This window comes from Odoribacter sp. Z80, assembly GCF_009935865.1.
In the GTDB taxonomy this organism is placed as follows: Bacteria; Bacteroidota; Bacteroidia; order Bacteroidales; family Marinifilaceae; genus Odoribacter.
Genome location: NZ_QWEL01000017.1, coordinates 1 through 53,185, shown reverse-complemented (window position 1 = coordinate 53,185; position 53,185 = coordinate 1). Strand labels below are relative to the sequence as shown.

Below are 53,185 nucleotides of genomic sequence, written 5' to 3'. Positions count from 1 at the left end.
ACGTAAGTGGAATGTATTTGTGTTGGCGTACCGTTAGTACGGATGCATGGAGGGGGCAGTGGAGGGGGATATTGCCGCAGGGCTGGATTCAAGAGTGAGGGAATAGATTGATATATGTTTATAAAAAAGCTATCTGTTTTCAGATAGCTTTTTATTGAAGATTTTATAAGATAAACTTTTTGAGGTAATTGCAAAAGATTATCTGTTGGCCATGATCTGAGATTCAACCTGATCAATATTAGCCTGGTCAAAAACCATTGTCTTATTATTAGGCAAATAGGTAAAAACTTTATCTTTTTTCAAGTCAACTACTTTGATTTTAGTCTCTCCATTCATTTGATACCAAGCTTTTTCTTTGGGAAAATATTGGAAATCTACCTGTACGTCCTGGTAGGCAACAGACATATTGTTTTTACTTTTGGTGATTTTGTATATCTGTCCTTCGTGCAGGATGGTGGATTCTTCTACTTCTCCCGATTTCATAGCAATGGGATTTTTTTCTCCCCAAAACTCGATTGAATTAAAAATTAATCCGTCACCCAATACTGTTAATTCATAGGCGGGTAAAATGCATAAACCTAAAAATACCAGTTCGTTTACAAACTTTTTTTGAGATACCTGACCGTTCCAGTCATGTAATTTACTGGTTAAGGCAAATGAACCATAGCATCCTGTCATGGAAACAGCTGTAGCTCCCAATAATACTGCAACAGTAGTTTTTGTAATAAACTTTCTCATAATCAATTCTTTTTATTATATAAAAAATATAAATATATTATAAGTATGTTGTAAAAATATAATTTTTGATGGAAATATGCAACTTCTATTTTTTCTTTTACGTAGGGAAATTTTTTAATAAAGTGTAGAATGTTTTTTTAGAAAGAAGAGATAAATTATAAATAATTGTAAATTTGCGTGGAAAATACAACAATTCAAATGAATATTGTTGTATTTGAAACATTTTTTTGTTTTGAATTCAGGATAATTCTTTTTAAATATAGTGATATGTCAGTTTATTTTAGTTTTAAGGAAATCATTAGTGCTTTTATGGTTCTTTTTGCTGTCATTGATATTTTAGGTGCGATACCTATTATTGTCAGTTTACGGGAGAATAATCAGAAAATAGAAGCAGGAAAAGCTGCTATTATATCTTTTGTAATTTTAGTATCTTTTTTGTTTCTGGGACAAGCTTTATTGGGATTGTTTAATGTAGACATATCTTCTTTTGCGGTAGCAGGAGCTTTGGTATTATTGGTGCTTGCGGTGGAGATGATTTTTGGTATTGAAATATTTAAGAATGATAGTCCCTGCGGTTCGGCAACGATAGTTCCTTTGGTATTTCCTTTGATAGCAGGTGCAGCTTCCTTTACTACTTTACTTTCTTTGCGGGCAGAGTACAATATTTTGAATATTATTATTGCTGTTGCTTTGAATATGCTGGTGGTTTGGATTGTGCTTCGGTATGTTTATTACGTGGAACGTTTATTTGGGAAAAGTGGTATTTATGTTATGCGTAAATTTTTTGGTATCATTTTGTTGGCTATTGCAGTCCGTTTGTTGACCGGAAATCTGACTTCTCTGATCGGAAGTTTTTAGATTTTATCTATAAATTTTATCAGGCGGTTGGCATAAATCAGATACAAAATTGTCCAGAACAGAAAACGGAACATACGTCCGATAAACATATAAATAAAGGTACGGGTACGGTTGGTGTGGTAAAATCCAAGGGCAACGTTAGAAATGTCACCCAATACCGGAACCCATACAAACAAGGCCAGAAAGCTGCCATATTTTACAATCCATTTTTTTTGTTTTACTAATTGTTCCTCTTTAATGTGGAAGAATTTTTTTATTCGGTTGGTATTGCCGGCATGGCCTATTTCATAAATAACTAATCCACCCAACCATCCTGCGATAGAGGCAATGGTTAGGCAAGTCCAGGGATTAAATCCTTTGGAGAGCAGGAGTACGTATAAAACATCGGCTCCCAGGGGAATGAAAAGGGCGGAAAAGAAACAGCCGGCAAATAGGCCTAAATATCCGTAGCTTGTCCAGTTAGGAGGAGTGAGTAGAATAAAAATTGAATCGTAATCCATCATATAATCTTTCATACAGGTGTACGAATGAACAAGCTGAAGGTTTGTTTTGAAAATAAATTCTGAAAATATCGGAAAACATTTCAGGATATGTGGGGAAAGAAGCGTTCTGCAAAGTGAAGATATAGAAAAATCCAGACCAAGAAACGGCCTAAACGACCGATTAGCATATAAATGGCAGAAAGCCATGGATTAACTTTATAAAATCCGAGGGCAATAGCAAATAGGTCACCAGCAATGGGTAACCAGGTAAATAAAGCCAGCCATATTCCGTACCGGTCTATGTTTTTTTTCTGCTGGAGAAGTTTTTCTTCTTTTACTTTCAGCCACCGTTCTATCCATTCCCATTTTCCAATCCGTCCAAGCCAATAGGATGTGAGTCCTCCTAACCAATTGCCCATAGTGGCTATAAGCAGACAGATCCAGGGGTTTCCGCCTAAAGCGAGTGTACCTATCAAGAGCACGTCTGCACTCATGGGAATGAGGGTTGATGCTAAAAAAGATCCCAGGAATAAGCCCCAATACCCTAATTCTATGAATGAATTCATGACGTTGGGATTATACGATTTCTATCCGTATATTCCCTTGAGCTTCAGGAGTGAAAACCAGACATTTACGATGAAGAGACTGATTCTCAAAATTAATCAAAAGGGTAGGGTCGATGGGTTTACCGTTTACCCGAATTTCAAAGTGTACATGGTCTGTGGTGGCTCGTCCGGTTTCTCCGGTAAGACAAATGGGAGTGCCGGCTGTGATATGGTCTCCGGAGTGGACCAGGTGTTTCGAATTATGGGCATAAACGGTTTCTAAACCGTTGTAATGACGGATAACGATGACGTTACCGTATCCACGACTCCAGTTTGCCATACGTACCACTCCGTCAAAAGCAGCTACTACGGTGTCCTGACAATTGATTTTTAAATCCATGCCGGTATGCATCCGACCGTTGCGGCGTCCGAAAGGGGATAATAAACGGGCTCCGGGAAGGGGAAAAACAAAAGCTTCTTCCGGAATATTTTTCAGGTCAAGTACCAATTCCTGCCTGCGTGCGAATAGTTCTTCATGGGAAAGGCCGACGATGTGTTTTTCTACCGAGGAAAATGAATCCCGGAGTTCCAGTATGGGTTCGTAAAATTTTGCCGGCTGGGTCTGATAAAAAGCAAAATCAATTTCTAAGTCTGAAAGCAGGCTGTCTGGAAGATTAAAAACAGGTGGAGGGGTATAGGATAATTGAGTAGGGATAGTAGTGCGGCGTGAGCAGGAGCAGAAAATGACTACTATTATACAAATGATGGTTCGTGTTCGTTGAATAAATCCCATGTAATCTGTTTAGGTGAATGAATATGCAACATTATTTATAGTAATGTTTTTGCTACGCAAATATAATATATTAAGTTGCTTTCATTAGTGAAACTCCTTGTTTTACAACTAATTTTAACATGGTAACGTTTCCGGAGAAATTTATATTTGCTCCTTATTTTACCTTCTTTCTTGCTTATCTTTTAGTTTTATTTGTACTACCTTTGCCTGGCTTTTGAAAGAAGTAACAAGAGAGGATATTAAGTGTTCAGAAATGGAATGGTTAAATAGTATTTTGGTTGAGCATACTGTTATTCAAGCTGTTGTTGTGATTGCCCTGATTTCAGCAATAGGTTTGTTATTAGGTAAAATTAGTGTTTGCGGAGTTTCCTTAGGAGTGACTTTTGTTTTTTTTGCCGGCATTGCTGCCGGGCATTTGGGTTTCTCTATAGACTCTCAGATGTTAAACTATGCTGAAAGTTTTGGTTTGATTTTGTTTGTCTATGCCTTGGGGTTACAGGTTGGGCCTGGATTTTTTGGATCTTTCCGGAAGGGAGGAATGACTTTGAACTTTTTGGCTATGGCAGTTATCTTGGTGGGTACCGTTATGACTTTAGTTTTTCATGTCCTGACTGGTGTATCTTTGCCGGATATGGTAGGCATATTAAGTGGTGCTGTTACCAATACTCCTGCTCTGGGGGCTGCCCAGCAGACATTGAAGCAGATGCATATAGATGCTGCTGACCCTGCATTAGGGTGTGCTGTTACTTATCCATTGGGAGTTGTAGGAGTTATTTTAGCAGTGATTGTTTTAAGAAAAATGTTTCCTAAGAAGACAAAAGAAGTTATTGTTGCAGATGACAAAAGCAAGCAGACTTTCATTGCCGGTTTTGAGGTTTGTAATCCCGGTATTTTTGGGAAAAGTGTTAAAGAAGTGGCCCGTTTGGCTACTCATTCTTTTGTCATTTCTCGTTTGTGGAGGGAAGGGAAAGTAACTATTCCAACTTCAGATACTGTTTTGCACCAGGGAGACCGTTTATTGGTGATTACTACTGAAGCTGACGAAGAAGCGATGAAAATCCTTTTTGGAGAAGAGGAGAATGTAGATTGGAACAAAAAAGATATTGATTGGAATGCTATTGATAGCCAGCTGATATCTCAGCAGATTGTAGTGACGCGTGCGGAAATTAATGGAAAAAAATTGGGAACATTAAGGTTACGGAATAATTATGGTATAAATATTACTCGTATTTACCGGGCTGGAGTTCAACTGTTAGCTACCCCTGAGCTGATACTGCAATTGGGTGATAAATTAATAGTGGTGGGGGAAGCTGCAGCCATAAGCAATGTAGAGAGGGTTTTGGGCAATCGGTTGATTAGTTTGAAAGAACCCAATTTGATTGCGGTTTTTATCGGTATTGTGTTGGGGCTTGCAGTCGGAGCAATTCCTTTCTCAATTCCCGGAGTAGAGTTCCCGGTACAGTTGGGCTTGGCTGGCGGACCTATTGTTGTGGGAATTTTAATGGGGGCTTTCGGACCGCGTTTCCATATGGTTACTTATACGACCCGTAGTGCAAACCTGATGCTCAGAGGGTTGGGATTGTCTATCTATCTGGCTTGTCTCGGATTGGATGCCGGAGTACATTTTTTTGAGACGGTTTTTCGGCCTGAAGGTCTGTTGTGGATTGTTTTAGGATTTGCTATTACCATTCTACCTGTTATGTTAGTTGCCATTTTTGCTTTAAAAGCCATGAAAATTGATTTCGGTTCCTTGGCAGGCATGTTGTGTGGAAGTATGGCTAATCCGATGGCATTGAATTATGTAAATGCAACAGTGGAAGGAGATAATCCTGCTGTTTCTTATGCGACTGTTTATCCTTTGTGTATGTTTGTCAGGGTGATTATAGCCCAACTATTGCTTATGTTGTTTTTATAAGCCTGTTCCCTGGGGTAGTTTGAGGGGAACAGACTTAAGTGTGAAAGTATTAATATCCCATAGGGTAGCCCTGGTAAAACCAGTGCATAATATGTGAACCGAACAACAACCCTAAAACAATCCATACGGCCAGTAAGATTAAGGTTGCTTTGGCCCAGTTGGCTTTGGTGATATTGGTGTTCCGGTTAAAGGCCCAAACGAATAACATAATGATATTCACTAAGGGAATAGCGAGTATAATAAGGGTGATAACCCAGTTTCCGATGGATACCTCCGGATAGATGCGGGGAATAGGTCTTTCTTTTTCCATGATATTTTTTGTTTTATAGTTAATTTCCGGTAAACCGATTTTACTGAAAACGGATTTCCGGTTTTTCCTGAAACAGGAAAAGGGGAAATTTAATGCCTAATGTTGTAAGGCAGCAGGTTTGGGTAAAATCTGTTGTTCGGGAAGTTATACGCAGGAGTACTGTGAAAAGGTTTGTGGAAACAAGGATTTTAATCTAACATTAGATTCATATAGGGTTGTTGGGCAGGAGCTAAATGATTCAGAGGAAAAGGAAGCTGTTCCGGATGGTATCCCAGGAGGGCTTGGGTTAGTGTGGGAATATCCGTTTCGGCATCTGTAGTTGTACCAGTCGGTTTTATCTTTTGGCATTCTCCTTGGGAGAGTTTGTAAATTCCTGTATTGAATGAAAGTTGGGGATCATCTATTTTGATGGTAAGGGTTAGGCCTGGGTTTTGTTTGGAAACTTGCTTTAGCATTTGTTGGGCGTTAATAATGCGGGCCATTCCGTAACTGTGGTGATGGAGACCGTAGGGTGGGAGTTTACAAATGATAGGTTTGTCCGGCCATATGTTAAAAACTTGTTTCAGCAGTGCCTTTTTGCATGATTCGTTTTCCCAGAGGATTTCTTTGATGAAGGTGTGATTTGCTTCGGGGATTGCTAAGGCCCATCCTTTTATTTCCTGGTTTCGGGAAATGGTTAGCAAACGTCCTCCGCATAAGTAAGCTTCTTCGATAATAGCCATATAATCTTCATAGGAATGTTGTATACAACAAATTCTGTGCTCCATCGCTTGGCTGAAAAAACGATAGGTTGCAGTAGTGAATTCAGGATGAAAAGTTGTTGGACTGGTGACTTGAAAAGAAAAATCGTGAGGAATACTGTCAGGCACATATATTTCGGTTGAGTAGTCAAAGACGCTGGCATATCCCAACTTGTTGTAATATTCAAATAAACAGTCTTCTGCGGGAATAAGAGTGCTGAGAATCACTCCTGCTTTGTTCATCTTGGTGAGTGCTTCTTTGAGCAAAAGAGTCATATAGCCTTGGTTGCGGGCCTCCTGACAGGTGCATGCTCCTGAGATGTAAGAGGTAAGGATAACTGTTTTGAGCCAGGACATAGGGTATGGTAGCAGGAGGAGGGAAGAGACAGGCTTGTGGTTTTCTTCATATACCAAAGCATTTTCGTTGCTGTATTTCTTCTTGAAATAGAATTGGATGAAATCTTCCGGATCTTGAAAATTTTGCTTCCATAATTCCATGATTTGCTGTTTTTTCCCCATAACTTACTTTTTTATAGCCCTTGCTTTTTCCAGCAGAATTGTAGGATGGTATGATAATTTGGCCTGTCTTAATCCCGGTATTCCCAGGTCCTCTTCACGATTCAAGTAGATATATTGTTCTGGCAGGTTAGCTGCAAACAGTTGGTTGATTGCACTGTAAATACCGTCAATGTGAATATCTGCTTTTTCATAGTGTACTCCGAACGTTTCTTGAGAAATAGGAGCTCCAAAAGTAAAGGCGGCTAATTTGTCTTCTGTACGGATAATAGCTCCGGTTAACCCTAAGGTTTCGAAATGGTGTAAAGCAAAAGTCAGTGCACGCCGTTCGTTCCGGATATTTTCATTTTCGATATATCCGTGTTTCATACACCATTCCGCTTCGAATTGTAAACATTCAGGTACGGATTCAGCAGTTAAAGGCACATAGTTAAATTCATAGGCTTTTCTGAATTTATTGACATGATTACGTTTGGGCTGATAATTTTTCCCCTTGAGTTCGGCCAGGTCTTGTCTTTTATAAATGTAATCAAAATAATTGCGGTCACTCTTATATTCAAATGCATGTGGATAAAAAGCTTCCAATTTATCCTTTAGCTCGGGAAGGATTCCCCGGAAAACGAGCGGGGCATTTTCTGCTGCCGCCTGTTTTTCTAATTCCTTGATAGCGGGGAGCGGATTTTCCTGACCTATGGGCAGGAAGTATTCATGAAACCCTTCAGGATGAAGAAAGCGAATGACTAATTGGTGGTTTATAATCGCAAAACTGGATTCTGTCATGAAATGCCAACTGCACAGGTTTGCAAAAGAGAGTTCACAATCTTTTGATTCTGAATGGTATATATAGGAAGTGATTAGGTCTTTATCTTGTATTGTGATAGGGCTGAATGTTGTCATATACATTCTGGTTTCTGGTTGCGAATGTATTTTATTTTTTGTTGCTTCCATATTTTTTTGATGTGGATTTTTTATATAATTGTGAAATAAGTTTATTTTCTTGATTCAGATTAGGTGTTTTAGGAGAGAAAACGGAATTGATTTGAAAATGTTTATAAAATAAAGACATAAAAAATCCCGGAATTATTCCGGGAAAATAATAGAATATCGGAGACGATTATTAATCGTCGATTTCTTTCAATTGGAAAGTGGGCGTGTATTTTAATTCCAGCTTATTGTCCAGTTTAATCTCATAACCTTTGCTGTCTCTTTCTATTTCTACAACTTTATTTTGAGGGAATTGCTCCGTTATGTGTTTTTTTATGGCAGCAGGAATTAACGCGTCCGGTATGGAGGAAAGTTTGCAGTCTATTTCTTTCCACTCTCCTTTGTTGTTAAATTCAATTTTTTCTCCGTTGGTAAATACTACCTCGTATGTTTTATCCCATATTTCATTTTCCATTTTTGCAAAAGAGACTTCATTTTTGGGGAAATACTTTTTGATGAATTCCTGGGATTTTTGTGGTAATTCATTCCAGGAAATCGGTTTGTCATTGTCTGCTTTGGCAAATCCGAGAATAGCGAATAGACAGATACTAAATGTAATGAGCTTTTTCATGGCAATTTATTTAAGGTTTATACTTCAAAATAATTTTCAAATTAATGAAGATTTTTGAATAATGTACGTTTTTCCCTCATAAAAAAGGCATAATTCATGTAAATATTATTTATTTTTATAAATAAATAACTGGCGTTAAATAAGAATAGTATTATATGTATCATGCCACTGCATGTTGGTATTCTTTTATTCGGTTCATGTATTTGAACTGAGGTGCCGGTTGTCTGGACTGCCTTTGTAAGCCGTTCCTTTACTGCTTTCGAGGAACTCGGGCAGCCGTTCTAAGCAGTTAACAGAATCCTCCGGACACCGCTCCCATAGTCCGTCAGCACAGTTTCATTCCCTTTGTGTTGATATATCCTTTCAACGTTGTGTAACGGAAGAAAGAATTATGGGTTATGTGTAAAGATGTATATAAATATTTTTGTTTTCTGTTTACTCTTTGGGTGAGATCAGAGATTCCATGTTAGCCTGGCTCTGGAACTTATTACCGGTAAACCGAAACGGGGCCCTTGGGGCTGAATCAGTATCTTTATTTTTACACGGCTGGAGAGCAAGACCGGAAGGTTAGAAGGAAAATTTATGCAACAAACAAAGAATTTAAAAAAATAAGCTTTATATATTTGGTGTTTTAAGATAAAGTCCTACCTTTGCATCCGGAATCAACCAAAGAGTATGGATTTCGCCTGTTCTTAAAACAGTTTTTGGTGCGGTAGTTCAGCTGGTTAGAATACAGGCCTGTCACGCCTGGGGTCGCGGGTTCGAGTCCCGTCCGCACCGCTGAGAGTCAAGACAATAGGTTGACAAAAGCGGACAAAGCACGTAATATTCAACAGATTACGTGCTTTTTTATTGCCCTTCAGAAAACTACGGAAGTCACAAAAATGCCCCGAAAAGACAAAGTGCAGTTACAAATTCGTTACAGAAAAAGGAGTGAGAAAAATTGTAACGATTTTTGAGTTAAACATCTGATTTTATACTTCTTGTCTCTCAAATGTCTGCCCTGATTTTAGTCGTTAATCCTTCCTTTGTCCCCTCGTTTATCAAAGGAGTTTAAATGAAAAAATTATGAGCAGTACTTTTAAAACGCTTTTCTACATCAGAAAGAATTATCTGAACAAGGAGAAAAAAGCCCCCATCATGATTCGGGTGACTATCAACGGAAAGATGGTGCAGTTCAATTCCAAACTGGATATTGAGCCGGAACTGTGGAATTCAAAGAAGCAGGAAGCTACCGGAAACGGGAATCAGACAAGAAAGTTCAACACGCTGTTAGCTAATATCAAGTATTCTATTCAAAACCATTTTCATGAAATCGCTCTCGAAGAAACACCGACCCCAGAGAAAGTACGCGATTCGTTTTTAGGCGTTACCGATAAACAAACGACTTTAATGGTACTTTTCCAGAGACATTTGGACAATCTGAAAAATATTGTCGGTAAGGGCATGGCAAAAGCTACCTATGATAAGTATGAGATTACTTTTCGCAGAGTGAAGGAGTTTATGAAAAGCAGGTACAATATTCTTGATATCCCCCTCCGGGATATCAAGAATATATTTGTCGTGGATTTTGAAAACTTCCTTATTCAAAAGTATGATTACGGAAAGAATACAAGGGCGAAGTTTTTACAGCGGTTTCATTCGGTCATTCTGATTGCCAAGAGAAATAACTGGATAAAAACAGACCCTTTTGATAATTTCGTCATCGGAAGCCAGAAGGTAGACAGGGGATATTTGACGCAAGCGGAAGTGGATGCTATCTGGAACAAGGAATTAAATGTTGCTAGACTGGAGAAAGTAAGGGATGCTTTCATTTTTGCCTGTTATACTGGGTTGGCCTATATTGATGTCTGCAATCTGAAGCAGCATAATATCGTCACCATCAACGGGGAAAAATGGATACAGACACGACGGCAGAAAACCGATACGCTGGTGGAAGTGCCTTTGTTGAAAATTCCGGAAGTTATCATTGAGAAATACAAGGGGCGTGTTCCCGGGGATTCCCTTATCCCCATTTCCACCAATCAAAAGGTTAATGCGTATCTCAAGGAGATTGCAGATTTGTGCGGGATTCAGAAGAATCTAAGCTATCACCTTGCCCGCCATACGTTTGCGACGACTATCACGTTGAGTAAGGGGGTAAGTATGGAAAGCGTGAGTAAAATGCTGGGACATACGAAGATTACCACGACGCAGATTTATGCCCGCATCCTGAATTCTAAAGTGAAAGAGGAAATGAAGTTGGTGGAAACGGCGCTGGAAAATGCGGTATGATGTGTCAGAATGAAGAATCAGAAGGCGGGAAATTTCCTATCCGCCTTCTGATTTTCTACACTTCTGCCTTATAAGGGCTGGTTATTGAGAAACTCCCCCAATTTCCGGTACACCGCCACAAACTCCCCGAATGTCAATTCCTCGGAATGGGTTTCGTTCACATCAATACAATATTCTATCTCCGTTTCCCCGCCCTCTTCCTGAGAAATGCGTTTACTTATCCACGGTATAGTTCTGATAGCGGGCAGCCTGCCGTCTTCCTTTATTTCAAATGTAATATCGGGTTGTGATTCTTGGGGGTAGTCTGCAATGTCCCAACATACCCTTTTATCCCCATTTTCCCCGAACACTTTCAGGAAATCCGATATGATACAGGCCATCCTTTGCATTTGTCCGGCAGGGATACCCTCTGAATCCGCATGTAAGTCGCCAAGGCTGTAATTAACGTGGAAATGGTTTTCATCCCCGTATAAATCAATATTCTTGCTGATACTGATGCCATATCCGTCATAGTCTTTCATCTTACATTGGAATGGTGATTTTTCCCTTTCGATAAACCGTTCCATCGTTTTGTAAAGTTCTTTTATCTGAGGATAAAGCAGCCCGTAGATTTCTCCGTCACCGATGGTCAGGCAATATCCCGTGCCTTCGGCCGCCAAACGCTCCTCCCGTTCCTTGTGTTTCCGCTCCCTTTCCTGCTCGTAATTAAACAGCCGCTTTAATTCCTTTTCCTGGGTCCGGAAAAAGGCCTGCATGTTATGGGTTAGCTCATTCCATTCCGAAAGCAGACAGGCGGATACGGTAAAACCGTGCAATGTTTCAATCAGACGCTTGCTTTCCTCTTCGCCGGGTTTGCCGTTGGCAAGGTACCACGCGCAGGCTTTTTGTATGATGCCACAATCAGTAAGCCACGGGCGCTCAAAAGAGATAAAGAGACGGCCTAAACGACGGAAGCTGTCATGAAGCACTACCAACGGTTTGGGGGCAGTCATGTCGGCAGCATGATTTTTCAGGCTTTTTTCCAATTGGCTGAAAAATACGGATTCCGAGGGTGTCAGGTTAAATTCCTGCTCTTTCTTCGGCTCTTGCTGTATAGCCTCTGGTGAAACCGGACGTTTTTCTGTGTTTTCCATTATATACCTCCTTCCTGATTCGTGGTTTGTGATTCGGGAGAGACTTCGGGAGAAGCCGCATTGAGCAGACTTTCGGTTTCCTGTAGCATACGCCGGTAGTATTTGAGAAAGAAGGAGGCCAAACCCCGGTAGCGGTTAAGGGTAAACTGGAAATCGGACCAGCTTGTCCACGCTTCGATGACTTGCTGCCGCTCTTTGCGGGGTATATTATCCCCGGTAAGATAGGAGAAACAGGCTTTTTGCAGGGCAGGTATATCTTCTGCCCACGAACGCTCCAAAAATGCCAGCATTTCGGCAAACCGTTCGGTCCGGCGTTTGAAATTGATTAACCAGGCGTCGTCGGATAGTTCGGGCGTGGCATCCGGATTGAATAGCAACTGATGGTGAAGATAATGTTTTCTCACCTCGGTTTTTTCCTTGCACCGTGGTTGCTCGGTTACTTGAGGGGCGTTTAATGTGTCATTAACGGACACGGTATTTTCTTCTTGGTTCATGTTTTGTCAATTAAATGGGTTAATTACTGTGGTTTATTTTTTGAGATTTAATACATATTCCAATACCTATACATATTATTTCAACACATATAGGTGTGTAAATTGTTTCCAAAAAAAACCTTTATTTGTAAAAATATAAAGGTTATGAAATCAGCTATTGAATTATTTGTTAGCCAAAAGGTTAAAGAATATAGAGATAAAAGAAATTGGAGCCAGCAGTATTTAGCTGATTGTATAAACCTTTCCGCATCTTTCGTTTCAAATAGGGAAAATCCAAAGACTGACGATGCTTTTAATTTAGACCATATTGATGCATTAGCAAAAATATTTGAATGCAAAATATGGGATTTATTACCTCAATATCCTATTAACGATAAAAAGTCGCTTTAGGGTGAACGTACCAGTGTCATAACATTTCTATGTTTAAGGCAGAAAAAACGGTTCCGCCTGACCCGTTGAACGTCACCTCAGAGAAGCCGGGTGCCTATTACAGGACACCCACGGGAGGGGAACCGTATATGAGGTGACAGGCAAAAAAATGCCTGCCACACGATAGAAGCAGGTTCCTGCCTCTCTGAGTTATGACGTTCGTTGCAAACATAAGAAATGCTCTGAACATACCAAAATATTTTACCAAAAATCTTTTCTTTACAAACCAATAGAGAGGTTATAAAAATGTCTCTTTGCGTCCCCCTCACATCCTCCATCCTCTTTTCTTTTTCTTCCTCTTGCGCCTTTGTTCTTCCATCCATAGCGGCTCCGCATAGTCGGGAACGGGATTCGATGGGAGATTCAACAAACCGCCCAAACCTCCCGTTTCATGTTCCTGCCATCTTTCAATACTTTCCGCTTTTTGGCTGCCATTATATGCCTGCCTGTAATTCCAATCCTTATTTTCATAGATTAGATTTACGCTTCCTGTCTGCTGATTCTCCGTAAATTTTTCCTGAAACGCATTCGCAGCAAACTCTTTCCCCAGCCTTGAACCGTTCAGTACAGTCCGCCTCCCGTGGTCTATGAACGTCACTCCGTAAATCCTCCCGCTTTCATTCTCCCGGAAAACCACGCCGATGCCTTTTGCCTTTAGCTGTTCTGTAAAATCTTCCCTGTTCCTGGCTTGTGGCATCACTTGTTTTAACATAAGGTACAGCTTCTCCCGAATCCGTTCCTCCCGGATAAGCTGTGCCGATTCTTTGAATCTCTCCTCCAAAGCCTCACATCCCACCGATTTTCCGAACAGGGAAGATTTCAAAGGTGTTCCCACCCGTTTCCCGTTGTCATCCGTAGCCACATAGAGTAAACCGTGGTAAGGTCTGCCGTAAACGGCTCCTTTCACTTCCTCCACCGTCACATTAAACAACTCCAGCAAGGTGCGGAACTCCCCGAAGGACTGGAAACGGTAGTGCTCAAACAGGTATTTTACAATGTTACCAATCTGGTGTTTTACGTCTCCCCGCGGATAATCCAGTTTCTTCAATTCGGGCGTGTCTGTCCGTTCTTCCTTGCCCGCCACATGCAGTCCGTATTCCTGTTCCAACCTCCGGCATATCTCCATGGAACGCCTGTTCTCAAAGTCGCTCTTTATCTTCTTTCCGCTTTCGTCCACCCGGACACTTACAACGTGGAGGTGCTGGCGGTCTATATCGGCATGCTTAAAGACGATATACGGCTGGTTGCCGTATCCCATTTCCTCCATATACCTTTGTGCCATTTCCGATAATTCCCGGTCCGTTACCTTGTCTTTCGGGTCGGGATTGAGGGAAATGTGGATAACAGGTTTCTCCGTCCGCCTGTTGGCAAAGAGATAAGGGGCAAAGGAACGCATACATAGTCCCAGGTCAAAACGATTGTCGGGAGATTCAAGCATGTTGTTTTGCAGGAGAATTTCCGCCTTTCCGTCCTCCGCTTTCAACCCGTTGTATTTTAAAACCCCGTAGATGGATTTACAGCCTGTAATCTTCGCAATCATATTGGAGAAGTTGCTGGATTTGTTGTTTCAGTTCGTGATTGGCTTTCACCAATTCAATGATTGCCTGTTCAAGGGGATACAGCAGGCGGAGTGCTTTTTTACGCTCAAAATGTTGAAACAGGTAGTCCATGACCTGATTGTAGTTGTTGCCTATTGCCTTGACTTGTGCAGGAAAGGAACTGAGCTTGACAATGAAATCATGGAGGGTTTTGTCGTAGTGGATTATCTTCATGGGGGTATTGAGCACCTTATCCGCGAGGAATTCCGAGCGGGATTTCTTTCCGGAGCGTTCAAAAAGGGTGAGGAACCGGATGTTTTCTTCTGCGGTAAAACGGACTGCCACGCGGTGGATTTTCTTGTTTTCTTTGCGTGGACGACCGACTTTTCTTTTCCCGGATGCGGGTGTTTGGAGCGTAGTAGTGTGTTTTAAATCGGTCATGGTTTTAGTTTTAATTGTACTTTTAGTCTTCATTTTCATTCTGTTTTTCATTTCTATTTTATTGTCATTTCTATCTTAATTTCATGTGGGGTACGACTTGGGAGTACCCCTTTCCCGAACAAATTGTGAGGGCGAGTTTCGAGGCACTCGAAGAATTTTGAGGCACTCAAAATACAACTCGCTATTAGCTGACGCTAATAAAATCCGCCAAAGGATGGATTACCAATGAACTGATAAGCGGAGGAAGGAAAACCCTTCACTCTGTGTTATCGTTCGGAGACAAAATTAGGGGGCTTATTGCTGTGGGATTTGCTTTCCGGGTGTGCCAACTACGACCAACCTGTGCCAAATGCTGCCAGTTAGAGAGGAAATATAATAATTGGTAACATTCTTCCACTTATTTATTACCATACGAACCAATAAAGGATGGTTGGTTGCAATATACGAGCGTTGAGTGAAACCAACCAACGGAAAAACTGTGAATACTTGCAATATCCCGCCCAACGTTGTAATCACCCAATGGCGGATTATTGGTACGTTGGGCGGTTGGTGCATACAATAAAGAAATCAGTGCCAACCGCTACCACTCTGTGCCAAATGCTGCCAGTTGTCCGGAAAATGATACAAGTCGTTTATTTACCTACTGATTCAAATAACGACAGAAATATGAAACGACAAAAACAGCGAATTATATCATTACAAATTCACCGGACTAATCATCTGTTGCAATGCAACACCGATGTTTTGTGTACCCAATATAGTGAAGACGTAGTGTCGTATAGATTTACTGTCGTATTGTTGTACTGACGTATTGTTGTATTGAATAATCCAACTAACCATACAATTATATGGCTATATATTAAGAAAAGAAAATAAGAAATACTTTCAAGGTGCGAAGGGAGAAATTGTTGTAAAAGCCGGAAATAACCCATTGGGGTTATTCTGACTTTTTCAAGGATTTCGCGAGAGGACGGGAAGTTACGGAGCCCCTCCACCCGGCTCAGGTTAACTTCCCGGACAGGGGAAAAATATAAAGAGAAGAAATGATTCAGAATAAATCAAAAATTTCAGACAAAATATACAATAAGAAAAATACTTCCTTCTTGAAAAAAGAAAACTAATAAATTTTTAGGGTCCCTAAAACATAATCCTTTTATCAGAAAATATTTTTTTGCATATTTTATAATACCGACTATTTTATCTCAATATATCAGATTTTTCATATCTTTATGGCAAATATCGTCCTATCAAGATGTCTGTGCACATGAATGGAATAAAAGAAAAAGGAATTAACAAATCTGGCTGATAAAAAACGGTAAGAGTTTCAGTATTGTCAATGCCTATGTATGCAACCGCCGTCAACCCAGTCTCGAACAGCTGTTCGAGATTGCAAAAGTTCTTCAGGTGGATCCGAAAGATTTGATTGAAAGTAAATAACGAATAAGATATGGAAATCCAAATTCAGGGAAATAAAATATATTGTCCGCTCAAAGATAAATGGTTGATTACTACTCCGGAAGAGCAGGTTCGTCAAATATACATTTGCCGGTTGGCAAACGAATACCTGTATCAAGGAGAACAAATGGGGCAGGAAATAACCGTTGCTAATGGGCATCGTGGGCAGGGAAAGGCGCGTGCTGATATTGTTGTGTGGCGCTCCAAAGAAGATAAACAACACAAAAAAAGTCCGTTGATAGTAGTAGAGTGTAAGGCTGAAACGGTTACTATCCACGAAGAGGATTATTATCAGGGATATAACTATGCAGCATGGGCCGGAGCTGATTTTTTTGTGACCACAAACCAGAAAGAAACACGCGTTTTTCGCGTTGTTAAAGGTCATATGCCCAAACGCCTGGAAGAAATTGTGGATATACCTAAAGCAACGGATAACGGAAAGAAGATAAAAGAGTTATTAACACAAACCAAAGCGTTTACGCGCGACGAATTTTCAAAACTGTTGTTTACCTGTCATAACATTATTCGGAATAACGACAAATTGTCTCCGGAGGCAGCGTTTGATGAAATCAGTAAAATTTTGTTTATCAAGATTCGCTACGAACGGAAAAATACCGGTGCACAAATTTTCTCCTTGGATGAGTTCAAGAAATTAAAAGGGGCATATGAGGCGGTTCAATCTCGTGACAGTCGTCCGTTTTATCAACAGTTGTTCGAAAATACCAAAGAGGATTTTGCCAAAGACGATCTGTTTGAACCCAATGATACGATAAAGATTAAAGAGGCAAGTTTTGAGGCTATTGTTGAGAAATTACAGGTTTATAATCTCTCCAGTACTGCGGATGATGTGAAGGGCATAGCCTTTGAAAAGTTTCTCGGTCGTACATTCCGGGGAGAACTCGGTCAATTCTTCACGCCTCGTACCATTGTTAATTTTATTATCGATATTCTCGACCCACAAGAAGGCGAAATTATTTGTGATCCGTGTTGCGGTAGCGGTGGTTTTCTTATCCGGGCATTCGAGTATGTCCGTGAAAAAATTGAGCATGATATTCAGTTGGCGAAGAATTGTTTGAAAGAGCAACTTTTAGGCGATAATTTCGAATCGATGTCCGATAAGCGAAAAGAGAAAATCTCTGAACAGTTGGCAGTTTATTTTCATCAACTGAATACGGAACTCGATACACAAAATCCGGGCAGTCGTGTCTATGCACTTTCTCATAACTGTATTTTCGGAACGGATGCGAATCCTCGTATGGCACGTACAGCTAAGATGAATATGATCATGCATGGGGATGGCCATGGGGGCGTACATCATCACGATGGATTACTCAATGTGAACGGCGTTTTCGAAAATCGTTTTGATGTCATCCTGACTAATCCTCCCTTTGGGGCTCGTGTAGAAAAATCGCTGTTGGTTACAGATGCCGATCGGTTTAGGAATCAGGAAAAGATAAAATATTATATCGGTCTTTATGGCGATGACTATATCAACGCTATGAAACAGATAACGGATCATATCGGAACGCCCGTTATCGATTTGTTCCGTGCAGGACAATTGAGTGGCTTGACGGAGGTATTGTTTATCGAGCGTTGTATTCGACTACTCAAACCAGGAGGCCGTCTGGGAATTGTTCTGCCCGAAGGTGTACTCAACAATACCAATTTGCAAACCGTCCGGGAACTTTTTGAGGGAATGGCGAAAATTGTGCTGATTACGTCGATTCCGCAGGATGTATTTATGGCATCGGGGGCAACTGTGAAACCCAGCCTGTTGTTTTTCAAGAAATTCACTATGGAAGAACGCTTACAATTCGATGAAATAAAACAGATGGCGACCGAAAAGATTAAGGCTAAATACCAAAAACAGCTCGAAGCACTTGAAACATTTTTATCAAGCCGGAATCCGGCCAGCGAGAAAAATGTGAAACGAACAGAAAAACGAACTTTGGATGCGAAAATTGCCTCTGAAATATGGGAAATCGTCAAAGAAAAATTCGATTATACAATTCCTATTGCCCAAGTGCAGAAAGCAGGGATTACGACGACCGGAGCAGCTTGTGAAAATGAATTGGTTGATCTCGTACAAGAGTACACCCCCTATCGAAAGGCTAATCACCTGTGGACGACTAAGGAATTAAAATACAAGTACGACATCAAAGAAAAGAAAATCATCCGTATTGATCAGGACGGAAATACGAAAGAGTTATGACCACCGCAACCACATATAAGTTTTTAGATTTTGTAAGTTTTTCCGGGCTTTACAATTGGAGTGTACAATACTTGAACGAGTCGAAAATTCAGTTTAATGAAAAATATCCACTGGTTAGAATCGGAGATTTTCTTACTCGCAATAAAACTGCCATTGTTATACAAAACGACAAGGAATATAAGCGTGCTACGATTAAAATTCGTAATGGAGGAATATTTTTGCGAAATATTCAATCGGGAGATAAGATTGGAACTAAAAAACAATTTCTTCTTACAAAAGGACAATTTTTACTCTCCAAAATAGATGCCCGTAATGGTGCATTCGGAGTAGTTCCAGAAGAATTGGATGGAGGTATTATTACTGGTAATTTTTGGACATTTGACGTAGATTACAACCAAATCAATCCTCATTATCTTGCCCTACTAACCACAACCAACTCTTTTATCGAATTTTGTGCACAGGCAAGTAATGGTACTACCAATCGTCATTATTTACAAGAACCTTTATTTTTAAATATAAAAATTCCTTTGCCTCCATTAGACAAACAAAATGAGTTGGTAAAGCAATATAATGATTTGATTTTTTTTGTCAAGATGGAGAAAATGAAAATTATTGATCTCGACGTCAAATCATCCAACGCAGTGATAGAAGCTCTTGGACTTCAACCTTATCCGGGATTACGAACGAAAAAGCTTCTACAGTTTTCTCAATTTAAGAATTTAGATGTTTGGAGTGTTGAACAAACTTTATATCCAAGTATTTCTCCATATGGACAAAGCAAATATAATTGTAAAAGATTATCTCAATTAGCATTGATAAATCCGAAAACCGACCTATCTATCCTGCAAGACGATGACGAATTATCATTCATCCCAATGGAAGATGTTTCTAATGATTATGGTGAGTGGAATAGAAAAAAGGTTGGAACAAAATCCCAAACCAAGGGTTATACGAAATTTCAGAATGGAGATATTATTTGGGCCCGAATTACTCCTTGTATGCAGAACGGAAAATCAGCATTAGTTGATAATTTAGTTAATGGAAAAGGATATGGTTCAACAGAATTTCATGTTATTCGGTTGGTTAGCAACAAGGTTATGCCACAATATATACATACTTTGTTGCGTCATCATTTCGTTTTATATGATGCTATGAAATATTTTACAGGTTCTGCCGGTCAACAACGTGTCCCTGCGTCATATTTATCCAATTTGCTTATTCCTTTGCCGCCTTTGAATATACAGCAAAAGATAGTAGACAATTATAATGAAGCCATCCAGATTGTTAAACGTGGATATGCAAAAATCAATGAATATACATATAATATCAAAACAAATTTCGAAACCCAAATTTTTGAATAAATATGAATTTAGCTCTAATATTAGGTTCACTCATAGAGAAACAGAAAACACGATATCCCAGTTAGAATATCAACCAACCTTTTCCCGAAGTTGGGGGATATTATGATGATAAAGATTTATATGAAACGTGCTAATTTAATTACTATCCGGACTGTTGGGAGGGGCATTTAAATTTATATCCTTGATTAAAGAATAGAGTTATGGCAAAATCATTTTCTGAAATAATGCAGGAACAAATAAGAAACATTAATGCATTTGCATTAACAGCCGATAAAATTCAATCGGTATTACCCCAAATACCTATCTTGCCATTGAAAGAAGCTCCTCAATGGGTGCCGATGCTTCCTGGAATAGCGAAAATAGCCGATACGACACCAGCTTTTTTGTTTGGTGGTGGAAGGAAACAAATGCCAACCAAAACTACTATATCCAAGACAAAACAAATTGAATCTGAGCCCCTTAATCCATATGCCGGACAATATTTTAAGTTGCAGGAATTTGAGATTATTACCCGCTATAAGAACCTGGAGAAATTGTACATTGATTTCCGGAGTACATCATCTTATTGTACATTCATCGGATTGAACGGTTCAGGAAAAAGCAATATAATCGAAGCTATAAGTGCCGTTTTTTACAGCCTCTATCGGTTAACGGTGTTAAGAAGCCCCAGAAAAACCGACCAATGTCCGTTTGACTATAGAATATCGTATATATACAAAGAGCATTTGATTGAGATTAAGAACGGGAAAACAAAAGACGGGAAGAAAGTCACGGAAGATATTCTCCCCAAAAATGTTATTGTCAATTATAGTGGAGAAGAGGACCGCCTATGGAGACAATATTATGAACCCATTTATTTGAAGTTCTGTAGCAAACTGACGGATGAATCGCAGCGGTTTGAGACGCCGCAGATGCTTTACGTCGATAGATATTGCTGGGAAATAGCACTATTAATATTATTATGTTCTGAAAGTGAAGATATTAAAATATTTGTAAGCTCTCTTTTCGGTTCAGTGCGGAATATATCGTTTGAATATAATTCGGAAGCATTCAAACATTGGGAACAGAATTTTGCGAAAGTATTTATCGATGAATTAAAAAAGCGTGAGTCATATACTATTGAAGAGTTGCGGGCACTCATTCAAAGCATTGGTTTTATAGATAACGAAAGAACATTATTTCTGTTACTTTATCAAGCAACCGGACCTGAGGATGATTGTTTAATTTCCGGCATAGACATTGAGTTCGAGAATGGATGCAATGTAGAAGGTTTGAGTGAAGGTGAAAAGAAATTGATTTTAGCTTATACCATACTGCATGTTTTGGCAACAGAAACCAGCTTAACGATGTTCGACGAACCGGATTCACACGTTCATATCGCACGTAAATCCGAATTGGTTGAATTACTGAATACAGAAAATCGTTATAGTATAGTATCCACACATTCGCCAATCTTCATAGAAAAAATGCCCGATATGAATATTCGTTTTTTGAAAAACGGGCATCTCGAAAATGTTGAAAAGTTAAAGTATATAGTAGAACTCAGCGGAGGTAAGGTAAATTATTTGGACGGGGCTTTTATACTCTCTTCAAAATATGTTTTGATTGTAGAAGGAGGGACAGATATTAATTATATCAAACGGGCAATAGAGGTTTTTAGCACCCGGGATAATAAATATAATTGTCTGAAAAAACTATCCTACTTACCCCAGGGAAGTGCAGATCATACGGAAAATTTCTATCGGGAAGTTATTGTAAAGGCATTAGAGCCTATTGAACGGGTTCTGTTTATTTACGATCATGATAAAAATGGGAAAAACGGATATAGTGTAATCCATAAATACAAAGCTGATCAGCCTAAAATTGATGCCATTTATTATCAGCCAGACTATTCATTTCCTCTGGAGGAAAAGGCTCTTTTTTATGTTGAGGATTTGTTTCCACCGGCAGCTTATCAATGTATTTTGGATGAATTAAAAAGTATTTCTCATTACAATGATTTCAAGAAACGTACACAGAGTACTTGTAATGCAATAAAATGTCATATTGAGGAGCATTATGCTGACGAAGCTTTCAAGAAATATTACGATAAATTTAAACCTCTTTTAGACTACTTGGTAGATTATTTTTTCCCGGAACCAATAATAAGCTCAAATTTATATTCGGAGGAGATGTTGCTACAGGGAAAAAATAAAGACATCGTACACCTGTATGAAGCATTGAAAACATCAATAACTGCCCGGAATAATCTTATTACCATATGTCCACTTAAGCATTATGTAGCATTGAAAAATGAGGAGGGCCAGAATATTCTATCCATAGAAATACAGTCCAAAAAAATCCTATTATTTATAAATAAGAAGAAAGGTACACTTTTGGATAAAAACGGATTGACAATGGATGTATCTGATAAAGGACATTTGGGAAGTGGTGATTATAAAATAGAAATAACGTCGGTTGATAATATTCAGTCTGTAATAGAGCTTTTGAGCGAAGAAATTTTTTAATTTTCTTTAGAATGACGGTTCATACTATTAATCTGACTGTTCATTCGGTGATAGCAGAATGAGAAAGTAGAAATTCCACATACATCATTCAGAATCTCTATTTATGTTTGTCATATTGTGTATCCTTATAAGGAATAGTCTAATTTCTTTATTTTTTCGTTCAATTCTCTCAATCTTTCTATTAAATCGTCAAATGACACCGAATTACCATAAATCATGTGGAGACACATATTTTCATAGTCGGCTTTCCAATACTCAATGATTTCTACAGGAGGGATGATGCTGAGGGTTGTCGGATATAATGTGTTGTAATCAAAACCACGCAATCCAATGAAAGTACGACGGTGTTCTATCACCTGTCGGTAAAGTTGCTCATCATTAATAGCCCGTTCTCCTATGGGTGTTTTCAAAATCTGTCCTATGTCATATATGTGACGCGACATTCGTTCCGTACGTATCAATTCTTTCATCTTGGCAAATTCCTCATGTAGCAAGAATATTTTCTCTAAAAAGGTACGTTCTGGAAGAACTGCACGAATCTTGAATGGTGGACTTATGAATGCAGCTGTTGGATATGTTTCATCAATAATTGAGCATACTTTACTTTCCGCAACAGGTTCACTCATTGACCTGCCACTAATTTCAATTTTTACTGCATTCTTAATATATGGATTTATTTCAAACAAGGACGGATAGACCACTTCTATTACTTCCGGATCAGTCGTGGTTATTGGTGTGATGTTTACATTAACATTAAACATGTCAGCACTCAAACCGTAATTCAAAATTGCATCTCGCAATTCATTTTGTAAGGTCTCACGCACAAAAGAGCAAGCAGCACGACGAAGTCTGTCACTGATTTGTGTCTTTGAAAGCGTGCCACCAAATCCTAAAAATTCGCGGTCGATAGCTATATCAATATCCTCAGAAAACCTGTCAATCAAATGCCAGCACTTACTAAGCGAAGTACCACCTTTAAATGAAAGATATTTTGAATAAGGCAATGAATAAAGTGACCGGAGCACAACACATACCCACCAATCTTTTTCTATCAAGTTTGCATTAATTCCTGTTTGTGCAGAAGTTTGCCGGAAAATAAGCCTACGCTGTTCATCGGTTAATTTATAGAATTCCATAGCGTTATTAATATTTTGCGGACCCATATCGGAGCTAAAGAAATATCCTTAGCAAAATTTTCTTTGCTGACATTTTTTAAGTGTGATGCTAAAATTGCTGTCTGTTCTTCTGTTATCATCCCCTCGCCGATAGCTCGCATTGCGGAAACAATCAGCATCATCAAATCAGACTGATAAGCTAAAACTTTTAATTCGGAAGTATGCTTAAACAATATACCTCGTCCTTGCCCCACTGCAATTCTCCGTTGCGAACCATCCGTCAAATAAACAGCATTTGCAGGAACTTGTGTTGATAATCCTAACTTATTCAAAGCATAGTCACCCGTCGGAACTATCCTTGCTTTATCACGTTGTGCTATAGCATTGGCAATCTCATCCAGACTTGGATAGATGATACCGAGTCCCAATTCCTTGTCATATCTCGGATAATAGTAAATCCCCTGGGCTAAACGAATAATCAATCCTTTCTTGTTCAAGCGCAAAATAGCCTTCTTTACCGCCTCCGGAGTACCATAATCTGCATAATCAGCTGAAAAAAGTATTTTCCCCGCCGGTTCCACTTTTATAGCCTGTTCAATGATATTTATAGTACTATTAATCATATTTTCAATTTCAGTATGACACAAAATTATAATAAATTTGGGACAAAACAATGATAGATAAAAATCTGTCGGCAATTAGGACAAATATTTCAGTTTTGTACCCCAAATACTGGAATTAAATTATTAAAATAATATCACCATTAGTTTGATTTCCCCGATGAATCCACTATATTTACACTCGTAGACGAGAAATGGCAGACATAGAGATGTCAGTAGGAGCTATGAAGTGACAAGCTTTCGTTACAATTTCGTTACAGATTGAAATTTTGAAAAGATAAAGAGCTGTATTTTAAAATATTAAGTGCCATTAGGAACAGGTTCCGTCCGCACCGCTTAATAAAGACGAAAAAACAAGAAAAGTCCTGAAGTTTAATACTTTGGGACTTTTTCTTTTTCCCCCCACCCCTGCAAAAAGTACCCGAATCCGGCAGTTGCCACGGGCTTAATCGTTGGACTTTCCTGAGAAGAAAAAAGTCCAACGATTTAGGTTCTTCTTCTCTGTTTTACAATGTTTTGCGTATCGACGTCCGGAACAAAGAAACCTAAGTTTGTACCATTAAAAAAGTTTAAAACATGGGAGAAGAAAAAAGACGTTCGACATTCAGCGTTTTGTTTTACATCAAGAAGCAGAAACTGCTGAAAAACGGTGAGGCACCTATCTGCATGCGCCTCACAGTGAACAAGCAGAAAGCTGAGATTATGATTAAACGGAGTGTTCCGGCAGAGTTATGGAATCAAGCCAAGGAGTGTTCCAAAGGGAAAGACCGGGCTTCTATGGAACTTAATTACTATATCGGAACTGTACGGGCTAAAATTTTGCAGATTCACCGCGAGCTGGAAATGGACGGCAAGGAAATATCCGCTACCGTTGTCCGCGACAGGTTCTACGGACGGGATAAAGTGCAACGTTCCCTGCTGGAAGTATATGCCGAGCATAACGAGAAGTGCAGGGGATTAATCGGGAAAGAGTATTCCCCGGCTACCGTGGAGAAGTTTGAAACATCTATCCGGCATTTAAGGATGTTTATCCGCTCGCAGTATCATCGGGAAGATGTGTTTCTGAATGAAGTGAACGGGCAGTTTATCCGGGATTTTGAATACTGGCTCAAGACTACCATGAATTGCCGGAATAATTCCGCACTAAAACATTTGAAGAATCTGAAAAAGGTTATCCGGATTGCCTTAGCCAATGAGTGGATGACGAAGGACCCGTTTTACGGCATCCATTTCAAGATGGACGAAGTGAATATGGAGTTCCTTACCAAGGAGGAATTAGAGGTGTTAATGAACAAGGAGTTTTCCATTAAACGGCTGGAGCAGGTGCGGGATGTCTTTGCTTTTTGCTGTTTTTCCGGTATGGCGTTCTCGGATGTCTGCCAGCTTAGCCGGGAGCATCTTGTAAAAGACAATAACGGAGCATTGTGGATTAGGAAAGCCCGGCAGAAAACGAAACAGATGTGTAATATCCCTGTCCTCTCCCCTGCCCGAAGGTTGATTGAGAAGTATGCGGATTGTCCCGAATGCGTGGAAAGGAATGTCTTGTTTCCGGTGTTGAGTAATCAGAAGATGAATGCCTACCTGAAAGAGATTGCCGATTTATGCGGGATTCAGAAGCGGCTAACGACACATGTTGCCCGGTATACAGCGGCAACGAGTGTGTTTTTGGCCAATGAGGTGAGTATGGAAAATGTGGCGAAGATTCTCGGACACGCCAATATCAAAATGACACAGCATTACGCGAAGGTACTGGACCAGTCGATTATGCGGGATATGGGAAAGGTGGAAAAGTGTTTTTTAAAGGAGTGTGTATGATGGAAAGAGGAATTATTACTATCAGTGAAACGGGGACAGTTGTAGTGCCGGATGTTCCCGTGTGGATGACTTTACCGGAAATTGCCGATATGTTCGGTGTGTTTGAATACGATGTCCGCAAGGTTATCAAATCCATTTACCGGAATAGAGAACTGTATGGGTTTGAAACGATGAAGTATGTGAAACAAGCCGACGGAATCAGTTATGATGTGTATAGCCTTGAAATGGTGATGGCGGTTTCGTTCAGAATACAGAGCAAGAAGAGCCGTATGTGCCGGCAGTTTCTGATGAAACGGGCCTGTTCCGGGAAGGATAACACTATTACGCCTCCGGTGTATTTTCTGATATACAAGGACGATTCTAACCGACAAGGGCGGGATAAAGGAAATTGGTATAATTAAATAAGTTGATTCTTTCCGTCACTTGTTCCCGCTGTCCGGATGCAAAGATGGGTGTGTTTTCTGTTGACAACTGCAAGGTCGGGCGGCAGTGCCGTTTCGGATACAATCTTCCTCCTACGGAGCGTATTCTATCCGAAAACCTTGCATTTGTCAGCGACACACCGGGAAAGGCATCCGACAACGGGAACAAGCGACGGAAAGAAAACAGAAAAAACAGCTTACACAGGACATCTCGGCAGGATGTTATCCGGTAAGCTGTTTTTCTTTTTAAGGATGGCTGACGCCATACAGAAGGCAGACGGAGAACTGCGCTCCTTCAAGAAAATCAGAAAGCACCTTTATCTTTCAACCGGAATGCTTCACGATATCCCACTTCCAACATCCTTTCAATGTCACTCTCCCGGTATAAGATTTTACCACCCAACTGGATATAAGGAAGGCGACCTTCGTTCCGGTAATCCTGTAAGGTCCGCCGGCTTACTTTCAGCCGGGCGGAAACCTCCTTGTCCGTCAGATAGTGTTCGCCGTTTAAAAGAGGACGGCTATTGGTGGCAAGGTGTTCTATTCCCTCTGTCATCCGTTCAAGACTTTTCATGAAATGAGTTACCTGTTCATTGTTTTTCGTTATCAGTTCATTGTTCATAGGCATTTAGTTTTGGTTTGTTCTTCATTCATGCTTTTCAAATCGTTTTGTTCCTGAACCCGGCTTCTTTTCGTTTGTTCTCCACAACAGAAACAATACGCTGGACGTCTCCGACTTTGTAGTAGATTTTGTGGTGAATCTGGCTGTAAGCTAAGGTACCGTTATCCCGAAGGGTCTGTAAGGTACGGGGACAGATGTTGAGTATCCGGCACACGTCCTGATTGTCCAGCCATTCTCCCATGCCTTTGTCACTGTTCCGGAGACAAGCATTTTCTATCCGTTTGACAAATTCATCAAATTTCGCGGTCATTTCCTCAAATGTTTTCTTTTCAATGGTGATTACTTCCATACATTTTACTGGGTTAAGTGTGAGTACTAATTATATTTCGTCTGCGAAGTAAAGCGCTTTTATTCAGATTATCATACATATCGGGCGAACTGGCAGCATTTGGCACAAGGTGGTTGAGGTTGGCACTGATTTCCTTATTATATGCACCAACCGCCCAACGTACCAATAATCCGCCATTGGGTGGTTACAACGTTGGGCGGGATATTGCAAGTATTCATACAATATACATATATCGGACGGGACAGCCACCTTTCCGTTGGTTGGTTTCACTCAACGCTCGTATATTGCAACCAACCATCCTTTATTGGTTCGTATGGTAATAAATAAGTGGAAGAATGTCACCAATATTATATTTCCTCTCTAACTGGCAGCATTTGGCACAACATGGTAGCGGTTGGCACAGCGGGAGAGCAAATCTCACTGCAATAAGCCCCCTAATTTTGTCACCGAACGATAACATCGTGTGAGGAGTTTTCCTCTCTCCGCTTATCAGTTCATTGGTAATCCGCCCTCCGGCGGATTTTATTAGCGTCAGCTAATAGCGAGTTGTATTTTGAGTGCCTCAAAATCTTTCGAGTGCCTCGAAACTCGCCCTCACAACTTGTTCGGGAAAGGGGTACTCCCAAGTCGTACCCCATATATATAACCATCAAAATTGAACGAAAACCATGACCGATTTAAAACAGGAAACTATGCCACAAACACCCCCATCCGGGAAAAGAAAAGCCGGTCGCCCTCGCAAGGCAGACAAGAAAACACACCGTGTTGCCGTCCGCTTTACCGAAGAGGAAAACATCCGGTTCCTCACACTCTTTGAACGCTCCGGAAAGAAATCCCGCTCAGAGTTCCTCGCAGATAAAGTACTCAATACTCCCATGAAGATAATCCAATACAATAAGACTCTCCATGACTGTATCGTCAAGCTCAGTTCCTTTCCTGCACAAGTCAAGGCAATAGGCAACAACTACAATCAGGTCATGGATTACCTGTTTCAACATTTTGAGCGTAAAAAAGCACTCCGCCTGCTGTATCCCCTTGAAAAGGCAATCATTGAATTGGTGAAAGCCAATCATGAGCTGAAACAACAAATCCGACAACTTCTCCAACATGATTGCGAAGATTACAGGCGGTAAATCCATCTACGGGGTTTTAAGATACAACGGTTTGAAAGCGGAAGACGGGAAGGCGGAAATCCTTCTGCAAAACAATATGCTCGAATCTCCCGACAACCATTTTGACCTGGGACTATGTATGCGTTCCTTTGCCCCTTATCTCTTTGCCAACAGACGGACAGAGAAACCAGTCATTCACATTTCCCTCAATCCCGACCCGAAAGATAGGGTAACGGACCGGGAATTGTCGGAAATGGCACAAAGGTATATGAAGGAAATGGGATATGGCAACCAGCCGTACATTGCCTTCAAGCATACCGACATTGACCGCCAGCACCTCCACGTTGTAAGTGTCCGGGTGGACGAAAGCGGAAAGAAGATAAAGAGCGACTTTGAGAACAGGCGTTCCATGGAGATATGCCGGAAACTGGAACAGGAATACGGACTGCATGTGGCGGGCAAGGAAGAACGGACGGACACACCCGAATTGAAGAAACTAGATTATCCACGGGGAGACGTAAAACACCAGATTGGTAACATTGTAAAATATCTGTTTGAGCACTACCGTTTCCAGTCTTTCGAGGAGTTCCGCACCCTGCTGGAGTTGTTTAATGTGACGGTGGAGGAAGTGAAGGGAGCTGTTTACGGCAGACCATATCACGGATTACTCTATGTGGCTACGGATGACAACGGGAAACGGATAGGAACGCTTTTGAAATCTTCCCTGTTCGGGAAATCGGTAGGATACGAGGCTTTGGAGGAGAGATTCAAAGAATCGGCACGGCTTATCCGGGAGGAACGGATTCGAGAGAAGTTATACCTTGTGTTAAAACAGGTCGTACCGCAAGTCAGGAACAGGGAAGATTTTACAGAACGGTTGAAAGAAAAAGGCATCGGCGTGGTTTTCCGGCAGAATGAGGACGGCAGGATTTACGGGGTGACGTTCATTGACCACGGAAACCGGACGGTACTGAATGGTTCAAGACTGGGGAAAGAGTTTTCAGCGAACGCGTTCCGGGAAAGGTTTACAGAGAACTGCCACACCGAAGGACGGAGCCTAAGTCCGGGAAATAAGGAGTGGAATTACAGGCAGGCATACAATGGCAACCAGAAACCGGAACGTTTTGAAAAGCGGCAGGAGCATGAAACGGGAGGTTTGGGAGGTTTGTGGAATCTTCCGTTGAATCCGGTGCCCGATTATGCAGAACCGCTATGGATAGAAGAACTAAGGAGGAAAAGGAAGAAAAAGAAAAGAGGATGGAGGAGATGAGAAGAAATTTGTAGATATTTCTCAAAAATTGACATTAAAGCATTTTTCTCAAAAAATGAATGTGTTTTATCTAAGTGTGCATATCTTTGTACTTGTATTATAAATATTGGTATATGCAAAAAATTATAATAAGAAATTTCAGACAAATAAGTTATGCAGAAATAGAAATTAAAGATTTTCTTTTTCTGATAGGAGAACAAGCAAGCGGAAAAAGTACAATTGCTAAATTAATTTATTTTTTTAAGTCTCTAAAACAGGATTATTTTAATTTGTTATACGAAGCTAATAAATGCCCTTTAGGAGAATTACAGAAAAAACTAATAAATAATATCCAAAATAAATTTGCAATATATTTCGGATATACATCAAGATTGAATGATGATTTTTATATCCAATATCTTTTTTCAAGCGAAAAAGGGTACAAATTGACTTTATTTAAGGAGAAATCACTGCAAATAAAATTTGATAATGAGTTTTGGGATTTCATAAGTAAGAGAACTATTCTGTTACAAAAGCAAATAGGGTATTCTAACAATAATAATAAAGTAAATTTTGTTTTACAAGAAAAAGTGAAAAATGCCTTAATAAAGAAAATAACCGAAGAAATAAATAAAATATTCTTCGATGAGAAAGAGACTTTGTTTTTTCCTGCAGGGAGGAACATTACAGTTTCATATCCTGAACAATTTCAACTGTTATTTTTTGGTGAACTTAAATCTGCATTATATAACAATAAAGAAACAAATACTATAGATATAAATTTGATTAAAGAGTTTGTTAGCTATTCTAAGTTTCTGGCAGATTATTTTAATGGAGTGAGAGAAGATATAGAAAACACTCCCTTTAGACAACTAGTGTCAAGCATTATATCGCAAATTCTACATGGAGATTATAAAAATGAGAATGGTAAAGAGAAAATTTTCTATAACGAAAAGGAGTTCGTTCCATTGAGTATTTCTTCTTCTGGACAACAAGAAGTTATACGTATAATTCAAGATGCCATATATATATTGAATGAAAAACAAAAAGCATCACGTATTATAGAAGAACCAGAAACACATCTTTTCCCTAAGGCACAAAAAATGTTGATAGAATTGTTGATTTTGGTTGCCAACAAAACCAATAGCCAACTTATTATTACAACGCATAGTCCATATGTGCAAGCGACATTTAACAATATGCTGTATTATACGAAAGTTGTTAAAACCCAGCCAAGTAAGAAAAACGAAATTGAGAATTTCTTTTCAACAGAAAAATTAAAAACCGCTGCTAAAGAGTGTATGAATATTGATCCAGAGAAATTTCAAGCATATGCATTAGAAGTTAGTTCTGAGATATATTGTAAATCTATTCTTGATGATGCAACACAACTCATTGGGGATAATTTTATTGATGAAGAAACAGAAAATCTTAATAACGAATTTGATTTTCTATACTCCATAATCTAAAATATGAGAAACAACTTTTGTTCGAAAATACAAACAATTTATACGTCTAATCCTTATACGATAGAACGTCTTTTTGATTCATCTTTGTATGCCTATGACTGTAAATCTTCTAAACGTACTTTTTTTACAGCATCTGATACGAATAAGGATAAATCATTAATAATAATAAATAAAAGAAACAATGAAATAATTCATATTTGTATTGATGGCGGTATAATAAAATATGGCTTAGAGGATTATGTAGGGGATGGCATTACGAGAGGTCGATGTGATTGCATGATTTTTGATGATAATAAATTGCTTTTAGTTGAATTTAAGATGGATGTTGAACCCTTGACAAGAGATAAAACGCTATGGAAGAATTATAGCCATGCAATGAAACAAATAAAAGACTTTTTTATTTATCTAAAAGCATCTTTTTTACAAAAAGGAAATGAATTACACAAATTCTATTCGGATGATAATATAATTCCTATTATTTGTATGAAATACAACCCGAATGTACATCATAGACGAAATGTCCAAAGAAATAATGAGAAAGAGAAATTTAGACAAGAAACACAATTAAAAATACAGACTATATGTGAATATGAATTTCTCTAAAAACCAAAAAGTGATAAAATTTTGTAGATTTTATTACTCTTTCGTCTTTTTTAATTTTCATTTCTTGATTTCATTTTTCTCAAAAAACGAAGGAAATACTTTCCCCTTAACAACTAAACTAAATTAAATTCCACTTTTTTATTTTGTTTTTATTAAATCAGTACCTTTGTCTTATATCCTTTAAGCGGATATCAGAAAGAATATTTTGTGCAATAAACCGTAGAAGAAATAAGTGACTATTAATTCTTTGAAAGAATATAAGGTGTGACAATATATGTTGATTGTAAAAAATAACAGCAAGAACAAATAGTATGGCTATTAAAAAATCGGAATTATATAGTACCCTTTGGAAAAGTTGCGATGAATTACGCGGCGGGATGGATGCAAGCCAGTATAAGGATTATGTATTGGTCATTCTTTTCGTTAAATATATCAGTGACAAGTCGAAAAATGATCCGGATTATATTCTTGATATTCCTCCCGGGTGCTTCTTTGACAATTTTATTGAATTAAAGGGCAAGAGCAACATTGGTGAAGAGGTTAATAAGAAATTAGCTGCTATTGCGGGAAAGAACGGTTTGGATGGCGTGATTAATGTGGCAGATTTTTGTGATGAGCAGAAGTTAGGAAAAGGAAAAGACTTGGTGGAAACACTAAGTAACCTTATCGGTTTATTCCAGTTTTCCGGCCTTGATTTCGGAAAAAACAGAGTTTCAGATGATGATTTAATGGGAGATGCCTATGAGTATTTAATGAAAAACTTTGCCACGGAAAGTGGAAAAAGCAAAGGTCAGTTTTATACTCCGGCAGAAGTTAGTCGCGTCATAGCTAAAGTATTGGGATTAGACAGAGCTTCCCTCATAACGACTACTATTTATGATCCGACCTGCGGTTCGGGTTCGCTGTTATTGAGGGCTATGGCAGAAACACCCAAGGGGGCGACTCTTTACGGACAAGAAAAAGATATTGCCACTGCTGGTTTGGCAAAAATGAATATGATTCTGCATGGAGTCACAGACGCCGATATTAAGCAAGGAGATACCATAAACAATCCTCAGCATAAATCTGCAAGTGAACGCAACACACTCCAGACTTTTGATTTCGTGGTTGCTAATCCACCCTTTTCTACAAAATCCTGGCTGAAAAGTGCGGAAGAAGAGGATGAGTATGGACGTTGGAATAGCACAATTGGCATTCCTCCGGAAAAGAACGGTGATTATGCTTTCTTGCTACATATTATCCGTTCGATGAACCGCAAGGGGCATGGAGCTTGTATTTTGCCGCATGGAGTATTGTTCCGGGGAAATGCGGAAGCTCAGATACGAAAACATCTTCTGACAGAGAAACGGTGTATCAAGGGGATAATCGGACTGCCGCCCAATCTTTTCTTCGGGACCGGGATTCCGGCGTGTATTATTATTCTTGATAAAGAGAATGCCGCAACCCGGAAGGGTATTTTTATGATAGATGCAAAAAATGGCTACATCAAAGACGGAGCAAAAAACAGATTACGTGAACAGGATATACGGTTAATTGTCGATACTTGGAACGCACAGAAAGACATTCCACATTATGCCCGTTTTGTGCCATTGGAAGAGATAGAAAGGAACGGCTACAATCTGAACATTCCCCGTTATATCGAAGCTGCAGATTCTGAAACGTTACAGGATATAGAAGCCCATCTCCGAGGGGGATTACCCGGCCATGATATTAATCAGTTGCAGGCTTATTGGGATGTTTGTCCTTCCCTTCGTTCTGCCCTTTTTTCTCCGCTTGAGGTACGCCCTGGTTATTTTTCATTAAATTGTTCTCATCATGCTATTGGTGAAACGATACAAGGGAATGCCGATTTCTGCAAACAAGCTGCATGGTTTAAAAATAGTTTGTATTTATGGTACAGCGAGCATAAAGAATTTCTTTACCATCTGTCTGTCGGAATAAATCCCAAATCTCTCATTGACAAACTCAGTGATTCTTTATTACAAATATTCCAGAAAGACAAATCACTTGTGGATGCTTATGATGTGTATGACCAATTACTGAATTACTGGGCGGAAACCATGCAGGATGATTGTTATCTGATTGCTGGTGACGGTTGGAAAGCGGAATTATACACACCACAACCTGCCGCAAAAAAAGGAAAATCCGAAAAAGAAAAGAAAGCTGCGGCACCGGAGGATGTTGTGTGTGATTTATTGCCGGTAAATATTGTAATAGATGTCTATTTCCCGGAATTAAAACAGTTACTTCTGTCCGAAGAAGAAAAATTAGCTGATACTGAGAACAAATTGGCTGAACTCCTGGAAGAATACGGAACAGACGGATATCTAGATGAAGATAATTTTTCTGATGGAAAGTTGAGCGATAATAGCGTGAAAAAGCGGATGAAGACGCTTGATTCCGAAAAAGATGCGGAAGAACTTTCGATTCTATGGTTATATCTAAAACGTAAAGAAGATATTGCAGATATAAAGCGGGTTATCAAAGCAACAAAATATGAACTCCTGATTAAACTTATTGATAAGTATAAAAATCTTTCCGAAGAGGAAATTAAACGGCTGGTCATTGAAAAGAAATGGTACGCAACGCTTTCTTTACGTTTGGACGAGGAAATGCAACGTGTAAGTCAAAATTTACAGAATCAAATTTCTGCACTGAATAACCGATATGCACAAACGCTTTCTGAAATCGATGAGGAGTTATATTTATTGGAAAATAAAGTAAAGGAACATCTTTTGGAGATGGGGTTTGATATAAATAGATAATTATAAAGGCATGGCAAACAAAAACTTAACAAATAAAGCATGGCTGGAAGTGATTCCCGTTCTTTCAGATATATGGATGAAATATAGCCGTGAAGAGCAACTTTTGGATGTGGAAATTGACAGGCTTTTTGATAAAATTAAAAAAGCACATGAAGAAGACATTAAAAATGATGATACGATGACTCCTGTACAAAAAGAGACTGCACTGTTGAATTTATCCCTGACCAAGAACACACTAAATCATATTGCAAAAGAAATTCTAAAAAATAACCATAGATTAATTGAACCAGAAGTCCAATGAAAAAGCAAAGTTTGAGTATTCTGTTATCGCTTATTGCACTTGTCGGGACGGTTTCTGTCTGGGTACTATGGATTTGCAATACGCTCAAGTTATCAATCGTATCACTGGATAATTTTATAGGAGTGATGGTTGCATTACTGGGTATACTTGTTACGTTTGCTATCGGTTGGCAAATTGTAAATGCCCTTGAAATAAAAGCTAAATTGAAAGAAATCGAAATCATAAAAATGAATCTTAGCAAACAGCAGGAGGACTTTGTGGAATTTTCCAATAACATCAAGTGCGAAAATCTTCTTACAGTTGCAGAGATACGGCTCGATGCAAGAGGTTATTCTGAGGCTTTTATGTATGCTCTGGAAGCATTATCGTATGGAGTGTATTGCCATGCAAATAATTTAGAGTACATTCTTGATACTTTAGCAATATGTGAAGAGAAGATTCCGAAAGGACGGAAAGTATACAAAGATTATCACGAAAGAATTATGATGGCAGATAAAAAAATCCGAAGTTCACAGAATTTTTATGCAGTGAGACTTAATTATACTTCGACATACGATAGCTTTAGGGAAAAAATTGTTTTAGGCGACAAAAATAGCTATGACTGTGATTAAAGAGATATTGTTTCAGAATCAGCAGTGTGAATTTGGATTAATTCCAGGTGACTGGCTATTGTGCACCTTCAAAGATGTTTTAACGACATTTTCGAGTGGAGCAACTCCTTATCGCGGTATCTCTGAATATTATAAAGGAAATATCCGTTGGATTTCAAGTGGAGAGCTGGACTATAATCTTATAACAGAAACGATAGAACACATTTCATCCCAAGCAGTTAAAAATACTAATTTACGCGTATATCCCGCCGGAACATTTTTAATGGCAATAACAGGGCTTGAGGCAGAAGGAACTCGTGGGCGTTGTGCTATTGTGGGGGCTTCATCGGCAACAAATCAGTCCTGCCTGGCAATAAATGGGACAGAAAAGATGTGTGTGGAATACCTTTTCTGGTTTTATCGAATGTGGGGGCAATATTTGGCTTTTAAATATTGTCAAGGAACAAAACAACAAAGCTATACGGCAGATATTGTTAAGAAACTACCTATTTATTGTCCGCCAACGCTTCAAGAACAAAAGGCAATAGCTCAAGCATTGAATGATGTAGATAAATTGATTGTTGCATTGGATAAAAAGATAGAGAAAAAACGCCTTATAAAACAAGGCGCAATGCAGCAATTACTTACTGGAAAGAAGCGCCTTCGGGAGTTTACAGAAGTATGGAAAGAAATAGAATTTGCTGAAGTCTATAAGTATGCTTCTGAAGGTGGAACCCCAGAAACAAATAATGACTTGTTCTATAAAAATGGGAATATTCCATTTGTTAAAGTAGAAGATACTATAAGAAAATATATAACATCTGTAAAATCATATATTACAAAAGCTGGATTATCAAATAGTTCTGCTTGGTTAATTCCTGAAAATAGCATAATTTTTACAAATGGGGCTACTATTGGTAATGTGTCCATAAATAAAATTCCAGTGTCTACGAAGCAAGGTATATTAGGTATAATACCTGATTCTAAGGTAAATGTAGAATTTTTATATTATTTTTTATCACATAAAGAATTTCAAAATGAAGTTAGAAACAGACAAACTAAAGGAACTTTTGCTACAATCATTTTAAAAAGTTTGAGTGAAATACCTATCTGTATACCTGCACTTAATGAACAAACCGCTATCGCAACCATCCTTTCCGATATAGATAAGGAAATAGCAAACTTAGAGGCAAGGCGGGATAAATACAGACTTATCAAGAAAGGGATGATGCAAAAATTACTAACGGGACAAATTCGGTTAGTAAAGCCACAAACGAAATCACTTGCAAAAGTCCGTAGAATACCTGTTGCTGCTCATATTATAGCTGGTCACATTGTAAACTCGTTATACGGTTCAAAAGGTTGGGGACGTACTAAATTGCAAAAATCAATACATCTGATTGGTTATTGTTGCCAGCTCGATTTCGGGAATGATTACATCCAAAATACGGCAGGGCCTGATGACCAGATTCTGATGAATTACATTGATGCTAAATTCAGACAGTACCGACACGTCAGAATTGTTAAACAAAAAGACAGCCAAGGGAGATGGCGTTACGATTACCGTCCCAACGAAGGATGGATAGAAGAGGTGGAAATTGCTTTTGAAAACTATCCCTCTGACATTCAAGATAAAATTAACGCGTTGCTTGCTAAAATCAAGTCTATGGATTTAGGCAGAGCAGAGATTATTTCAACTTTATACGCTGTTTGGAATAATCGGATTATTAAGAATGAACCCATTACCGATACTCTCTTATTAGAAGATTTTTATGCATGGAGTAAACATAAATTGGATTTTAACCGGGAATTGGTTTTTAATGGATTAAAATATATGCGTAAAGAAAGTATTGTGCCTACGGGATGGGGGAAATATATAGACAAAAAAGAATAGGATGACAAACATCGGAGCAAAAGAAATTGTAACACAGCAGAGAATTATTCGTTTGTTTGATAAGAATGCATATAGGCCTGTATACGGTGATATGGTGCATACCTCCGGGACAGCTTATCGGCTAAAAGGAGAACTTCCGTATACCTATATGGGCAATTGGAAAGACCGGAAGTGCAATAGTAATATCGAGGAATCGCGTTTAAAAGAATTTCTATCCCGAAAAGGATATTCTTCCATAGAGATAAACAGTGCATTATATAAACTGAAACAAACAGCAGGAAATATCGGTATAGGTCTGTATCATGCGAATAAAGAGGTCTACCGCTTGTTACGTTATGGCGTAAATGTCAGTTCCGATGTTTCCGAAAATAAAAAATACGTCCACCTGATAGATTGGGCGAATCCCTTAAGTAATGATTTTTATGTGGCCGAAGAGGTGACTATATATGGCAATAGTGAATGTCGCCCGGATATTGTTGTTTATGTGAACGGGATAGCATTGGCTGTTATCGAACTGAAACGAAGCAAGGTTTCTGTACACGAAGGAATCAGGCAAAACATACGGAATCAACAGCATGATTATATCCCTCAATTTTTTACGACCATTCAGCTTGTTTGTGCCGGGAATGATACGGAAGGATTGCATTATGGGGTGATTGAAACTTCGGAAAAATTTTGGCTACGCTGGAAAGAGCCATGCGGGGAAGTCGAAGGGAAAGCCTATACCCTTTCAAATATCACCCCGGAACAATATCCGAATGAATTGGAGCGTAGTGTGGTGCAGCTTTTTGAACCGGTTCGTTTTCTTGAGTTTATTCACGATTTCCTTATTTTTGACGGAGGAATTAAAAAAGCTGCCCGCCCTAATCAATATTTTGCCATAAAGGCGGCACAGCCGCGTATCCGGAACAAAGAAAGCGGTATTGTCTGGCATTCACAGGGAGCAGGAAAAAGCCTTACTATGATTTGGTTGGCTCGTTGGATTCATGAAAATGTGGATGATGCCCGCGTCGTAGTGGTTACCGACCGTGACGAATTGGACAAACAGATTGAGTCCGGATTTAAGGAAGCAGAAGAAAAAATCGAAAGAGCCAAAAACGGGACAAAACTGATTAGAATGCTGGATAATGCCAATCCCTGGCTTATCTGTACTTTAATTCATAAATTCGGTAACAAAAACGATGAAAGTCCGGTCACTGTCGGAAATAAAAAAGCCGGAAAATCTCTCGAAACTTATCTGAAAGAAGTAATAGAGAAATTACCTGCAGACTTTAAAGCCAAAGGAAATATCTTTGTTTTTATCGATGAGTGCCACCGTACTCAAAGTGGTTTTTTGCACGAAGCAATGAAGGCCATCATGGGAGATGAGGTGATGATGATAGGTTTTACGGGTACTCCCTTGTTGCGCACGGATAAAAAGAAATCTATCGAGATATTCGGGACGTATATACATAATTATAAGTTCAAAGAAGCTGTGGCGGACAGAGTCATATTGGATTTACGTTATGAAGCCCGGAATGTGGAGCAGTACCTTGGGAAAAAAGAGAAGATAGACGAGTGGTTTGACACGAAAACCGCGGCTTTAAGCAGAGTGGCCCGCTCCATACTGAAACAACGCTGGGCAAGAATGGAAAAGCTTTTCAGCAGCAAAGACAGAATGCAGCGGATTGTTGCGGATATTTGCCAGGATATGGATACCAAAAGGGCATTGTCCTGCGGATATGGAAATGCCATGCTGGTTGCTGACAGTATTTATCAGGCTTGTCGTTATTGGGAAATATTCCAAAATACGGAATTAAAAGAACATTGTGCGGTTGTAACGAGTTATGAAGCCAGGGCGGCTGCGGTAAAAGATGAATATACCGGAGTCGGCGAAACAGAAGATTTGACAAAATATGAAATCTACAAACGGATGATTGGCGACAAAACTCCGGAACAGTATGAGACGTGGGCAAAAAAACAATTTACGGATTATCCGGCTGACATGAAGCTGTTGATTGTAGTTGATAAACTGCTTACAGGATTCGATGCACCGTCAGCAACTTATCTCTATCTGGATAAAAAGATGAGAGACCACAATTTATTTCAGGCAATTTGCCGGGTGAACCGGGTGGATCGGGAAGAAAAAGATTTCGGCTATATCATCGACTACCAGGATTTATTTGGTGCAATTCAAGACGCAATAGAAGACTTTACGGGCAAGGCATTTGACCAATATGATAAAGAAGATGTAGAAGGGTTATTAAATAGTCGTATAAAGCAAGGTAAAAAAGAACTGGAAGATGCTTTGCAAGCAGTTGTAAGCTTGTGTGAAGTTGTAACCCCACGGGAACAGGAAGCATTTTTCTCTTATTTTGTATACAGTGAAAATACGCCTGTTGAAGAACAACAAAAGGAAAACGAAGAAAATGCGTCTAAGCGGGAAACTTTCTATAAATTGGTAAACACGTTAGTACGACACTACATCGACATTGCCAATGAAATGGAAAAGGCAGGCTATACAAAAGAAGAAGCCGCGGAAATAAAATGTGAAGTCGATTTCTATAATGATTTGAAAGATGAAATAAAACTGAAAAGCGGGGATGTGCTTGATTTGAAACTCTATGACCCTGCCATGCGGCAATTGATTGATAATTATGTGCGGGCCGAAGATAGTGAGGTTTTAGTTGAATTGGAGGATATATCTTTTTTGGATTTAATTGACTTGAAAGGAGAAGAAGCCATAAATGAACTTCCTGAAAAAATAAAAAAGAACGAACGTTCGGTAGCTGAAGTGCTGGCTGCTAATATGCGCAAGATGATTATCAGTGAACGACCTACTAATCCCGCTTATTTTGACAGTATTTCTAATTTGTTAAATCAACTCTTACAGGAACAAAAAGACGGGAAATTGCAGTATAAAGAATTGATAGAACAATTGATTGGCAAAATAAAGGAAGTCCGCAGCGGAGCCAGGAAATACCCTCCGTTTATTGATACCAAAGGGAAACAGGCTTTGTATGATAACCTCGATAAAAATGAAGATTTGACATTAAAAGTGCATGAGGCTGTTAAAAATAGCGCAAAACACGGATTCCGGGATTTATCGAGTAGCGGAGGCCAAAAAATGAAAGCTGTAAGAAAGGCGGTTTGGAAGGTCTTGCCGCCAGATTTTTCGGAAGAGAAATTTGAAAAAATTATGAATGTTATAATAGCTCAGGCAGAATATTGATATGCAGATTATAACAGTAAAAGATATTACCGCAGAAATTGAATGGAAGGCGATAAAGAATGTACATTTGACAATATACCCACCTGATGCCAGGGTACATGTTTCAGCTCCTGAAAAGATGAGTGAAGATGCAATACGTCTTTTTTTGATATCCAAACTGGCATGGATAAAAGAACGTGTACGTCAGATTCACCAGCAGGAGCGACAGACGGAAAGAGAATATGTGTCCGGAGAAAACCATTATTTCAAGGGAATCCGGTATCGGTTAAAAATAATCTATCACGATGCAGCCCCAAAAATAGAAATTCAGGGTACTCAATTTATCGTAATGTATATCCGGGAAAATACCAAAACGGAACGGCGGGCTGAAATACTGAAAGAATGGTATCGCGGAGAGTTAAAAAAAATATTGCTTCATTATATTGCAAAATGGGAACAATTACTCAAAGTGAAAGTCAATAAATGGGACGTAAAGCAGATGAAAACCCTGTGGGGAAGTTGTAATCATACGACCCGGAATATATTGTTTAATCTTGAACTTGTAAAAAAACCTTTGCGTTGTATCGAGTATATTGTTGTCCATGAATTATTACACATTAATATCCGGTTACATAATGAAGAATTCATATCCCGCCTTAATTACCATTTTCCCGATTGGAGAGCAATAAAAAACGAGTTGAATGAGTTTATTGTTTAGATTCATTTTTTATCTAAACGGTTTATAAAATCTTCCGCCGAATCCTGTTTTTGATTATGCAGTGCTGCGGTGGTTGGAAGAAGTAAGGAGGAAGAAGAAAAAACAGGGATGGAGGTCGTGAGGAGAATGCCCTGTCTCTGTGTATCGCTATGGTTTACTGACATAGGTTTACTTTGGGGGTAGTCAACTTTTTCAGGATTATAGCCTTGTAGTTGACTGAAATTTACCGGAGATGGGCTATGGATGGGCTACTATAGTCCGGTACTCCTCCGGTATTGGTCCGGTACTGGTGCGGTACTGGTGCGGTACTCGTCCGGTCGACACCGCAGGAGCACTGCTCCAATGCCGCTCCATATCCGCGGCGATGTGAGACCATTCCCGGCGAAGGTAACGGCACAAGCACTTTTTTACTTTTCCGTGGAATCTTCGTCGTATCTGATGAATCCGATTCGGGGACGGGGTTTCTTTTTGTGCTCTTTGTGGCGGACCTGCAACTCGGCAAGGGTTTGGTTGATGAGTTCGATTTGTATGCGGGTGTCTTCGTTGATGTCGTTCTGGTCGGCAAACATTTCTTCGATATATTCTTTCAATTCCCTCACTTCCTTTTGAAGCAGGGTGTGTTTGTCTGCCGGAGGATTGGCTATAAGTTGGCGAACAGCTACAAAAGCACGCATGATAGAAATATTTATTTCAACAGCCACTTCTGAATGAAGTACACTACTCAGCATAGCTACCCCTGACTCGGTAAAAGCATAAGGCAAATATTTAGGGTGCTGACCACGCCCAGCCTTTAAGGTGCAAAAATTGCACCTTAAAGAATCCCATTCCTCTTTTGTCAGTTCAAACATGAAATCGGGAGGAAAGCGACGGATATTATTTTTTACAGAGCGTTTCAAATACTTTGTTTCAATACCGTATAATTCTGCCAGGTCAAAATCCAACATTACGTGCTGTCCGCGGATTTCATAGATTTTGCTCTGTATTATTTCCAGTTGATTCATACACCTTACCACTGATTCAAGGGTAAAGATACGAATAATTGCTAATTTTTCAGGAAACTATACCACGTATGTAATGACATAATTGCTCAATCATCATATGTTTAGGAGGATATTTATTTTGGTATTTCTCGTTTTTTACTTTTTCGGTACCTGTCACCATAAGAGACTGGTGCATAAGGATGGGAGTTTTGTGCCTGCTTAATTGATAAGGGAAAAAGATTTTTTGAGTAATGTTTTGATATTATAAGAACAGTTTATACATTTGTTGCGACTGATAATTCCAAAGAAGTAGACAACCTGCTTCTATCATGTGGCAGGCATTTTTTTGCCTGCTACTCTGATATAGGTTTCTGTACCCCCGTGTAGGTGCATTAATGTGCCCTCGGCTTCTTTGGAGTGTCAGTCAACGGGAAAGGCAGAAACTTTTTTATTGCCTTCTCTCAAGAATTACGCAAAATAATTATATTGTAAATTAATTCAGTATGGTTTATTTCAAGCCTTTATCTGGCATAAAAAATTTGGGAGATATTTCAAATTCGTTAGCTATCTCATTTAAGAACTCAAAGCTAAAAGCCTCACGGCTATTGGGATTTTCTCTATTAGAAATAAAGGTTCTTGAACGATTCAGCTTTTCTGCAAATTGTTCTTGTGTAAGTCCTGTCGATTCTCTAAACTCTTTAACTTTTAGACTTACGTATTTTTGAATATTACTTTTTTCCTTGTTCATTATAGCTTTCAAATGATTGTAAATGAAAGCTTTTTTTTAAACATATAATGACATTACATTAATGTCTAAAATAAAATAAAAGTTAAATTATTTATCATTGAAATTAAGAAACAAACCAAATAAACCTAAGTTAAATAACATTTTAATTATTAAAACATGAACCAAGAAGAAAACACCGTGTCCGTTAATGACACATCAAATGCTCCCCAAATAACAGAGCAAGCACAGATTAAGGAAAAAAACGAGGTAAGAAAACATTATCTCCACCATCAGTTGCTATTCAATCCGGATACCACACCCGAACTATCCGACGACGCCTGGTTAATTAACTTCAAACGCCGTGCCGAGCGGTTTGCCGAAATGCTGGAATTTTTGGAGCGTTCGTGGGCAGAAGATATACCTGCCCTGCAAAAAGCCTGTTTCTCCTATCTTACCGGGGATAATATTCCCCGCAAAGAGCGGCAGCAAGTCATCGAAGCATGGACAAGCTGGTCTGATTTCCAGTTTACACTTAACCGCTACCGGGGTTTAGCTTCCTTCTTCCTCAAATACTACCGGCGTATGCTACAGGAAACCGAAAGCCTGCTCAATGCGGCTTCGCCCGAAGTCTCTCCCGAATCACAAACCACAAATCAGGAAGGAGGTATATAATGGAAAATACAGAAAAACATCCGGTTTCAACAGAGGCTATACAGCCAGAGCCAAAGAAAGAGCGGGAATTTAACCTGACACCCTCTGAATCCGTATTTTTCAGCCAATTGGAAAGAAGCCTGAAAAATCATGCTGCCGATATGACTGCCCCAAAACCATTGGAAGTGCTTCATGACAGCTTCCGTCGTTTAGGCCGTCTTTTTATCTCTTTTGAGCGCCCGTGGCTTGTCAATTGCGGCATCATACAAAAAGCCTGCGCCTGGTACCTTGCCAACGGCAAACCCGGCGAAGAAGAAAGCAAACGCCTGCTTGAAACATTGCACGGTTTTACCGTATCAGCGTGTCTGCTTTCGGAATGGAACGAGCTCACCCATAACATGCAGGCCTTTTTCCGGACACAGGAAAAGGAGTTAAAGCGGCTGTTTGATTACGAACAGGAAAGGGAGCGAAAACACAAGGAACACGAGGAGCGTTTGGCTGCCGAAGGTATGGGCTACTGCCTGACCATCGGAGAGGGAGAGATTTATGGTGTAATTTATCCTCAGATAGAGGAACTCTACCGGGTAATGGGACGTTTTATCGAGCGGGAAAAAGCTCCGTTTCAGTGTAAGATTAAAGATTACGGGGAATACAACGTCAGTATCAGCAAGCACGTCGGTTTGTATGCCGACCGGGATGAATTTGACGTCAATTACAGTTTGGATAATATCGACGCGGACTTTGACTGGATGCCTGCCGGACAGTTGGAAAAGATGGTCAATGCGGTATCCGCTTTTCTAAAGGTGTACGGCGAAAATGGTGAAAGGAAAATACATTGGGACATCGAGGATTATCCCGAAGCCTCACAGCCCGACATCGTTTTTGCAATTAAAGAAGACCACAGGCTGCCCACGTTCCGCACCGTCCCGTGGATAAGTAAACGCATTTGTCAGGAAGAGGGTGGGGAAACGGAGATAGAGTATTATATAGACGTAAACGAAACCCATTCCCAGGAATTGACGTTCGGGGAGTTTGTGGCGGTGTACCGGAAATTGGGGGAGTTTCTCAATAATCAGCAATAAAACCGGGAAAATTTTCAATTCATACTTTGATATTCCCTCCTGATATACTTCTTTATTTACAAACAAACGTATACAACCTACCGGCAAAGGGCACAATCTGCTCTTTGCCTTTTTATAATATTTACTGCATAAAGCAGGAGATTTGTGTATATAAAAACAGGATACAGTTATACTTCTCAACGTGTTTTTTACGAAATAGATATAATTTTGTCTATTGCAAATTCTTCATATTTGAGAAGTTGATTTGTTATTTTTACTAACTCTTCTTTTCTGAGATGTACTGTCGTCGAATCTTTCATTCTTTTCTCACAAATATCCATCACGCGGTTTAGATAGTCCGAGGAATCGGGCAAAGCAATAAGTTGAGGCAATATCTTACTTCGGCCTGTTACTTTTATATGGGTTGCTTGTTGTTCAATATTTTCTAAATTTGCATGACATGAATTAATATAAGTTCTAAGGAGCTTTGGGGCTTCTGAAGGCTGAGTGGATAAGGTATTAGTATGAATATTACAAATTAACACTAAGTCATTTACGTAATTACCATATTCGAATAGTATATCAGTGTATACACTGGCATACTCCTCTTCCTGAATTTTTCTATTATCAATCGGGAAATACAAATCAAACCTGTATCCTTGCATTTCTATTTGTCGATTTAATTCCATTAAAAGCTGTAATGCTTTTTCATAGGCTCCGAACTGAATATTTTGACAAGCTGTTGATATACTCTGCATATCAATAACCTGATAATTCTCGTCCAATTGTTTTTTCAGACTTTGAAACCATTCTTTTTGACGGTTATATTTTAAAATGTCGTATTGCAATTGACGACTTGTTTCATTATCCTCTTTATTCCATATTCTGGTTCTATACAGCATATACAAAGGAATAAACGTTCCAATCATGTTTCCGTAAAAATTTAACCATCCTTCAGTACTGCCATATACCGGTGCTCCTGTAGATACACCTAATATGAAATTTACAACTATGGGAGATATTAAAAGAGTAGCCCAAATTAACCAATCAAACCATTTCAAATGTTTCATATTCAATTCTTGAAGTGCCCCCAAAATTAGACGAAAATTTGGTATTTATATCCGAAACATTATAGTTTATTTAAACTTTTATTTTGTTACAAAAAAACGTTTTTTGTGCCCCATATAAATGTAAACATAAATATTGACATATAATTAATCAAGATTATAAAAATTATTTCCTATATTTCTTACTATCTCAACCTATTCTATCAAATCGTAGGTTATTTCTTTGTTAGCTTTCCAGAACATTTAAATTTTCTTTCCCAAAGAGCTATACAATATTGATGAAACTTTACAAAAGCAATTATTATTCTTAACTTTCTTGGTACCTACTTTTCGGAGCTGGTACAATCACTATACTGCTAAATCTCAAAAAAAATTACCTCAAAAACAGGAAACAAAGTTATATTAGAGAATTAACCCTCCATATTATACACAACATTTTAGCAAAATTATTGATATGTTTTTGCATGTAAATACATAATATTCTATCTTTGTAGAATAAAACAGGTAAGATATGGAGTCATTCAGAAAAAACATATTGCAACAGATTGAAAATATAGCCACAGGACGCATTTTTACATTTCGGGATTTGTCGTTCGATAACGATAAAACCGCCAATGTTGCCATACTGCTCTCCGAACAAAGTAAAAAAGGTATTTTGGTACGTATTGAGAAAGGTGCTTATTATCGTCCCCGAAAATCCGCGTTAGGGCTGGGGAAACTGCCTATCTATCAGGATGAGCAATTTCGTTACCTCACTCAAAAACTGAACGGCTATATCACAGGCGCATATGTTTACAACAAAATGGGGCTTACAGAACAGGTAGCAACCACTATAACTATAGCAACGTGCTATCCGGTACGGCATTTCCGTTTTAAGAACTTGGACGTAGAAAGTGTCAAAGCCTACTGTAGCGATTGTACCAACGAAAGCCTTATCCCGTTTTTGCGGGTACTCGATGCCATAAAAGACATGAAACATATTCCTGGAACAACAGAACAGGATATTTATAATCGGGTTAAAACTCAATATTTCAGCCATTATTCTGTGGCAGAACTGAAAAAAGTGATAACTTTGGCAAAGAATTACCCACCCCGGGTTCGTAAAGCCGTTGCAGACATTTTAGGGGATATAAAACAAGCAGCGTTGCAACGGGAAATGAAAAAGACTTTACTTCCCACAACCCGGTTCAATATGAATTACAAAACAGTGTAAACAGATATATGAATTTACATTCGGACAAAGAAGCGTTTAAAGAAATCATTGCACTGGCTGCGGAACATTTTGGCTATGAACAGTCGCACATAGAAAAGGATTATTGGGTATCAAAAATACTCTGTGATATTTCCTTGTCCGAATATAAAGATAAAACCTTTTTCAAAGGTGGAACGTCTCTGTCAAAAGCCTACGGATTGATTGAACGGTTCTCAGAAGATTTGGATTTGTTCGTCTTCACAGGGGATAAAACGGCATCGAAGCAGGCGGAAAAGACCTTGAACAAAAAACTGTCGAAGTTTATCATCGAACAGAATAACGACATCTACAAGGAAGATTTGTCGGAAACGGGCGGTAACTATCGTAAGCTCTATTTCTCGTATAACAATGTATTTCAAGGTGTAGGTTTGAAAGAACATTTAGAAGTAGAAATAAAGTCCTGCGACTTGCCGGACAAAAAGCAGATGTTCTACCCGGCGGACTCTCGGACAATCAAGCCAATAGTAACCGCATTCCTTGAAAGCATTAGTCAGCAAGAAATAATCTCCACATACGGATTGGAAAGTTTTGAAGTACAATGTATCAATCCACGAAAAACTATCTGCGACAAAATTTCACGACTGGTAAAATTATCATATAATGACGATGCTAACGCATTGTTGGCAAAACATATTCGTGATGTTTATGACTTATCGGCACTCTATTATAATAAAGAATACAAAAATTACTTACATTCAGAAGAATTTCTGGAAGCCATGTATCAGGTAACGATAGAAGATGGGCTAAGCAGAAATTCGCGTTCGCACTTGTCGCTGGCTGACGCTCCGATATTCAAGGATGCCGAAAAGGTCATGGCATTACCCGAAACAGCAACTGCCTATTCTACCGATTTGAAAAAACTAACCTTTGACAAAACAAAGATGCCACCAATCGAAAATGCTGTGGAAACATTGAAAAAACTGCATGAAATATTAATACGTTTTGAAATGTATCGAACTGAAGATAAACATATTTAAATGTAGCACAACATAAGGTAGCCATACTTTTGAGCCTTCAAATATTTAAATGATTTTATTCTCTCTGCAACATTTGCTTCTTATAAAGAAAAACAAGTATATTTGTACATGTTCTTAGACTTGCTACAAAAAGCCAAGTAAAACAGCGAAATCTGCACATAGGATTAAACGTTGGACTTTAAAAATTTTAACGGATTAAGATATTGGTAACGAAAGGATTACGAAGTGTATTCGAGTCCCGTCCGCACCGCTTAATGAAGACGAAAATCAAGAAAAGTCCTGAAGTTTAATACTTTGGGACTTTTTCTTTTTCCACTTGCCCAAGCAAAAAGTACCCGAATCCGGCAGTTGCCACGGGCTTAATCGTTGGACTTTGCAGAAAGGAATAGAATCGTTTTAAGCAAGTACAGTTACAATTTCGTTACAGAAAGAACAAGTGAAAAATTGTAACGATTTTCAAGTTAAATATCTGATTGTGTACTTATTGTCTCTTAAATGTCTGCTCTAATTTTAGTTGTTAATTCGTACATTGTCCTCTTGTTTCACCTTTCTGGTTTACTATTTTGAGATTTTTTCTTTTTCTGCTTGTCCTCCAATAAAATGACCTTAAACCAGCAATTGCCGTGGGCTTATTCGTTGGACTTTGCAGGACAGAGAAAAGTCCAACGATTTTACTTCTTTCTTACTTATTTTACAGCGTATGGAGGGGCATTGGCTTTTCAGATAGGTTTGTTTGCTAATTCTTTTTTACTTTGATGCAGAATTTTTGAAAAAGAAAAAGAGTCATAAGATCTTGTTAATCTTATAACTCTTCTATTAGCGGAAAGAAGGGGATTCGAACCCCTGAAACCCTTTAGAGGTTTACACGCTTTCCAGGCGTGCCAGTTCAACCACTCCTGCATCTTTCCCTTTTGCGTGGCAAAGGTAAAAATATATTTTTATTTATCATTCATCTCTATTAGTTTTTTTCAGGTATCGGATTGGGATTGAAAAAAGGGATAGGTACGAAACTTTTCTTCTTTATAAAATGGGAGATTGACGGTTTTTGTTGTTGTTCACGGACTTTATTTTTTACACAAATTTATTACTTTTGTACTACGTAACTTTTAAGTTCAAACAGACATCCGGTGAAAGGTTGTCCCAAAATCAATAAAGAGAAAGATGGAAGATTTTCAACATGTCGGATATAGTAAAGAGGTCATTGAATTTGTGGCTGTTGCGAAGGAATTCTGTGATTTTATAGAAACGGCTCCTCAAATTCCGCTTCAGGATTTCATTCAAAGGTTACAAAAATTTATTCCCTTAATCTATTTGAAAGGTGCTTTATTACCTCAAACGGAGCCGGAAGAAGAGGGGCTTGTTGAAGATGTTGTGACAGAAGAGCAATACAATTATCTTTATGGGGAACTCCATCGTTTACTGGGAGAATATGATGAGTATCTGGAAGTGTTTGACGATAATATGCAATACAGTGAAGTACCAATGGTGCATTCGATTGCTGAGAAAACCTGTGATATTTATCAGGATTTGAAAAATTTTATTTCTTCGTTCCGTTGTGGTATTCCGGAAATTATTGGAGAAGCGTTGTGGCAGCTTAATAATAATTTCGAACTTTATTGGGGAAAAGCGTGTGCCGGTGTTATCCGGGCTATTCATCATGCAGTTTATCAGGTAAAAGATAAGGAATGATGCAACATTTTAAAAGTACGATCACCAAAGAAGAAATAGCTGCTTTACCTGTTTTCGTTTTCAATGGGCCTGTTACCGTTATAGAAGACTCCCGACAGATGGAGGAGGCGGTTCGTTTTCTGTTGCAGCAGGAATATTTGGGGTTCGACACCGAAACCCGGCCTTCTTTCCGGAAAGGTGAGAGCTATCCCGTTAGTCTTTTGCAGTTGGCTACTCCGGAAGAAGTTTTTCTCTTCCGGCTCAATAAATGTGGTTTTGGTCTTTCGTTGCAATGTTTGCTTAGTGATCCACGGGTGATGAAAATAGGGGTTGGCATCCGGGATGATATCCGGAATTTGAATAAAAGTGCAGCTTTTTCTCCTCATTCTTTTGTTGATTTACAGGAGTATGTTTCTCGTTTTGGTATTGAGGAGAAATCTTTTTCAAAATTGATGGCTATTATTTTCGGTTATAGAATATCCAAACGCCAACGGACAACCAATTGGGAGGCCCTTGTATTAACGGAAGCGCAGGTTCGTTATGCGGCAACTGATGCTTGGGGTGCCTTGTGTATGTATCAGCGTTTGGTGTTGCTGGAAACTTCCGCATTGCAGGTAGGCAAGGTAAAGTAGAAGGTTGTTCCTACGCCTTCTTGCGAAAGAAACCAAAGTTTTCCTTTGTTTATACGAACGAAGTCTCGGCTTAGGATTAGTCCCAGTCCACTTCCTTTTTCATTCCGGGTTCCGTAACTACTCGGATAAGTATTGGAATTTAGTAAATGGGGGTGCATGGACCGTGGAATGCCTTTGCCGGTGTCTTTGATACTGATAAGTGCATGGTCTGGCATATCTGCTATTTCAACTTCGACTCGCCCGCCGGGATAAGTAAATTTTATGGCGTTGGAAATGAGGTTGCGCAATATGGTTTTAACCATGTCTATATCTGCACAAACCTGATGGGTGCCTTTGACAAGATTGGTTAAAACAATCTCTTTCTCTAAGGCAATGGCGGAAAATAACAAACATACTTGCCGAATGACAGGAGTCATATTGAATGAGGTGGTGTAAACCTTTGTTTTGCCATTTTGATTGCGGGTCCATTGTAACAGATTCTCCAGCAGATTAAAAGCTTCTTCGGTGGTATCGTTGATCATCTCAAACAGTTTCAGGATTTTCGGGTCCTTAATGCGCGCTTTCTCGGAACTTAAAGAAGAATTAATCATTTTTATCGTGCTGATCGGAGAGCGTAAGTCGTGGGCAATGACCGCATATAGTTTGTCTCGGGCTTTTAAAGTGGCTCTTAAACTTTTATTTTGTCTCCGGATTGTACGCACTGCTTTCAACCATAAAAGCTGATGTTGGATGCGGATAATTAACTCCTGCGGGGGGAAAGGCTTTAAAATAAAATCCACATGGTCGTGGATGAAATCTCCGGAAATATAGCTCTCATTGGTTGGCGAAGTAAGAAACAGGACGGGAACGAAACAGCCTGTGCCGCGATTTTTTAAACCCGACAACGCCATAGCTTCCTGTGGCAAAGCTTTATCCATATCCGATAAAATCAAATCTGGCAACTCATTTTCAATCACAGGAATAGCGGAAGATATATTTTCGGTTTTGCAAATATGAAATCCAGCACTCAAGAGGGTGTTGATGAGATCTTCCGTATGTTCTAATGATGATATTACCAATAAAATAGTAAACTTACTGTTATCCAATGGCATCTTACATCATTTTACAGTAATGGTTTGACAAATTTTATTTAATTCTTTTAATTCTTTTTCTATTTTTTGCCATGCGGAAATTTGTTGTAACTGTCCGGAATCCCGGAGATGTTCCCTCAGTTGTTCCCAGTCCGAAGTAATGGCTGCTTCCACCTGTTTTAATCGGGTCTGCATTGTTTCCAGTGATTCCTGTTCTTTTTTGGTTTGCTGCAATTGTTTTAACAGACGAACTAATAAACGGTAATTGTTTAATTGAATTCCAATAACTGCGGACAGGTTCTCCAAAAGTTTGATTTCCTCTATATTCCAGGTATGTATATCATCACACTGCATGAAAGCAATGAATGTAAGGTTTGTACCCACTTCAAACAAAGGTAACAGCAACATTTGCCGGCAATGTTGTTCCTGTAAGAAATGATGTAAATCCGGATTCCGGGATGAGGCGTTTTCTTGGATTATCATATAATTTTGTTCGCACAGTTGTTTTTCCAACTCCGGATCATACAAGACTTTTTCTCGTTTCCCTTTTCTTTTTTTCAACCCTGAATCATCACACCATTCATATGCGATAGAATAAGTCATGTCCGGATGAATATCCACGATATGAATCCGATTGTGCCGGCTCAATTTTCCAATTATCCTTAAAGTTTTTTCTATGTATCCGGGAAATTCTTTCCAGGCTGAAAAGGATGGATTCATTGGCAATAATAATTCTGAAACTACCGATGAAAAAGAAAAAAAATCATCCATGTTTTTCAACATAAGCCCCCATATTAATTTTGTAGAGGTTAAAGAAGTTAAACCTATTCTTTATATCGAAATATCTTATTTGAGGTTGCATTTCGTTTCTGATTTAACTTTTTGCTTTTGTATTGTGGAGAAACAGGGAGGTTGCTGACAGATTTTGAGTGTACGATGTATGTTGATTTATATTTTTCAAAAAAACATATATCATATTTTTGGTGGTAATTACTTTTTTTATACCTTTGTGCCCGGGTAAGTCCTATGCGACCAGCTCCTGCAGAATCCTCCAGGGTCGGAAGGCAGCAAAGGTATGTGGTTGTAGCGGTGCGACATAGTCAGCTTACCCGTTTTAAGAAATCTGCCTCTTTAGCTCAGCTGGCCAGAGCACGTGATTTGTAATCTCGGGGTCGTTGGTTCGAATCCGACAAGAGGCTCAAGTGTAAAAGGGCTGTATCCTTTCGAATACAGCCCTTTTTGTGCAATTTTCTTCTGTATGACTTATAACTAAACCTGGGGGCAACCGTATCGTATTGAAATACGGTAGCAAATTTGACAGGTATGAAAATTCTGGATATTATACGACGTATTCATCCCGACATTGCTTTTTTAAAATGTATGGCGGTGTTGTTGTCTTATTTCTTTGGCTCTTATGTCACAGGACATTTTCATCAGGAATCGAGTGCTATCGGAGCTATATTAGCTTGTACTTCTTCCATTGTTGTTTTGCAGGATAATGATCTGAAAAACTCCCTTCACAATGGCTGGCTTAGAGTTTTGGGAACTTTTATCGGAGCATTTATAGCCTGGATGTATTTATTGTTTTATTCTTTTTCCATTGCAGGCATGATTATAGCTGTGTTTGTTTTAGAAGTGATTTGTATGCTTTTGAAAGTGCCGGATAACGGTAAAATGGCTACTATTACTTTAACTGTAGTCCTTATTATTTCCCATGAATATCCCGGAGTACCATCCTGGGAAAACGGGCTTTTACGTTTTAGCGAAGCTGCAGTCGGCGCTGCTTCCGGTATTTTTATGGTGTGGGTAGAATTTATATTTCAGAAATTCCGGAAGATGTGGAAACAAAGGAAAATGATTCTCAGAAAAATTTAGAAACGGAATTGTGTATCAAGTTGGTGTAGCGGTTATGATGCGAAAATCAAAAGATTTTTTTGAAGAAATTTATCTCTTTGTAAGAGATACTATAA

48 protein-coding genes, 3 tRNA genes and 1 other RNA gene are annotated in these 53,185 nt (G+C 39.1%); 29 read left to right on the top strand and 23 right to left on the bottom strand.

All coding sequences use genetic code 11. The annotated features are described in order from the left end of the window. Positions 1–198: 198 nt before the first annotated feature. Complete coding sequence (locus D1136_RS10080) at positions 199–738, bottom strand: DUF3332 domain-containing protein (protein ID WP_161877509.1); 540 nt, start codon at positions 736–738, stop codon at positions 199–201. A gap of 267 nt (positions 739–1,005) precedes the next feature. Here D1136_RS10080 and D1136_RS10075 point away from each other — a divergent pair, with 267 nt between their 5' ends. Next, positions 1,006–1,596, top strand: a complete 591-nt coding sequence (locus D1136_RS10075) for a MarC family protein (protein WP_161877508.1) — start codon at positions 1,006–1,008, stop codon at positions 1,594–1,596. On the opposite strand, the gene D1136_RS10070 is transcribed toward D1136_RS10075, so the two are convergent. From D1136_RS10070 to D1136_RS10060, 3 genes are all read right to left on the bottom strand, one after another. Continuing rightward, positions 1,593–2,096, bottom strand: a complete 504-nt coding sequence (locus tag D1136_RS10070) for a YqaA family protein (RefSeq protein ID WP_161877507.1) — start codon at positions 2,094–2,096, stop codon at positions 1,593–1,595. The two genes, D1136_RS10075 and D1136_RS10070, sit on opposite strands and share 4 nt — an antisense overlap. 83 nt (positions 2,097–2,179) lie before the next feature. After that, positions 2,180–2,644, bottom strand: coding sequence for a YqaA family protein (locus D1136_RS10065; protein ID WP_161877506.1), 465 nt, complete (start codon positions 2,642–2,644; stop codon positions 2,180–2,182). A 10-nt stretch (positions 2,645–2,654) separates the two neighbouring features. Further along, positions 2,655–3,416, bottom strand: a complete 762-nt coding sequence (locus tag D1136_RS10060; RefSeq protein WP_161877505.1) for a M23 family metallopeptidase — start codon at positions 3,414–3,416, stop codon at positions 2,655–2,657. A 253-nt stretch (positions 3,417–3,669) separates the two neighbouring features. On the opposite strand from D1136_RS10060, the gene D1136_RS10055 reads away from it, so the two are divergent. After that, positions 3,670–5,331, top strand: coding sequence for a putative transporter (locus tag D1136_RS10055; RefSeq protein ID WP_161877504.1), 1,662 nt, complete (start codon positions 3,670–3,672; stop codon positions 5,329–5,331). A gap of 49 nt (positions 5,332–5,380) precedes the next feature. Here D1136_RS10055 and D1136_RS10050 read toward each other — a convergent pair whose 3' ends face one another. From D1136_RS10050 to D1136_RS10035, 4 genes are all read right to left on the bottom strand, one after another. Continuing rightward, positions 5,381–5,641 (bottom strand): hypothetical protein, encoded by a 261-nt coding sequence (locus D1136_RS10050; protein WP_161877503.1) that lies wholly within the window; start codon positions 5,639–5,641, stop codon positions 5,381–5,383. A 188-nt stretch (positions 5,642–5,829) separates the two neighbouring features. After that, positions 5,830–6,879, bottom strand: a complete 1,050-nt coding sequence (locus tag D1136_RS10045; RefSeq protein ID WP_161877502.1) for a GNAT family N-acetyltransferase — start codon at positions 6,877–6,879, stop codon at positions 5,830–5,832. 24 nt (positions 6,880–6,903) lie between these two features. Next, positions 6,904–7,794, bottom strand: coding sequence for a DUF2156 domain-containing protein (locus tag D1136_RS10040; protein WP_161877501.1), 891 nt, complete (start codon positions 7,792–7,794; stop codon positions 6,904–6,906). Between the two features lie 220 nt (positions 7,795–8,014). Further along, a complete protein-coding gene (locus D1136_RS10035; protein WP_161877500.1) occupies positions 8,015–8,452 on the bottom strand; it encodes a PepSY-like domain-containing protein in 438 nt (145 codons plus the stop codon). A 706-nt stretch (positions 8,453–9,158) separates the two neighbouring features. On the opposite strand from D1136_RS10035, the gene D1136_RS10030 reads away from it, so the two are divergent. After that, positions 9,159–9,232: transfer RNA gene (locus tag D1136_RS10030), tRNA-Asp, on the top strand. A gap of 288 nt (positions 9,233–9,520) precedes the next feature. Beyond that, on the top strand, positions 9,521–10,726 hold the full coding sequence (locus D1136_RS10025) for a site-specific integrase (protein ID WP_202623108.1): 1,206 nt from the start codon (positions 9,521–9,523) through the stop codon (positions 10,724–10,726). 68 nt (positions 10,727–10,794) lie between these two features. Here D1136_RS10025 and D1136_RS10020 read toward each other — a convergent pair whose 3' ends face one another. Then, positions 10,795–11,859: a hypothetical protein gene (locus tag D1136_RS10020; protein ID WP_161877499.1), complete on the bottom strand. Its 1,065-nt coding sequence runs from the start codon at positions 11,857–11,859 to the stop codon at positions 10,795–10,797. After that, entirely contained in the window at positions 11,859–12,353 is a 495-nt protein-coding gene (locus D1136_RS10015; RefSeq protein WP_161877498.1) for a hypothetical protein, read from the bottom strand. Before D1136_RS10015 ends, D1136_RS10020 begins: the two co-directional genes overlap by 1 nt. Before the next feature lie 144 nt (positions 12,354–12,497). Here D1136_RS10015 and D1136_RS10010 point away from each other — a divergent pair, with 144 nt between their 5' ends. Next, positions 12,498–12,743, top strand: coding sequence for a helix-turn-helix transcriptional regulator (locus tag D1136_RS10010; RefSeq protein WP_161877497.1), 246 nt, complete (start codon positions 12,498–12,500; stop codon positions 12,741–12,743). A gap of 304 nt (positions 12,744–13,047) precedes the next feature. Here D1136_RS10010 and mobB (D1136_RS10005) read toward each other — a convergent pair whose 3' ends face one another. Further along, positions 13,048–14,322: a conjugal transfer protein MobB gene (mobB, locus tag D1136_RS10005; RefSeq protein ID WP_161877496.1), complete on the bottom strand. Its 1,275-nt coding sequence runs from the start codon at positions 14,320–14,322 to the stop codon at positions 13,048–13,050. After that, positions 14,297–14,794, bottom strand: a complete 498-nt coding sequence (locus D1136_RS10000) for a MobA protein (protein ID WP_161877495.1) — start codon at positions 14,792–14,794, stop codon at positions 14,297–14,299. Before D1136_RS10000 ends, mobB (D1136_RS10005) begins: the two co-directional genes overlap by 26 nt. A 1,414-nt stretch (positions 14,795–16,208) precedes the next feature. Between D1136_RS10000 and D1136_RS09990 the strand changes: the two genes are divergently transcribed. The 3 genes from D1136_RS09990 (at position 16,209) to D1136_RS09980 (ending at position 22,296) form a co-directional block, all read left to right on the top strand. Further along, a complete protein-coding gene (locus D1136_RS09990; RefSeq protein WP_161877494.1) occupies positions 16,209–18,428 on the top strand; it encodes an N-6 DNA methylase in 2,220 nt (739 codons plus the stop codon). Next, a complete protein-coding gene (locus D1136_RS09985; protein WP_161877493.1) occupies positions 18,425–19,789 on the top strand; it encodes a restriction endonuclease subunit S in 1,365 nt (454 codons plus the stop codon). The genes D1136_RS09990 and D1136_RS09985 overlap by 4 nt, the downstream gene beginning before the upstream one ends. A 911-nt stretch (positions 19,790–20,700) precedes the next feature. Further along, a complete protein-coding gene (locus D1136_RS09980; RefSeq protein ID WP_237567051.1) occupies positions 20,701–22,296 on the top strand; it encodes an AAA family ATPase in 1,596 nt (531 codons plus the stop codon). A 125-nt stretch (positions 22,297–22,421) separates the two neighbouring features. On the opposite strand, the gene D1136_RS09975 is transcribed toward D1136_RS09980, so the two are convergent. Both D1136_RS09975 and D1136_RS09970 read right to left on the bottom strand, forming a co-directional pair. Continuing rightward, on the bottom strand, positions 22,422–23,432 hold the full coding sequence (locus tag D1136_RS09975; RefSeq protein ID WP_161877491.1) for a nucleotidyl transferase AbiEii/AbiGii toxin family protein: 1,011 nt from the start codon (positions 23,430–23,432) through the stop codon (positions 22,422–22,424). Then, complete coding sequence (locus D1136_RS09970) at positions 23,414–24,034, bottom strand: DUF6088 family protein (RefSeq protein WP_161877490.1); 621 nt, start codon at positions 24,032–24,034, stop codon at positions 23,414–23,416. The genes D1136_RS09975 and D1136_RS09970 overlap by 19 nt, the downstream gene beginning before the upstream one ends. 573 nt (positions 24,035–24,607) lie before the next feature. Between D1136_RS09970 and D1136_RS09965 the strand changes: the two genes are divergently transcribed. Both D1136_RS09965 and D1136_RS09960 read left to right on the top strand, forming a co-directional pair. Continuing rightward, positions 24,608–25,846 (top strand): site-specific integrase, encoded by a 1,239-nt coding sequence (locus D1136_RS09965; RefSeq protein ID WP_161877489.1) that lies wholly within the window; start codon positions 24,608–24,610, stop codon positions 25,844–25,846. After that, positions 25,846–26,247, top strand: coding sequence for a hypothetical protein (locus tag D1136_RS09960; RefSeq protein ID WP_237567052.1), 402 nt, complete (start codon positions 25,846–25,848; stop codon positions 26,245–26,247). The genes D1136_RS09965 and D1136_RS09960 overlap by 1 nt, the downstream gene beginning before the upstream one ends. A gap of 325 nt (positions 26,248–26,572) precedes the next feature. On the opposite strand, the gene D1136_RS09955 is transcribed toward D1136_RS09960, so the two are convergent. Both D1136_RS09955 and D1136_RS09950 read right to left on the bottom strand, forming a co-directional pair. Continuing rightward, the gene (locus tag D1136_RS09955) at positions 26,573–26,890 is read right to left on the bottom strand and encodes a helix-turn-helix domain-containing protein (RefSeq protein WP_161877488.1); all 318 of its coding nucleotides are present in this window, start codon (positions 26,888–26,890) and stop codon (positions 26,573–26,575) included. A gap of 37 nt (positions 26,891–26,927) precedes the next feature. After that, positions 26,928–27,239 carry a helix-turn-helix domain-containing protein gene (locus tag D1136_RS09950; RefSeq protein ID WP_161877487.1) on the bottom strand — a complete coding sequence of 104 codons (312 nt, stop codon included), beginning with the start codon at positions 27,237–27,239 and terminating at the stop codon, positions 26,928–26,930. 692 nt (positions 27,240–27,931) lie between these two features. Here D1136_RS09950 and D1136_RS09945 point away from each other — a divergent pair. The 10 genes from D1136_RS09945 to D1136_RS09895 all read left to right on the top strand — a co-directional run bounded on the left by D1136_RS09945 (position 27,932) and on the right by D1136_RS09895 (position 41,130). Continuing rightward, the gene (locus tag D1136_RS09945; protein WP_161877486.1) at positions 27,932–28,372 is read left to right on the top strand and encodes a MobA protein; all 441 of its coding nucleotides are present in this window, start codon (positions 27,932–27,934) and stop codon (positions 28,370–28,372) included. Then, positions 28,347–29,621 (top strand): conjugal transfer protein MobB, encoded by a 1,275-nt coding sequence (gene mobB / locus D1136_RS09940; RefSeq protein WP_161877485.1) that lies wholly within the window; start codon positions 28,347–28,349, stop codon positions 29,619–29,621. The genes D1136_RS09945 and mobB (D1136_RS09940) overlap by 26 nt, the downstream gene beginning before the upstream one ends. 113 nt (positions 29,622–29,734) lie before the next feature. Further along, entirely contained in the window at positions 29,735–31,069 is a 1,335-nt protein-coding gene (locus D1136_RS09935; protein WP_161877484.1) for an AAA family ATPase, read from the top strand. Positions 31,070–31,072: 3 nt separating this feature from the next. Further along, positions 31,073–31,672 (top strand): hypothetical protein, encoded by a 600-nt coding sequence (locus D1136_RS09930; RefSeq protein ID WP_161877483.1) that lies wholly within the window; start codon positions 31,073–31,075, stop codon positions 31,670–31,672. 311 nt (positions 31,673–31,983) lie between these two features. Next, positions 31,984–34,437, top strand: a complete 2,454-nt coding sequence (locus tag D1136_RS09925; RefSeq protein ID WP_161877482.1) for an N-6 DNA methylase — start codon at positions 31,984–31,986, stop codon at positions 34,435–34,437. Positions 34,438–34,447: 10 nt separating this feature from the next. Continuing rightward, positions 34,448–34,738, top strand: coding sequence for a hypothetical protein (locus tag D1136_RS09920; RefSeq protein ID WP_161877481.1), 291 nt, complete (start codon positions 34,448–34,450; stop codon positions 34,736–34,738). Then, positions 34,735–35,349 (top strand): hypothetical protein, encoded by a 615-nt coding sequence (locus tag D1136_RS09915; RefSeq protein WP_161877480.1) that lies wholly within the window; start codon positions 34,735–34,737, stop codon positions 35,347–35,349. Before D1136_RS09920 ends, D1136_RS09915 begins: the two co-directional genes overlap by 4 nt. Further along, positions 35,342–37,222, top strand: coding sequence for a restriction endonuclease subunit S (locus D1136_RS10855; protein ID WP_202623107.1), 1,881 nt, complete (start codon positions 35,342–35,344; stop codon positions 37,220–37,222). Before D1136_RS09915 ends, D1136_RS10855 begins: the two co-directional genes overlap by 8 nt. Before the next feature lies 1 nt (position 37,223). Next, positions 37,224–40,433 carry a type I restriction endonuclease subunit R gene (locus tag D1136_RS09900; RefSeq protein WP_161877479.1) on the top strand — a complete coding sequence of 1,070 codons (3,210 nt, stop codon included), beginning with the start codon at positions 37,224–37,226 and terminating at the stop codon, positions 40,431–40,433. A 1-nt stretch (position 40,434) separates the two neighbouring features. Then, positions 40,435–41,130, top strand: a complete 696-nt coding sequence (locus D1136_RS09895; RefSeq protein ID WP_161877478.1) for a M48 family metallopeptidase — start codon at positions 40,435–40,437, stop codon at positions 41,128–41,130. A 223-nt stretch (positions 41,131–41,353) separates the two neighbouring features. Here the strand turns inward: D1136_RS09895 and D1136_RS09890 are convergent, their stop codons facing one another. From D1136_RS09890 to D1136_RS09880, 3 genes are all read right to left on the bottom strand, one after another. Continuing rightward, on the bottom strand, positions 41,354–41,533 hold the full coding sequence (locus tag D1136_RS09890; protein WP_161877477.1) for a hypothetical protein: 180 nt from the start codon (positions 41,531–41,533) through the stop codon (positions 41,354–41,356). 4 nt (positions 41,534–41,537) lie between these two features. Beyond that, positions 41,538–42,131, bottom strand: coding sequence for an ORF6N domain-containing protein (locus tag D1136_RS09885; RefSeq protein WP_161877476.1), 594 nt, complete (start codon positions 42,129–42,131; stop codon positions 41,538–41,540). Between the two features lie 487 nt (positions 42,132–42,618). Continuing rightward, positions 42,619–42,858, bottom strand: a complete 240-nt coding sequence (locus D1136_RS09880; protein WP_161877475.1) for a helix-turn-helix domain-containing protein — start codon at positions 42,856–42,858, stop codon at positions 42,619–42,621. 156 nt (positions 42,859–43,014) lie between these two features. On the opposite strand from D1136_RS09880, the gene D1136_RS09875 reads away from it, so the two are divergent. Together D1136_RS09875 and D1136_RS09870 are read left to right on the top strand one after the other, a co-directional pair. After that, positions 43,015–43,509 (top strand): hypothetical protein, encoded by a 495-nt coding sequence (locus D1136_RS09875; protein ID WP_161877474.1) that lies wholly within the window; start codon positions 43,015–43,017, stop codon positions 43,507–43,509. Beyond that, entirely contained in the window at positions 43,509–44,570 is a 1,062-nt protein-coding gene (locus tag D1136_RS09870; protein WP_161877473.1) for a hypothetical protein, read from the top strand. The genes D1136_RS09875 and D1136_RS09870 overlap by 1 nt, the downstream gene beginning before the upstream one ends. Positions 44,571–44,758: 188 nt before the next feature. On the opposite strand, the gene D1136_RS09865 is transcribed toward D1136_RS09870, so the two are convergent. Next, a complete protein-coding gene (locus D1136_RS09865) occupies positions 44,759–45,619 on the bottom strand; it encodes a hypothetical protein (RefSeq protein ID WP_161877472.1) in 861 nt (286 codons plus the stop codon). 508 nt (positions 45,620–46,127) lie between these two features. On the opposite strand from D1136_RS09865, the gene D1136_RS09860 reads away from it, so the two are divergent. After that, positions 46,128–46,829 (top strand): DUF6088 family protein, encoded by a 702-nt coding sequence (locus D1136_RS09860; protein ID WP_161877471.1) that lies wholly within the window; start codon positions 46,128–46,130, stop codon positions 46,827–46,829. A gap of 8 nt (positions 46,830–46,837) precedes the next feature. Further along, on the top strand, positions 46,838–47,845 hold the full coding sequence (locus D1136_RS09855; protein WP_161877470.1) for a nucleotidyl transferase AbiEii/AbiGii toxin family protein: 1,008 nt from the start codon (positions 46,838–46,840) through the stop codon (positions 47,843–47,845). A gap of 820 nt (positions 47,846–48,665) precedes the next feature. Here D1136_RS09855 and D1136_RS09850 read toward each other — a convergent pair. Next, positions 48,666–48,753, bottom strand: a tRNA-Ser gene (locus D1136_RS09850). Positions 48,754–49,006: 253 nt separating this feature from the next. On the opposite strand from D1136_RS09850, the gene D1136_RS09845 reads away from it, so the two are divergent. Both D1136_RS09845 and D1136_RS09840 read left to right on the top strand, forming a co-directional pair. Continuing rightward, positions 49,007–49,534 carry a DUF5063 domain-containing protein gene (locus tag D1136_RS09845; protein WP_161877469.1) on the top strand — a complete coding sequence of 176 codons (528 nt, stop codon included), beginning with the start codon at positions 49,007–49,009 and terminating at the stop codon, positions 49,532–49,534. Then, positions 49,531–50,145 carry a 3'-5' exonuclease gene (locus D1136_RS09840; protein WP_161877468.1) on the top strand — a complete coding sequence of 205 codons (615 nt, stop codon included), beginning with the start codon at positions 49,531–49,533 and terminating at the stop codon, positions 50,143–50,145. Before D1136_RS09845 ends, D1136_RS09840 begins: the two co-directional genes overlap by 4 nt. On the opposite strand, the gene D1136_RS09835 is transcribed toward D1136_RS09840, so the two are convergent. Then, positions 50,091–51,236 (bottom strand): hybrid sensor histidine kinase/response regulator, encoded by a 1,146-nt coding sequence (locus D1136_RS09835; protein WP_161877467.1) that lies wholly within the window; start codon positions 51,234–51,236, stop codon positions 50,091–50,093. The genes D1136_RS09840 and D1136_RS09835 overlap by 55 nt on opposite strands. A gap of 6 nt (positions 51,237–51,242) precedes the next feature. Then, a complete protein-coding gene (locus D1136_RS09830; RefSeq protein ID WP_237567049.1) occupies positions 51,243–51,998 on the bottom strand; it encodes a hypothetical protein in 756 nt (251 codons plus the stop codon). 232 nt (positions 51,999–52,230) lie between these two features. Here D1136_RS09830 and ffs point away from each other — a divergent pair. From ffs to D1136_RS09815, 3 genes are all read left to right on the top strand, one after another. Next, positions 52,231–52,329, top strand: an RNA gene (ffs, locus tag D1136_RS09825) — signal recognition particle sRNA small type. A gap of 11 nt (positions 52,330–52,340) precedes the next feature. Then, positions 52,341–52,414 (top strand) — tRNA-Thr (locus D1136_RS09820). Positions 52,415–52,538: 124 nt separating this feature from the next. Then, entirely contained in the window at positions 52,539–53,090 is a 552-nt protein-coding gene (locus D1136_RS09815) for an FUSC family protein (RefSeq protein WP_161877465.1), read from the top strand. The last annotated feature ends 95 nt before the right edge of the window (positions 53,091–53,185 follow it).

Excerpts from the sequence above, each read along its gene's own strand:
- D1136_RS09885 (WP_161877476.1), bottom strand. The coding sequence starts at position 42,131 with ATGAATCAACTGGAAATAATACAGAGCAAAATCTATGAAATCCGCGGA.
- D1136_RS09855 (WP_161877470.1), top strand. The coding sequence starts at position 46,838 with ATGAATTTACATTCGGACAAAGAAGCGTTTAAAGAAATCATTGCACTG.
- D1136_RS09965 (WP_161877489.1), top strand. The coding sequence starts at position 24,608 with ATGGGAGAAGAAAAAAGACGTTCGACATTCAGCGTTTTGTTTTACATC.
- D1136_RS10070 (WP_161877507.1), bottom strand. The coding sequence starts at position 2,096 with ATGGATTACGATTCAATTTTTATTCTACTCACTCCTCCTAACTGGACA.
- D1136_RS09985 (WP_161877493.1), top strand. The coding sequence starts at position 18,425 with ATGACCACCGCAACCACATATAAGTTTTTAGATTTTGTAAGTTTTTCC.
- D1136_RS10065 (WP_161877506.1), bottom strand. The coding sequence starts at position 2,644 with ATGAATTCATTCATAGAATTAGGGTATTGGGGCTTATTCCTGGGATCT.
- D1136_RS09830 (WP_237567049.1), bottom strand. The coding sequence starts at position 51,998 with ATGTTGAAAAACATGGATGATTTTTTTTCTTTTTCATCGGTAGTTTCA.
- D1136_RS10025 (WP_202623108.1), top strand. The coding sequence starts at position 9,521 with ATGAGCAGTACTTTTAAAACGCTTTTCTACATCAGAAAGAATTATCTG.
- D1136_RS09945 (WP_161877486.1), top strand. The coding sequence starts at position 27,932 with ATGCCACAAACACCCCCATCCGGGAAAAGAAAAGCCGGTCGCCCTCGC.
- D1136_RS09880 (WP_161877475.1), bottom strand. The coding sequence starts at position 42,858 with ATGAACAAGGAAAAAAGTAATATTCAAAAATACGTAAGTCTAAAAGTT.
- D1136_RS10075 (WP_161877508.1), top strand. The coding sequence starts at position 1,006 with ATGTCAGTTTATTTTAGTTTTAAGGAAATCATTAGTGCTTTTATGGTT.
- D1136_RS09865 (WP_161877472.1), bottom strand. The coding sequence starts at position 45,619 with ATGAAACATTTGAAATGGTTTGATTGGTTAATTTGGGCTACTCTTTTA.
- D1136_RS10020 (WP_161877499.1), bottom strand. The coding sequence starts at position 11,859 with ATGGAAAACACAGAAAAACGTCCGGTTTCACCAGAGGCTATACAGCAA.
- D1136_RS09900 (WP_161877479.1), top strand. The coding sequence starts at position 37,224 with ATGACAAACATCGGAGCAAAAGAAATTGTAACACAGCAGAGAATTATT.
- D1136_RS10080 (WP_161877509.1), bottom strand. The coding sequence starts at position 738 with ATGAGAAAGTTTATTACAAAAACTACTGTTGCAGTATTATTGGGAGCT.
- D1136_RS09915 (WP_161877480.1), top strand. The coding sequence starts at position 34,735 with ATGAAAAAGCAAAGTTTGAGTATTCTGTTATCGCTTATTGCACTTGTC.
- D1136_RS09860 (WP_161877471.1), top strand. The coding sequence starts at position 46,128 with ATGGAGTCATTCAGAAAAAACATATTGCAACAGATTGAAAATATAGCC.
- D1136_RS10060 (WP_161877505.1), bottom strand. The coding sequence starts at position 3,416 with ATGGGATTTATTCAACGAACACGAACCATCATTTGTATAATAGTAGTC.
- D1136_RS09835 (WP_161877467.1), bottom strand. The coding sequence starts at position 51,236 with ATGCCATTGGATAACAGTAAGTTTACTATTTTATTGGTAATATCATCA.
- D1136_RS09875 (WP_161877474.1), top strand. The coding sequence starts at position 43,015 with ATGAACCAAGAAGAAAACACCGTGTCCGTTAATGACACATCAAATGCT.
- D1136_RS10015 (WP_161877498.1), bottom strand. The coding sequence starts at position 12,353 with ATGAACCAAGAAGAAAATACCGTGTCCGTTAATGACACATTAAACGCC.
- D1136_RS10035 (WP_161877500.1), bottom strand. The coding sequence starts at position 8,452 with ATGAAAAAGCTCATTACATTTAGTATCTGTCTATTCGCTATTCTCGGA.
- D1136_RS09980 (WP_237567051.1), top strand. The coding sequence starts at position 20,701 with ATGCTTTACGTCGATAGATATTGCTGGGAAATAGCACTATTAATATTA.
- D1136_RS09925 (WP_161877482.1), top strand. The coding sequence starts at position 31,984 with ATGGCTATTAAAAAATCGGAATTATATAGTACCCTTTGGAAAAGTTGC.
- mobB (WP_161877496.1), bottom strand. The coding sequence starts at position 14,322 with ATGATTGCGAAGATTACAGGCTGTAAATCCATCTACGGGGTTTTAAAA.
- D1136_RS10010 (WP_161877497.1), top strand. The coding sequence starts at position 12,498 with ATGAAATCAGCTATTGAATTATTTGTTAGCCAAAAGGTTAAAGAATAT.
- D1136_RS09960 (WP_237567052.1), top strand. The coding sequence starts at position 25,846 with ATGGAAAGAGGAATTATTACTATCAGTGAAACGGGGACAGTTGTAGTG.
- D1136_RS09990 (WP_161877494.1), top strand. The coding sequence starts at position 16,209 with ATGGAAATCCAAATTCAGGGAAATAAAATATATTGTCCGCTCAAAGAT.
- D1136_RS09840 (WP_161877468.1), top strand. The coding sequence starts at position 49,531 with ATGATGCAACATTTTAAAAGTACGATCACCAAAGAAGAAATAGCTGCT.
- D1136_RS10055 (WP_161877504.1), top strand. The coding sequence starts at position 3,670 with ATGGAATGGTTAAATAGTATTTTGGTTGAGCATACTGTTATTCAAGCT.
- D1136_RS10000 (WP_161877495.1), bottom strand. The coding sequence starts at position 14,794 with ATGAAGACTAAAAGTACAATTAAAACTAAAACCATGACCGATTTAAAA.
- mobB (WP_161877485.1), top strand. The coding sequence starts at position 28,347 with ATGATTGCGAAGATTACAGGCGGTAAATCCATCTACGGGGTTTTAAGA.
- D1136_RS09975 (WP_161877491.1), bottom strand. The coding sequence starts at position 23,432 with ATGGAATTCTATAAATTAACCGATGAACAGCGTAGGCTTATTTTCCGG.
- D1136_RS10040 (WP_161877501.1), bottom strand. The coding sequence starts at position 7,794 with ATGACAACATTCAGCCCTATCACAATACAAGATAAAGACCTAATCACT.
- D1136_RS09870 (WP_161877473.1), top strand. The coding sequence starts at position 43,509 with ATGGAAAATACAGAAAAACATCCGGTTTCAACAGAGGCTATACAGCCA.
- D1136_RS09895 (WP_161877478.1), top strand. The coding sequence starts at position 40,435 with ATGCAGATTATAACAGTAAAAGATATTACCGCAGAAATTGAATGGAAG.
- D1136_RS09950 (WP_161877487.1), bottom strand. The coding sequence starts at position 27,239 with ATGGAAGTAATCACCATTGAAAAGAAAACATTTGAGGAAATGACCGCG.
- D1136_RS09935 (WP_161877484.1), top strand. The coding sequence starts at position 29,735 with ATGCAAAAAATTATAATAAGAAATTTCAGACAAATAAGTTATGCAGAA.
- D1136_RS09920 (WP_161877481.1), top strand. The coding sequence starts at position 34,448 with ATGGCAAACAAAAACTTAACAAATAAAGCATGGCTGGAAGTGATTCCC.
- D1136_RS09970 (WP_161877490.1), bottom strand. The coding sequence starts at position 24,034 with ATGATTAATAGTACTATAAATATCATTGAACAGGCTATAAAAGTGGAA.
- D1136_RS10050 (WP_161877503.1), bottom strand. The coding sequence starts at position 5,641 with ATGGAAAAAGAAAGACCTATTCCCCGCATCTATCCGGAGGTATCCATC.
- D1136_RS09930 (WP_161877483.1), top strand. The coding sequence starts at position 31,073 with ATGAGAAACAACTTTTGTTCGAAAATACAAACAATTTATACGTCTAAT.
- D1136_RS09815 (WP_161877465.1), top strand. The coding sequence starts at position 52,539 with ATGAAAATTCTGGATATTATACGACGTATTCATCCCGACATTGCTTTT.
- D1136_RS09955 (WP_161877488.1), bottom strand. The coding sequence starts at position 26,890 with ATGAACAATGAACTGATAACGAAAAACAATGAACAGGTAACTCATTTC.
- D1136_RS10045 (WP_161877502.1), bottom strand. The coding sequence starts at position 6,879 with ATGGAATTATGGAAGCAAAATTTTCAAGATCCGGAAGATTTCATCCAA.
- D1136_RS09845 (WP_161877469.1), top strand. The coding sequence starts at position 49,007 with ATGGAAGATTTTCAACATGTCGGATATAGTAAAGAGGTCATTGAATTT.